Raw genomic sequence first — 57077 nt, forward strand, 5'->3', positions numbered from 1 at the left:
AGGGCGCCGAGGACCGCGCGCTGCACCAGAAGCTGTTCAGCTGGATCCCCGTCGAGGGCTTCCAGGCCGATGTGGCCTTCCAGCTCGACCAGTTGTCGATGACCTTCGTACTGCTGATCACCAGTGTGGGCACCCTGATCCACATCTACTCGATCGGCTACATGGAGCACGACGAGCGCCGTCGCCGCTTCTTCGGCTACCTCAACCTGTTCGTCGCGGCGATGCTGATCCTGGTCATCGCCGACAACTACCTGCTGCTGTACGTCGGGTGGGAGGGCGTCGGTCTGGCGTCGTACCTGCTCATCGGCTTCTGGCAGCACAAGCCCAGCGCGGCCACCGCCGCCAAGAAGGCCTTCCTGGTCAACCGGGTCGGCGACATGGGCCTGTCGATCGCGATCATGCTGATGTTCACCACCTTCGGCACCTTCGCCTTCGGCCCGGTCCTGGAGGCCACCGGCGAGACGAGCGAGGGCAAGCTGACGGCGATCGGCCTGATGCTGCTGCTGGCCGCCTGCGGCAAGTCCGCCCAGGTGCCGCTGCAGTCCTGGCTCGGTGACGCGATGGAGGGCCCGACCCCGGTCTCCGCCCTCATCCACGCCGCGACCATGGTCACCGCCGGTGTCTATCTGATCGTCCGCTCCGGCGCGATCTTCAACGGCGCCCCCGACGCCCAGCTGGTCGTCGTGGTCGTCGGCGCGGTCACGCTGCTCTTCGGTGCGATCGTCGGTTGCGCCAAGGACGACATCAAGAAGGCCCTCGCCGGTTCCACGATGTCGCAGATCGGCTACATGATCCTGGCCGCCGGGCTCGGCCCGATCGGCTACGTCTTCGCGATCATGCACCTGGTGACGCACGGCTTCTTCAAGGCCGGGCTCTTCCTCGGCGCCGGTTCGGTCATGCACGGCATGAACGACGAGGTCGACATGAGGAAGTTCGGCGGCCTGCGGAAGTACATGCCGGTCACCTTCGTCACCTTCGGCCTCGGCTATCTGGCGATCATCGGCTTCCCCGGCCTCTCCGGCTTCTTCTCCAAGGACAAGATCATCGAGGCGGCCTTCGCCAAGGGCGGCACCGAGGGCTGGATCCTCGGCGCGGTCACCCTGCTGGGCGCCGCGATCACCGCGTTCTACATGACGCGCGTGATGCTGATGACCTTCTTCGGCGAGAAGCGCTGGGTCCCGGACGCGGACGGCCACGAGCCGCACCCGCACGAGTCCCCGCGCTCCATGACGATCCCCATGATCGTCCTGGCGGTCGGCTCGGTCTTCGCCGGCGGCTTCTTCTCCATCGGCGACCGCTTCCTGCACTGGCTGGAGCCGGTCACCGGCCACAGCCACGGGGACGCCCCGGTCAGCGCGACCACCGTCACCGCCGCCACCATGGTGGTGCTCGTCCTCGGTGTCGCCCTCGCCTGGGCGATGTACGGACGCAAGCCGGTGCCCGCGGTCGCCCCGCGCGGCTCGCTGCTCACCCGGGCGGCCCGCCGCGATCTCCTCCAGGACGACTTCAACCACGTGGTCCTGGTCCGCGGCGGCGAGCACCTCACCCGCTCCCTGGTCTACGTCGACCACACCCTGGTCGACGGCGTCGTCAACGGCACGGCCGCGTCCATGGGCGGGCTCTCCGGCCGGCTGCGCAAACTGCAGAACGGCTACGCCCGCTCCTACGCGGTCTCGATGTTCGGCGGTACGGCGGTTCTCATCGCCGCGACCCTGCTGATGAGGGCGGTCTGATCCCATGTCCTTTCCCCTCCTGACAGCGACGGCGGCGCTCCCGGCGATCGGCGCGGTGGCCACCGCCGCCGTCCCGGCCGCCCGGCGCACCACGGCCAAATGGGTCGCGCTCGCCTTCTCGCTGGGCACCCTGGTCCTGGCGGGCATCGCGCTCGCCCGGTTCACGCCCAACGGCGCGCGCTACCAGCTCACCGAGTCCCACGCCTGGATCGCGGACTTCGGCGTCCGGTACGAACTGGGCGTGGACGGCATCGGCCTGGCGCTCATGGCGCTCACGGCCCTGCTGATCCCGTTCGTGATCCTGGCCGGCTGGCACGACGCCGACCCCCTGGAGACGAGCTCCTCGCGCTGGCGCCCCACCCAGGGATTCTTCGCCCTGATCCTGATGGTCGAAGCGATGGTGATCCTCTCCTTCGAGGCCACCGACGTCTTCCTCTTCTACATCCTCTTCGAAGCCATGCTCATCCCGATGTACTTCCTCATCGGCGGCTTCGGGGACCGGGCGCACACCGGCACCGACGAGAACGCCTCGGCCCAGCGCTCCTACGCGGCCGTGAAGTTCCTCCTCTACAACCTGGTCGGCGGGCTCATCATGCTCGCCGCCGTCATCGGGCTCCACGTGGTCACGGGGACGTTCTCGCTCTCCGAGATCGCCGACGCCCGCGCCGACGGCTCGCTCACCATGGCGACCGGCACCGAGCGGTGGCTCTTCCTCGGGTTCTTCTTCGCCTTCGCGGTGAAGGCCCCGCTCTGGCCGCTGCACACCTGGCTGCCCAACGCCATGGGCGAGGCGACCACCCCGGTCGCCGTGCTGATCACCGCCGTGGTCGACAAGGTCGGCACCTTCGCGATGCTCCGCTTCTGCCTCCAGCTCTTCCCGGAGGCCAGCAAGTGGGCCACCCCGGTGATCCTGGTCCTGGCCCTGATCAGCATCGTCTACGGCGCGCTGCTCGCGGTCGGCCAGCGCGACATCAAGCGCCTGATCGCCTACGCGTCGATCTCGCACTTCGGCTTCATCATCCTGGGCATCTTCGCGATGACCAGCCAGGGCCAGTCGGGCGCCACGCTCTACATGGTCAACCACGGCATCTCGACCGCCGCGCTGATGCTGGTGGCCGGCTTCCTGATCACCCGGCGCGGCTCGCGGCTCATCGCGGACTACGGCGGGGTGCAGAAGGTCGCCCCGGTGCTGGCCGGCACCTTCCTGATCGGCGGACTCGCCACGCTGTCGCTGCCGGGCCTCGCCCCGTTCGTCAGTGAGTTCCTGGTCCTGGTCGGCGCGTTCTCCGCCTATCCGGCGGTCGGCATCATCGCCACCACCGGGATCGTGCTCGCCGCGATCTACGTCCTCGTCCTCTACCAGCGGACGATGACGGGCCCGGTCAAGGCCGAGGTCCAGGGCATGGCGGACCTCAAGGTCCGTGAGCTGACGGTGGTCGTCCCGCTGATCGCCCTGCTGATCTTCCTGGGCGTCTATCCGAAGCCGCTCACCGAGATCGTCAACCCGGCGGTGCAGCACACCATGTCGGACGTACAGAAGAAGGACCCCCAGCCCGAGGTGGAGGCCGCCAAGTGAGCGCAACAGCTGTCCACAGCCTGTGGACCGTGGCGGGCGGGGTGACGACGGCCGCGCCCGAGGAGAAGTTCACGGCGCCGGTCATCGAGTACACCCAGCTGTCCCCGGTCCTGATCGTGATCGGCGTCGCCGTCCTGGGCGTCCTCGTCGAGGCCTTCGTGCCGCGCCGGGCCCGCTACTACACCCAGGTCCTGCTGACCGTCGCCGCGCTGGTCGCCGCCTTCGCCGCGGTGATCGGCCTGGCCGCCGCCGGATACGGCACGACGGACGCGCACATCGCCGCGATGGGCGCCGTCGCCGTCGACGGACCCGCCCTGTTCCTCCAGGGCACCATCCTGCTGACGTCCCTGGTGGCCGTCTTCACCTTCGCCGAGCGTCGGCTCGATCCCGCCTCGCACGGCAACCGGGTGGACTCCTTCGCGGCCCAGGCCGCCTCGGTGCCCGGCAGCGACAGCGAGAAGGCCGCCGTCCGGGCCGGCTTCACCACCACCGAGGTCTTCCCGCTGGTCCTCTTCTCGGTGGCCGGCATGCTGGTCTTCCCCGCGGCCAACGATCTGCTGACGCTCTTCGTGGCCCTGGAGGTCTTCTCCCTCCCGCTGTACCTCCTGTGCGCCGTCGCCCGCCGCAAGCGGCTGATGTCGCAGGAGGCCGCCGTGAAGTACTTCCTGCTCGGCGCGTTCTCCTCGGCCTTCCTGCTCTTCGGGATCGCCCTCCTCTACGGCTACGCGGGCTCCGTCTCGTACGCGAAGATCGCGACCGTCGTCGACGGCTCCATCCAGAAGATCGACCCGGCGCTCGCCGACACCATGGGCAACGACGCGCTGCTGCTCATCGGCGGCGCGATGATCCTGACCGGTCTGCTCTTCAAGGTCGGCGCCGTCCCGTTCCACATGTGGACCCCGGACGTCTACCAGGGCGCCCCGACCCCGGTCACCGGCTTCATGGCCGCGGCCACGAAGGTCGCCGCGTTCGGCGCGCTGCTGCGCCTGCTGTACGTGGTGCTGCCGGGCCTCACCTGGGACCTGCGCCCCGTCATGTGGGGCGTCGCCATCGTCACGATGGTGGGCGGCGCGGTCGTCGCCATCACCCAGACCGACATCAAGCGGCTCCTGGCGTACTCCTCGATCGCGCACGCCGGGTTCATCCTGGCCGGTGTCATCGCGGCCACGCCGGAGGGCATCTCCTCGGTGCTCTTCTACCTCGGCACGTACTCCTTCGTGACCGTCGGCGCGTTCGCCGTCGTCACCCTGGTGCGCGACGCCGGCGGCGAGGCGACGCACCTGTCGAAGTGGGCCGGGCTCGGCCGGCGCTCCCCGCTGGTCGCCGCGGTCTTCGCGGTCTTCCTGCTGGCCTTCGCCGGGATCCCGCTCACCTCGGGCTTCTCCGGCAAGTTCGCGGTGTTCAAGGCCGCGGCGGACGGCGGGGCGACCGGTCTGGTCGTCGTCGGTGTGATCTCCTCGGCGATCGCCGCGTTCTTCTACATCCGGGTCATCGTGCTGATGTTCTTCAGCGAGCCGAAGGCGGACGGCCCCACGGTCGCCGTCCCGTCCCCGCTGACGATGACCACGATCGGGCTCGGCGTCGCCGTCACCCTGGTGCTGGGCCTGGCCCCGCAGTACTTCCTGGACCTCGCGGGCCAGGCGGGGGTGTTCGCGCGGTAGCCGGACACCGCCGCATCACGGCGCCGGACGGGCTCGGCCTCCCTCGGGAAGTCAAGCCCGTCCGGCGTTGTCGTAGGCGGCGCCTATCGTGGCAGGGGAGAGCACAGGGACGGGAACGGACAGCCGTCGGGGGAACAGCGCGATGAACATGACGGGCGGGACAGGCGTGACGGACAGGACCACGGACCCCACCGGGGCCGGGACCGAGAGCGAGGCGCGGCGCACGCTGCACCGCGTCTTCGGGTACGAGGCGTTCCGGGGCGAGCAGGAAGCGATCGTCGACCATGTGGTGGCCGGCGGGGACGCCGTCGTGCTCATGCCGACCGGCGGCGGAAAGTCCCTCTGCTACCAGATCCCGTCCCTGGTCAGACGAGGCACGGGCATCGTGATCTCGCCGCTGATCGCCCTGATGCAGGACCAGGTCGACGCGCTGCGGGCGCTCGGCGTGCGGGCCGGATTCATCAACTCGACGCAGGACTTCGACGAGCGCCGCTCGATGGAGTCCCAGTTCCTGGCGGGCGAGCTGGACCTGCTCTATCTGGCCCCCGAGCGGCTGCGGCTGGACTCCACGCTCGCGCTCCTCGCCCGGGGCGAGGTCTCCGTCTTCGCGATCGACGAGGCGCACTGCGTCGCCCAGTGGGGCCACGACTTCCGCCCCGACTACCTGGCCCTGTCGGTGCTCGGCGAGCGCTGGCCCGACGTCCCGCGCATCGCCCTGACGGCCACGGCCACCGAGGCCACGCACGGCGAGATCACCCAGCGCCTCGGCATGCCCGACGCCAAGCACTTCGTGGCCAGCTTCGACCGCCCCAACATCCAGTACCGGATCGTCGGCAAGTCCGACCCCAAGAAGCAGCTCCTCACCTTCCTCAAGGAGGAGCACGCCGGGGACGCCGGCATCGTCTACTGCCTCTCCCGCGCCTCCACCGAGAAGACCGCCGAGTACCTCTGCCGCAACGGCATCGAGGCCGTTCCGTACCACGCGGGGCTGGACGCCGGCACGCGCGCCGCCCACCAGTCCCGCTTCCTGCGCGAGGAGGGCCTCGTCGTCGTCGCGACCATCGCCTTCGGCATGGGCATCGACAAGCCGGACGTCCGTTTCGTCGCCCACCTCGACCTGCCGAAGTCCGTGGAGGGCTACTACCAGGAGACCGGCCGCGCGGGCCGCGACGGGGCCCCGTCCACGGCCTGGATGGCGTACGGCCTCCAGGACGTCGTCCAGCAGCGCAAGCTCATCCAGGGCGGCGAGGGCGACGAGGCCTTCCGCCGCCGCGCCGCCTCCCACCTCGACGCGATGCTCGCCCTCTGCGAGACGGCCCACTGCCGCCGCGCCCAGCTCCTGCGGTACTTCGGCCAGGAGCCCACCGAGGCATCCTGCGGCAACTGCGACACCTGCCTGACCCCGCCCGAGACCTGGGACGGCACGGTGGCCGCCCAGAAGCTGCTCTCCACCGTCGTCCGGCTGAAGCGGGAGCGCGGCCAGAAGTTCGGCGCGGGCCAGATCATCGACATCCTGCTCGGCCGCCGCACCGCGAAGGTCATCCAGTTCGACCACGACCAGCTCTCGGTCTTCGGCATCGGCGAGGAGCTGGCCGAGGCCGAGTGGCGCGGCGTCGTGCGCCAGCTGCTCGCCCAGGGCCTCATCGCCGTCGAGGGCGAGTACGGCACGCTGGTCCTCACCGAGGGCAGCGCCGCCGTCCTCTCCCGGCAGCGCGAGGTCGCCCTCCGCAAGGAGCCCAAGAAGCCCGCCGCCTCCCGTTCCTCCTCCGCCCGGGGCGACCGCAAGGCCAAGGCCGCCCCCGCCGACCTCCCCGAGACCGCCGTCCCCGTCTTCGACGCCCTCCGCGCCTGGCGCGGCGCCCAGGCCAAGGAGCTGGGCCTCCCCGCGTACGTGATCTTCCACGACGCGACCCTCCGCGAGATCGCGACCCTGCGCCCGTCGTCCCTCGCCGAGCTGGGCGGCATCAGCGGCCTCGGCGAGAAGAAGCTGGCGACGTACGGGGAGGGCGTCCTGGAGGTCCTGGCAGGCCTCCCGCCCGCCCCGGACACGGAGAGCCCCACACCGACCCCCGCCCCCTCCGAAGCCCCGGCCCCGGCCGCCCGGCCCGCCGCCCAGGCGCCGGCCTTCGACGACGACGGGTTCGGCTGGGACGAGGAGCCGCCGGAGTACGAGTGAGATGCGGCGGGCGGGGCGGTCCTACTGCGGGTCCGCCCCGCGGCGGCGCGGCGTGATGGCCGTGAGGTCGAGGTCGACCGGGAAGGGGACGGACACCTTCATCCGGTCGTGGAAGATCCCGGTCGAGGTGTAGGCGCCGGTCGCGGGCTCCAGTTCGAAGACGTACACGACGGCACGCCCGTCGTGGTTCTCCACCCGCCAGTAATACGGGATCTTCGCCCGTGCGTACTTCACCGGCTTGGTCTCCCGGTCACGCGACCGGGACTCCGGTGACACGACCTCGATGGCCAGCTGAACGGATTCGGCGGGGAAGCGGGTCTGATCCAGGTCCTCGACGATCGTGCCGTCGACGACGATGATGTCGGGCTCGGGTCGGTTGTAGCGGTCGATGTCGATGGTGAATTCACGTACGACTTCCCGATCGGGCGGTGCCAGTGACTGCAACTGCCACTCCAAGAAGCTGACCGCCCGTGAGTGGAAAAGGCTCTGCGGACTCACGAAGACAAGGCTCCCGTCGATCAGCTCCGTATGCGGAGGCAGATTCGGGAGTGTGTCCAGGTCATCGGCGGTCCAGCCGCCCTCGGGCGGGACCGCCCACCGCGGCTCGGGGGCCTCGGGTTCGACGCTCATCAGTGCTCCCATGGACGGAGTCTCGCGGGAACGTCCAGCGTATCCGCCGGGTACGGCAAGAGGTGCCCCTGAACGTGTGAACGACTCACGCGCTCTTGACCCCCACCCCCCGCCCCGCATAGGCCCGCACATCCGCGTCCGGGTCCGTGACCGCCTCCGCGAGTGCCTCTCGCACCCCCGGGGCATCGCCGTGGCGCAGCAGCGCCAGCACCGCCGCCTTGCGGACGTCGGCGTTCGGGTCGTCCAGCGCACCGGCCAGTGGGCCCACCGCGTGGGCCGGGTCCGCCGAGGACAGGGCCTTCGCGGCGCCCGCGCGGACCTGCCAGGCCGGGTCGGTCAGGGCGGTCACCGCGCGCTCGGCGTACGGCGCCGGGCAGCCGGTCTCCGCGAGGGCGCCGAGGGCCGCCGCGCGGACCAGGGCATCCGGGTCGTCGAGGAGCGGGGCCAGGGGGCCCGGGGCGGGGTCGCGGACCGCGGCCAGGCCCTTGGCCGCCGCGACGCGCACCTCGCGGGCGGGGTCGGTGGTCGCACGGGACAGCCCGTCGACCGCGTCCACGGAGACGAGGGCCCGGACGGCCGAGAGACGGACATCGAGGGTCGGGTCGTCCAGCGGGTCCGTGTAGAGGGACGCCTCACCGAGGCGCAGCGCCCTCAGGGTGTCCAGGGCGGCGGCCCGGACCACCGCGTCGGCCGAGGCGAGGGCGGAGACCAGCGGGGTGCGCAGGTCCGGTGACGGCGGCAGGACCTCGACCAGTTCACGCAGGGACGCGGCGGCGGCGGCGCGGACGGCGGGGGCCGGGTCGCCGAGGGCGCCGGCCAGGGCGGGGCCCGCGCCCGGCGGAGTGGACTCGGTGAGCGCGGCGACCGCGGCCCGGCGGACGGACGGGGCGGGGTCGTCCAGATAGGGGGCCAGGGCCGCCAGGTCCGGTTCTCCCTCGCTCAGGGCCAGCAGCTCCAGGATGCGCGGCGAGGTGGAGGGGACGGATCCCGGCGCGACCGGCGGGGGCGCCGCCTCCCCCCGCGCCGACGCCGACACCGGAGCCGTGTCCCGCGCCCCCGCCGTCCCCACCCCGACCGGCACCACCTCCCCGATCCGCCGCACCGGCCCGCCGGCCGGGGCGAAGCCCTCCACCGGGACCAGGTACGGGGCCACCGGACGGGCGGTGAACTCCATGGCACCGGAAGGGGACTTGTACAGGTCCAGATGGTGGAACCAGTCCGCGTCATCGCGCTCCGGATGGTCCGTGCGCGCGTGGTACAGCCCCCAGCGGGACTCCGTGCGGGCCAGCGAGGCACGGGCGGCCATCTCCGCGCAGTCCCGGATGAACGACACCTCCGCGCACCGCATCAGCTCGTGCGGGGTCGTCGCGCCCATCTCCGCGAGGTCCGCGCGCATCCGCTCGAAGGACTCCAGGGCGATGGCGAGCCGGGCCCCGGACTTCGGCGGGGCCACGTAGTCGTTCACGAACCGGCGCAGCTTGTACTCGACCTGGGTCTGCGGCGGCCCGTCCGGATGGCGCAGCGGCCGGTAGACCAACTCGTGGGCCGCCCGCAGCTGATCGGCCGGCAGCTCGCCCTCGTACGCCGTGTACCGCGCCGCGTCCTCGCCCGCCAGATCACCGAAGACGAACGCGCCGATCATGTAGTTGTGCGGGACGCAGGCCAGGTCACCGGCCGCGTACAGGCGGTCCACGGTGGTGCGGGCGCGGTCGTCGACGCGGACGCCGGAGGCGGAGTGGCCGCCGCACAGGCCGATCTCGGAGATGTGCATCTCGATGTCGTGGGTGCGGTAGTCGTGGCCGCGCCCCGCGTGGAACGTGCCGCGCGTGGGGCGTTCCGTCGAGTGCAGGATCGTCTCCAGCGCGCCGACGGACTCCTCCGGCAGATGGCTCAGCTTCAGATAGACGGGGCCCCGGTCGGAGGCGACCTCGGCGGCGAACTCCGCCATCATCTGCCCCGACCAGTAGTCGGAGTCGACGAACCGCTCGCCGTGCCGGTTCACCTGGTAGCCGCCGAAGGGGTTGGCGACGTAGGCGCAGGCCGGGCCGTTGTAGTCCTTGATCAGCGGGTTGATCTGGAAGCACTCGATGCCGGTCAGCTCGGCGCCCGCGTGGTACGCCATGGCGTAGCCGTCCCCGGCGTTGGTCGGGTTCTCGTACGTCCCGTAGAGGTAGCCGGAGGCGGGCAGTCCGAGCCGGCCGCAGGGTCCGGTGGCGAGGATCACGGCGCCCGCGCGGACCGTGACGAACCGCCCGGTGCGGGTGTGGAAGCCTGCCGCGCCGATCGCCCGGCCGTCGTCGCCGGTCAGGACGCGGACGGGCATCACCCGGTTCTCGATGCGGATGCGCTCGCGCATCTCGCGCCGGCGCAGCTGCCGGTAGAGGACCTTCTTCACGTCCTTGCCCTCGGGCATCGGCAGCACGTACGAGCCGGAGCGGTGGACCTGGCGGACCGCGTAGTCGCCGTGCTCGTCCTTCTCGAACTTCACCCCGTACGACTCCAGGCGCCGCACCATGGCGTAGCCACGCGTCGCGGTCCGGCGGACGGTCGACTGGTCGACGATGCCGTCGTTGGCGCGGGTGATCTCGGCGACGTAGTCGTCGGGTTCGGCGCGGCCGGGGATCACCGCGTTGTTCACCCCGTCCATGCCCATGGCGAGCGCGCCGGAGTGGCGGACGTGCGCCTTCTCCAGGAGGAGGACGGAGGCGCCGTGCTCGGCGGCGGTGAGGGCCGCCATCGTGCCGGCCGTACCGCCGCCGATCACCAGCACGTCGCAGGAGAGTTCCTCGGCGTCCGCGAGGGCGGGGATCTGCACGGGAATGCCTTTCGGAAGAAGGGGTTGGGGCCGGGAGACGGGGGTTCGGGCCCGGAGAGGGGAGTCAGGGAGCGGGGGTGAGGGATTCCAGGACCTCGCGGCGCAGCGCGACCGTCGCCGGGTCGGTGTGCGCCGCCCGTTCGCGGGGGCGCGGCACCCGCAGCACCCGGCCCGTGAAGAGCAGCGCGACCCGGTCGCCGAGGAACAGCGCCTCGTCCACGTCATGGGTCACGAAGACGACGGTGGCGCCGGTGCCGCGCAGCACGTCGACGAGGAGCTGCTGCATCCCGGCCCTGGTCTGGGCGTCCAGCGCGCCGAAGGGTTCGTCCATCAGGACCGCCCGGGGTCCGGCCACCAGCGCGCGGGCCAGCTGGACGCGCTGGCGCTGGCCGCCGGAGATCCGGTGCGGGAGCCGGCCGGAGTGCTCGGCGAGGCCGACCCGCTCCAGCCACGTCCCGGCCCGCTCGCGTCGTTCGGCCCGGGGCACGCCCCGTACGGCGAGCGGCAGTTCGACATTGGCGCGGACCGTGCGCCAGGGCAGCAGCGCGTCCTCCTGGAAGACGAGCGCGCGGGAGGCGTGCGGGCCGGTGACCGGCTCCCCGTCCGCCTCGACCTCGCCGGCCAGCGCGGGCAGCAGCCCGGCCAGGGTGCGCAGCAGGGTGGACTTGCCGCAGCCGGACGGGCCGACGACGGTGAGGATCTCGCCGGGGACGACATCGAGGCCGACGCCGTCCAGGACCGGCGCTCCCGCCCGGCCGAGCACCGCGCCGCGCAGTGTGAGCCGCAGCCCGTGCGGGGTCGTGGTCGTGGTCATGAGCGCACCCGTTCCTGTGCCGTGCGGACGGAGGGGACGGCGGCCGTCGCCGCCGGGGCGGGGCGGTGGCGTACGGGGGCGGCCGGGCGGCCCTCCGCACGCGGGAGCCACCGGGTGAGCCTGCGGCCGAGGAGTTCCACGGCCGTGGAGGTCAGCCAGCCGAGCAGTCCGATGGTGACCATGCCGACGAAGACGCCCGGGTAGTCGACGACCGTGTAGTCCTGCCAGGTCCGGTAGCCGACCCCGTACTCGCCGGAGATCATCTCCGCGGAGATGACACAGATCCACGACACCCCGATGCCGACGGACAGTCCGCCGAGGATGCCGGGGAGCGCCCCGGGCAGCACGACCGACCACAGGATCCGCCACCGTCCGCCGCCCATGGTCAGGACGGCCTCCTCCCAGACCGGGGTCAGCGCCCGTACCGCGTGCCGGGTGGAGACCATGACCGGGAAGAACGCCGCCGCGCAGGTGATGAAGACGATGCCCTGCTCGTTGCTCGGGAAGAGCAGGATGGCGACCGGGACCAGCGCGATCGCGGGGACCGGCCGCAGCACTTCGAGGACCGGCCCGAGCAGATCGGCGGCGAGCTGCGACCGGGCCACGGCCGTGCCGACGGTGACGCCGAGGACGGCCGCCAGCGCGAAACCGGTGACGATCCGGGTCAGGCTGTCGGTCAGGTCCTGCCAGTACGCGTCCCCGGAGACCCGGTCCGCATAGGCGCGGGCCACCTCCGTCACGGTGGGGAACTGCTCGAAGCGCAGCCAGACGTTGATGTCGTACGAGGTCAGCGCCTGCCACAGGCCGAGCGCGGCGGCCAGGGACAGGACCCGCCGCAGCGGCGACCACCGGCCGGTCACGACCCGGTCCCGGCGAGCTCCAGCGCGGTGGCGTACGGCACGGTGCGGGCGCCGGGGTGCGCGGCCACGTCGGTGCGGGCCGCCGCCTCGGTGACGTACGGCCGCAACGCCGAACCCTCCGCGACCCACACCGCCCGGTCCGCGAACCACAGCGTGCCCGTGGAGGCGTCCGGGACGTATGCCGCCCGGACCGCGTCGCGGTGTGCGGCCACGTACCGCAGCAGTGCGGCCGGGGTGGCGAAGGCCGTCGTGGTGTCCTTGCCCTTCGGCCAGACCTCGCCGCCGCGCCGGGCGGGCGGCCCGGCCGCGACGGCCTTCGCGTAGCCGGAGCCGTACACCCGCTTCACGTAGCGGTCGTCGACGAACGCGTCCACGTCGACGTCCTCGACGAGCTTCGCCGAGGCCAGCACCGGGACGTCCTTCTTCAGGGCGGCGATCAGCGCGGGCTTCAGCGTGGTGTCGAAGGTGGCGATGCCCTGGGCGCCGTTGTAGAGGTGGACGACCTCGGCCGGCAGACCGGTGGCCTTGGCGACGGACTCGGAGGCGGCGACCGGGTGGGCGCGCAGATAGGCCGTCGCCCGGCCCTGGGCGCGCAGGAAGTCCTCCACCACGGCCGACCGCTTCTTCGCGAAGTCCTCGCGGACCGTGACGCCGTGGAAGGTCGGCAGGTTCAGCTCAGCCCCGTCGTACAGGGCCTTCGCCCGGCCCTGGAAGGCGAGCAGCCCCGGCCAGGCCACGAACTGCGACAGCGCGTCCGCACTGCCCGCCTGGAGGGCCGAAGCACCCACGGCGGGCTGCTGGTTGAGCTTGCGGATGTCCTTGTCCGGGTCCAGCCCGGCCTGCTGGAGGGCGCGCACGAGGGTGCCGTCGGCGGCCGAGCCGACGCTCGTGGAGACCTTCTTCCCGCGCAGGTCGGTGAGCGTGCGCAGCTCCGAACCGGGCGCGGTGACCACGGTGTTGAGGCCGCCCGACAGGTTGTAGCCGGTGACCGAGACGAGCCGGGTGGGGCGGTGCAACTGGACGCCCCGGGCCGCGTTGATCAGCAGCGGGAAGTCGCCCATCGAGCCGATGTCGATCTTTCCGGCGGTCATCTGCGCGGTGATCGGGGCGCCGGTCGCGTAGTCCTGCCACTCCACCTCGTACGTGACCCCGTCCCGCTTCCCGCGCTCGCGCAGCTCGTCCTCGAAGTAGCCGAGGGAGCGCAGCAGGGTGCCGGCCGTGACGGTGTTGATGGTCCGGGACTGGTAGCCGACGGTCACCGTGACGGTGCCGCTGTCGTCGGCGCTCGCCCCGCCGCCGCAGCCGGTGAGCGTGACGAGGAGCGCGGCGCCGGCCAGGGCGCCGAATGCCTTGCGTCGCATGGGGTCGGGGCCTTTCAGCGCAGGAGATAGGGCATGTTGACGGTCACCGCTCCGGTGGGGCAGCGGGCGGCGCACGGGCCGCAGTACCAGCACTCGTCCACGTGCATGTAGGCCGTGCCGCTGTCCGGGTGGATGGCGAGGGAGTCGAGCGGGCACATGTCGACGCAGAGGGTGCAGCCGTCGATGCACAGGGAGGCGTCGATGGTCACGGGCACGTCGGCCCGCTGGGGCGCCAGAGGCATGGCGGTCTCCAGGGAAGGGGTCGGCGGGGCGGGGTCGGAGCAGGGGCGGAGTGCGTCAACAGCCGCGGTGCAGCACGCCGTTCATGCTGATCCGGTCGCCGCGGAAGCGGATGAACTCCAGGTCGACGGGGCGCCCGTCGGCGAGATGGGTGAGGCGCTCCAGCATCAGCACGGCGGAACCGCGCGGGGTCTCCAGCACGGAGGCGGAGTGCGCGTCGGCGCTGACGGCCTCCAGGGTGATGTCGGCACGGCCCAGCGGCTGCCCGGCCAGGGACTCCAGCAGCCGGAACACATCGGTGTTCTCCAGGTCGGCGCCGAGCAGCCCGGCGCCGAGGTCCATCGGGACGTAGGTGAGGTCGAGCGAGAGCGGCAGCCCGTTCAGCAGGCGGCGCCGCTCGATGTAGAGCACGTCGGTGTGCTCGTCGATCCCGAGCCGCCGGGCGACGGGCGCGGGTGCGGGGACGGGCCCGGCGGTCCGGACCTCGTTGGTGACCCTGCCGTGTTCCCGCAGGGTCTCGGCCAGTCCCTGGAGCCGGTCCAGGGCGTGCGGGTAGCGCTCACCGACGACGACCGTGCCGACGCCCGGCTGCCGTTCGACGAGTCCCTCCCCGCGCAGCAGGTCCAGGGCCTGGCGCACGGTGTTGCGCGAGACCCGGTAGTCGGCGCCGATCCGGTCCTCGTACGGCAGGACCCCGCCCGGGAACGCGCCCGTGCGCACCTGGTGGCGCAGCAGGTCGGCGAGGAGCCGGGCACCGTCCGCGCGCAGCCGGCGCCGGCGGACGGCGGCGACCGGTGCGGAGTGTGCGCGGATGGGTTCGGCTGGCATGCGGGGGACCCTACCGACGCCGTGCCGGAGTTGGTGTTGCCGCAGTGTTGCGCCATCCCCGAGAGCCGGTGGGGCGGCCGTGACCTGCGGTGACGTGACCGGCGGGGGGAAGATCCGCCACCCGCCGGTCCGGCATGCGGACCCGTCAGCCCCCGGCCACGACCGTCCCCGTCACCTCCCCCAGCCCCACGCGCACGCCGTGCGGGCCCGGGGCCCAGGCGGTGATCGTCACCGTGTCGCCGTCCTCCAGGAACGTGCGCGGGCCGTCGGGCAGCTCCAGCGGGTCGCGGCCGTTCCAGGTGAGTTCGAGGAGGGAGCCGCGCTGGGCGGGTTCGGGGCCGCTGACGGTGCCGGAGGCGTAGAGGTCGCCGGTGCGCAGGGAGGCGCCGTTGACCGTCATCTGGGCGAGCTGCTGGGCGGCGGTCCAGTACATGGTGGAGAAGGGGGGTTCGGCGACCACCCGGCCGTTGATCGCGACGGAGATCCGCAGGTCGTAGCCGCCGGGCTCGTCCTCGGCCGCGTCGTCGAGGTAGGGGAGCAGCGCGACGTCCCGGGTGGGCGGGGCGGTGCGGGCGGCGTCCAGGGCCTCCAGCGGGGTCACCCACGCCGAGACGGAGGTGGCGAAGGACTTGCCGAGGAAGGGGCCCAGCGGGACGTACTCCCAGGCCTGGATGTCGCGCGCCGACCAGTCGTTGAGCAGCGACAGGCCGAAGACACGGTCCCGGAAGTCGGCGAGGGGCACGGCTCGGCCCTGCCGCGAGCCGGTGCCGACGACGAAGCCGACCTCGGCCTCGATGTCCAGCTTCACCGACGGGCCGAAGACCGGGGCCGGGTCGGCGGGGGTGCGGCGCTGGCCCGAGGGGCGCACCACGTCCGTGCCGGACACCACGACGGTGCCCGCCCGCCCGTGGTAACCGATCGGCAGATGCTTCCAGTTGGGGGTGAGGGGCTCCCCGTCCGGGCGGAAGATCCGGCCGACGTTGGAGGCGTGGTGCTCGCTGGCGTAGAAGTCCACGTAGTCCGCGACCCGGTAGGGCAGGTGCAGCGTCACGGAGTCGAGGGGGTGCATCAGTGGCTCGACGGTCTCGCGGTGGGCGGGCACCGTCACCCAGGCCGTCAGCGCCCGGCGCACATCGCTCCAGGCGGTGCGCCCGGCCGCCAGCAGCGGCATCAGGTCGGGCTGCGCGAGCAGCCGCGCGTACGGCGAGCCCAGCGCGTGCGCGGCGGCTCCGGCGTCCAGCACATGGCGGCCGAGGCGGACGCCGACGCGGTGGTCGCCGGGCCGCTCGGGGGTGGAGAAGACGCCGTACGGAAGGTTGTGCGGGCCGAAGGGGTCGCCCTCGGCCACATCGAGCGGACTGCTCTGCTCCGGCATGGGTCGCTGCCTCGCTTTCCGGGTCGGTGTGGGGGACACGTTACGTGTCCCCCCGCTCACCCGGCCGTGCGCGGGATGCGCTTCTCCCAGGTCCGGTGGAAGACGACCTCGCCGCCCTCCTTGCAGACCACCTCGTTGGAGGTGATGAAGTCGTGGGCGTCGCAGGAGATCTCCGAACGGGTCTCCACGAGCACGTCCCAGGCCATCTCCGGCCGGTGCAGCCGGACCGTCCAGTCGGACCGGGTGCGGGCCGAGAGCGGATCGCCCTCCTGGATCGTGTACGTCTCCAGCGCGTCCTCGGTGAACTCCAGGCCGTCGGGGTAGACCCGGGTGCCGCCGTAGCGCGGGTCGACCTCCATCCGCCACTCGCCCTTGGCGACGTCCCGGACCACCAGCCGTTCGGGCCGCTGTTCGTCGAGGGTGACGGGGTAGACGACGCCGAGGGGTTCGGACTGCTCGGGCTCCTCGAAGCGGATCGCGGGGTCCTCGGTGTGCGCGCGGACCGGGAGTTCGACGAAGCTGCCGTCGGCGTCCAGGGTGAAGCCCGCCGAGCCGGCCTGCGGCCAGATCCAGGGCCAGTACGAGGAGGAGACGGCCAGGCGGATGCGGTGGCCGGGCGGGAAGGTGTGGCCGATGCCGTTCAGCTCGAAGGCGACGTCCTCGGTCGCCCCCTCGGGCCAGTCCACGGTGCGGTCGCGGCCCTCGCGGGCGGCGAGGTTGAGGACGCCCCGGGTGACGAGCGTGGAGGCGCCGTCCGGTGCCACGTCGCAGAGCCGGGCCACCGCCTGGCCGCGCGGGACGTCCATCCGGATCCGCAGCTTGACCCGGGGGCGGCCCAGGATCTCGATCGGGGCGTCCTCGACGGGGAACTCGAAGCACAGCGACTTGGCGTCCTCGTCGCGCTGGTCGGGCGGCAGGTCGGCGTCGTTGCCGAACGGGAAGAACCGCCCGGCGTCCACCCCGGTCTGCTGCGGCGAGTCGACGGTCTGCGGTCCGCCCTGGAGGGCGTACGCGACGGGCCGGACGTTCTCCGACGGCCAGCTGGTCTCCCCGACCCAGCGCCCCGGCAGCGTCTCGTAGACGGTGGCCGGCCGGTGCGACTCGCTGATCCAGGAGCGCAGCAGCGGCTCCTTCATCACCCCGGTGTCCTTCTCCTTCAGATGCTGGTCCCACCAGCGCAGCGTCTCCTGGAGGAAGCCGATGCCCGGCCCCGGCGGCAGCCCCCGGTCGGGGTACTGGTGGGACCACGGCCCGATCAGCCCCCGCACCTTCGCCGGGTCCAGGTGCTCCACCAGCCGCAGGACCGTGTCGCGGTACGGGTCGTGCCAGCCGCCGACCGCGAGGACGGCGGCCTTGATCGCCCCGTAGTCCTCGCAGACGCTGCCGTGCTTCCAGTAGTCGTCCCGGGTCTGGTGGGCGAGCCAGGTGTGGATGAAGGGGTCCACGGCCTCCAGCCGGTCGAGCCACATCTGCCGCCAGTCGTCGCCCACGTCCGCCGGGTCCGGGGGCCGGCAGACGAAGGCGAGCATGGTCGCCGCCCAGGCGTGCATGTCCACGGCGAGGACGGAGCCGCCCATGTAGTGGACGTCGTTGTCGTAGCGGTCGTCCGTGGAGCACACGGTGACGATCGCCTTCAGCGGCTCGGGCGCGAGCGCGGCGATCTGGAGCGAGTTGAAGCCGCCCCAGGAGATCCCGAACATGCCGACCCGGCCCGAGCACCACTCCTGCTGGGCCAGCCAGTGGATGACGGCGACACCGTCCGCCAGCTCCGTCGCGTCGTACTCGTCGCCCGGCATGCCCTCGCTGTTGCCGTGGCCGCGCACGTCGACCCGGACCGAGGCGTAGCCGTGGCCCGCGTACCAGGGGTGGCGCTGCCAGTCGCGCGGCGCGGTCCAGTCGCTCAGCCGGTAGGGCAGGTACTCCAGGAGCGCCGGGACGGGTTCGTCCGTGACCGGCCGCCAGATCCGGGCGTACAGCTGGGTGCCGTCCGACAGCGGGATGTAGAGGTCCTCGCGGGTCGTCTCGTACGGGAACGAGGTCTGGATGTGCATGGGGGCTACCTCAGGTACATGGACGGGGACGGGGCATCCCTGGGCGGGCGGGGGTGTCAGTGGACGGGGTGCATGGTGCGCCGGAGCCAGGGGGCGGCGGCGACGACGGCCAGACCGGCCACCACCGCGATGGCGCCGTTGACCCCGAAGTACGCGGGGTTGGAGACCTCGCCGTAGAGCTTCACGATCTGGGCCTGGATGCCGTTGGCCAGGGCCAGCGAGAGGAACCAGAGGGCCATCGTCTGGCTGGCGAACGCCTTGGGGGCCAGCTTGGTGGTCGCGGACATCCCGGAGGTCTCCAGCAGGATGTCGCCGAGGCCGAGCAGCAGATAGGAGCCGACGATCCACCAGGCGGCCATCTTGTACGTGTCGTCCGCGTGGCCCGAGGTCGGCAGGACCATCAGCAGGAAGGAGAGACCGCCGAGGATCACCCCGATCGCGATCTTGTTGGAGGCGTGCGGCTGGCGGGGGCCCATCTTCGCCCAGACGGCCGCGACCACCGGGGCGAGCGCCACCTCGAAGGCGCCCAGCGCGGAGGCGTACCAGCTCGCCGGGAAGTGGAAGCCGAAGATCTCGGTCCGGGCGTTGGTCGAGGCCAGCAGCATCATCGTCGAGTACGCCTGGAAGAGGATGAAGTTGAAGACGACCGAGGCCAGGAACAGCACGACGTACGGGCGGAGCCGGCCGCGCTCCTCCGCGGTGACCCGGGGGCTGCGGAACATCACCGCGAAGTAGACGACCGGGGCGATCACCGAGATCAGCGTCAGCAGGTCGACGAAGCGGTCCATGGTCAGCCAGCCCGCCAGGGCGAGCGCGGTGGCCAGCGCGGCGACGACCAGGGCGCCGATCACGATCAGCCGGACGGCCCGGCGCATCGGTGCGGGGGCCAGCGGGAATTCGGCCTGGTGCTTGCGCCCGGCCAGGTGACGGCGGCCCATGACGTACTGGATCAGGCCGAGCGTCATCCCGAAGGCGGCGGCCGAGAAGCCCCAGTGCCAGCTGGCGTGGTCGCCGAGCCAGCCGGTGACCAGCGGGCCGAGGAAGGCGCCGATGTTGATGCCCATGTAGTAGAGGGCGAAGCCGGCGTCGCGGCGCTCGTCGTCGGTGCGGTAGAGCTTGCCGACCATCGTGGCCACATTGGGCTTGAGCAGCCCCGTTCCGGCACTGATCAGCCCGAGGCCCACCCAGGTCATGGCATCGGTGGGCACCGCCATGGCGTAGTGCCCGCAGGCGATGAGGACGCCCCCGTACAGGACGGCCCGGTACGAGCCGAGGATGCGGTCGGCCAGCCAGCCGCCGGCCACGGAGACCAGGTAGACGAGGGTGCCGTAGGCGGCGGAGACGGAGGCGGCGGTCCCGGCCTCCATGCCCATGCCGCCGTTGGAGACGGTGTCGGCGAAGTAGAGGACCAGGATCGCCTGCATGCCGAGGAACGAGAACCGCTCCCAGACCTCCAGGCCGGACAGGGTCATCAGGCCCCGTGGCTGGCCGAAGAAGGCGTGGTCGTCGCCCGGCGGCGGCTGGGTCGGTTCGGTGTCTGCGGCGGTGCTGGACAAAGGGGTGACTCCTGACCGTATGAGCTGATCTCGAACATACCGGCGGTGGCGGGAAGGCGCCCACGGTGATCCAAAGGGGACCGGATACGCTGACTTCAGTGGTTGACAACGACACATCGACATTCCGTGTGATCGTCAGCAGACAGGAGATCCCCTCGTGACCGTCGTCGGGCCGTTCGGGCTGAGCGTGCGGGACCAGGCACTTGAGGCCGGTGTCCAGGCCGGTTTGGCCGCTGTCGAGTCCGGGCTGCTCGATGCCACCAAGAGCGAGGTGCCCTTCATCACGGAGGCCGCCCAGCACCTGGTGCGGGCGGGCGGCAAGCGGTTCCGGCCGCTGCTGGCCATGCTGGCCGCCCAGTTCGGTGACGCCGACGCCCCGGGCGTGGTCCCGGCCGCCGTCGTCGTGGAGCTGACGCATCTGGCGACGCTGTACCACGACGACGTGATGGACGAGGCCGATGTCCGGCGGGGCGTGGCCAGCGCCAACGCCCGCTGGGGCAACTCCGTGGCCGTGCTGACCGGCGACTTCCTCTTCGCCCGCGCCTCGCACATCCTGGCCGACCTCGGCCCGGAGGCCGTGCGGATCCAGGCCGAGGCGTTCGAGCGCCTGGTGACCGGCCAGATCCTGGAGACCGCGGGCCCGCGCGACGGACGCGACCCGGTCGACCACTATCTGGAGGTCATGCGCGGCAAGACCGGCTCGCTGATCGCGGTCGCCTGCCGCTTCGGCGCGATGATGGCCGGCGCGGACGAGTCCACGACCGACATCCTCACCCAGTACGGTGAGCGGCTCGGCGTGGCCTTCCAGCTCGCCGACGACGTCCTGGACATCGCCTCCGACTCCCACGAGTCCGGCAAGACCCCCGGCACCGACCTCCTCGAAGGCATCCCGACGCTCCCCGTCCTCCACCTCAGGGCGCAGGCCGCCGCCGACGGCAAGCCGGACGACCTGGAGCTGGTCGAACTGCTGGACGGCGATCTCGGCGACCCCGCCGTGCTCTCCGAGGCGCTGCGCCGGCTGCGCGCCCACCCGGCGCTCGCCCAGGCCCGCCAGGACACCGTGCGGTACGCGCAGGAGGCGCGGGCCACGCTGAAGCCCCTGCCGGACTGCTACGCCAAGCTCGCGCTGGAGGAGATGTGCGACGCGGTGGTGCACCGGGCCGGCTGAGCCCCGCGCCGTACGCCCCGCGGTCCGACCCCTACTGGACGGCGGAGCATCGGGCCGTCGGCGTCATCCCGTAGAGGTACGGGGAGTTGCTCCCGCGGGCTGACGATTCGGGCCGTCCGATTTGGTCTGATGGAGACACAACCACTCCTGACCAAAACGGGTGAGAATGGCGGCACGGAGTGGACGAGTGCATCCCGACGGAAGCCGCCGACCACGGAGGTAGGGCACACATGGCACCGAACGACAGCGCAGCGGCCGGCACCACGGCCACGACCACGAGCGGTACGGGCCGGTCCGCCGCGGGCCGCCGGAAGGCGGTGCGCTACATCGTCCCGGTCGCGGTGGCGGGCGTGGCGGCCGCCACGATCGGACTGGTCCCGGCGCTCGCCAGCTCGGGCGACCCCGATCTGCCGGAGATCACCGCGCAGGAACTCATCGAGAAGATCGCCGCGTCGGACACCCAGCGGCTCTCCGGCACGGTGAAGATCACCACGGACCTCGGCATCCCGTCCCTCGGCGGGCTGGCCGGCTCGTTCGTCCCGGACGGGGCGGGCGAGGGCGGCGCGAGCGCCGACCCGCAGACGAAGCTCACGGAGCTGGCCTCCGGCACGCACACCCTCCGGGTGGCCGCCGACGGCCCCGACAAGCAGCGGCTGTCGATCCTGGACAAGACGTCCGAGTACAGCCTCATCCACAACGGGGACGAGGTCTGGGCGTACGACAGCGCGTCCAACGAGGTCTACCACGCCCGTCAGAAGGCGGGGGAGACCCGCGGGGACAAGGGCACGGAGAAGCGCGAGCACGCCCTTCCCGAGGGCGTTCCCACCACCCCCGAGGCCCTGGCCGAGCAGGCACTCAAGGCCGCCGACGGCACCACGTCCGTCACGGTCGACGGCACGGCGCACGTCGCGGGCCGCGACGCGTACCGCCTGGTCCTCAAGCCCAAGGGGAGCGGTTCGACGATCGGCTCGGTCACCATCGCGGTCGACGCGGAGAACGGGACGCCGCTGAAGTTCACGCTGCTGCCGAGCAGCGGTGGCGCGGCCGTCGTGGACGCCGGGTTCACCTCGGTGGACTTCGGCGCCCCGAAGGCCTCCTCGTTCACGTTCACCCCGCCGAAGGGCGCCAAGGTCACCGAGGCGGACGAGGCGGGCAAGGACGCCGCGAAGCACCGCGCGGAGGCGGAGAAGGCGGCCGGTGAGCTGCGCGGCCTCGGCGGTGACCTCGGCCTCGGCGGGGACGCGGAGGGCGTCAAGGTCATCGGCGAGGGCTGGAACGCCGTCGCGGAGCTGAAGACCCCGGGCGGCACGGGCCTGCCGTCCTCGTCGAAGGGCGCTCCCTCGGCCAAGGACATGCCGGCCGAGGCGCAGCAGTTCCTCGACGCGCTCGGCGACAAGGTCCACGGAAAGTTCGGCTCGGGCACGGTCTTCAAGACCCGCCTGGTCAACGCGCTGATGACCGACGACGGCCGGGTCTTCGTCGGCGCGGTCGACAAGGACGCCCTGGTGAAGGCCGCCGACAGCGCGAGCTGAGCCGTGGACGGCGCGAGCCGGACCGTGGTCCGCCCGGGTTGACCCGACGCGTTCACCCGCACCGTCGCCCCGCCCCGCCGTAGCCTCCGTACGGCGGGGCGGTGGCGCGCGCGGCCGCCTTCCGAACCCATGGGAGTACACGTGACGAACGAGTCCGGGACCCTTCCCGCGACCCCGCCCGGGGCACCGGCGGCGGACGAGGGTCCGCCCGTGATCGAGACCAGAGGCCTGACCAAGCGCTACCGGGGCGGCCAGCTCGCCGTGGACGGCCTGGACCTCACGGTCCCCGGCGGCAGCGTCTTCGGCTTCCTCGGGCCCAACGGCTCCGGCAAGACGACCACGATCCGGATGCTGATGGGCCTCATCGACCCGACCGCCGGCACCGCGAGCGTCCTCGGCTCCTCCATGCCGCACGCCGCACGGACGGTGCTGCCGCAGGTCGGCGCGCTGATCGAGGGACCGGCGCTGTACGGGTTCCTGAGCGGCCGGGACAATCTGCTGCGCTACGACCGGGCCGACCCCACCGCCGATCCGCGCACCCGGACCGCGCGCGTCGGCGCGGCGCTGGAACGGGTCGGGCTGGCCGCCGCGTCGGGCAAGAAGGCGCGGGCGTACTCCCTGGGCATGAAGCAGCGCCTGGGCCTGGCCGCCGCGCTGCTGCGGCCCCGCCGCCTGCTCGTCCTGGACGAGCCGACCAACGGGCTGGACCCGCAGGGCATGCGGGAGATCCGCGCCCTCGTCCGGGAGCTGGCCGCCGAGGGCACCACGGTCTTCCTCTCCTCCCACCTCCTCGACGAGATCGAGCAGGTCTGCACCCACGCGGCGGTGATGGCCCGGGGCCGGCTGATCACCCAGGGCGCGGTGGCGGAGCTGGCCGCCGGTGCCCGGGGCCGGCTCGCGGTCACCACCCCGGACCCGGCCGACGCCGCCCGCGTCCTCAAGGAACACGGCATCACCGGCGTCACCCAGGACGGCGACCGGGTCCGCGCGGACGCCCCGCCGGGCTCCGTGGAGCTGTCCGATCTGAACGCGGCGCTGGTCCACGGCGGCGTCCGGGTCCGTTCCTTCGGCGTCGAGCGGGCCTCCCTGGAGGACGCCTTCGTCGCACTCACCGGAGAGGGATTCGATGTCGCAGGCTGAACGCACGGCCGTCGCCGCACCGGCGCACGCCCCCGCGGAACCGGTCCGCCGCAACCCGCTGTGGACTTTCGGTCTGCTGCGCTCCGAGCTGACGACGACGCTGCGCCGCTGGCGCACGCTGGCCCTGCTCGGGGTGCTGGCGGCCGTGCCCGTCCTGATCGGGATCGCGGTCCGCATCGAGACCTCCGACGGCGGCCGGGGCGGCCCGGAGGGCGGGGCTGGCCCCGCCTTCCTCTCCCAGGTGACCAACAACGGCCTCTTCCTGGTCTTCGCCGCGCTCGCCGCGACCCTCCCGGTCTTCCTGCCCATGGCGGTGGGGGTGATCGCGGGCGACGCGATCGCGGGCGAGGCCAACGGGGGGACGCTGCGCTACCTCCTGGTCGCCCCGGCCGGCCGGACCCGGCTGCTCCTCGTCAAGTACGCCTCGACCCTGGCGTTCTGCCTGGTCGCGACCCTGGTGGTGGCGGCCTCCGCGCTGGCGGTGGGCGCGCTGCTGTTCCCGGTCGGGGAGCTGACGACGATCTCCGGTACGCGGATCGGCTTCGGCGAGGGCCTGGTGCGGGCCGGGCTGGTCGCGGTGGCCGTGGCGGCCTCGCTCATCGGCTTCGCGGCCCTCGGCCTCTTCGTCTCGACGCTGACCAACAGCGGGATCGCGGCGATGGCGGCGACGGTCGGCGTCCTGATCACCGTGCAGATCCTGGACACCATCCCGCAGCTCAGCGGCATCCACCCCTACCTCTTCCCGCACTACTGGCTGTCCTTCGCGGACCTGATGCGCGACCCCTTCTACCTCGACGAGATCATCAAGAACCTGGGGCTTCAAGGTCTGTACGCGGCGGTGTTCGGCTCGGCGGCGTGGGCCCGGTTCACGGCGAAGGACATCACGGCCTGAGGGGTACGGAAGCGGGGGGAGGCGTCGGTCGGCCGTACCGTCGGCCGGCGAGCCGTCCCCCGATCGGCTCGTCGCGGCACGAACGGCACGAACGGTGCGAAGGCATGGAACGAACCGACACGGTACGTTCCCTTTCCCGCTTGAACATTGTTCGACTTCTGGCGACGGACTGTCAACAAGGATTGGCGCAAACGCGCCTATGCTCACCGAATGATCACATCGCCCCGAATGATCACATCGCCGGGTTCGCCCCACCGGAGCGAGAGCGCGCGCCGGGCGACGCTCCGCGCCGCGCTGGACCTCTGCACGGAGAAGGGGTACGGACGCGTCACGGTCGAGGCGATCGCGGCGCGGGCCGGCGTCAGCAAGAAGACGATCTACCGCTGGTGGCCTGCGAAGAGCGCGGTCCTCCTGGAGGCCTTCACCCAGGCCCTGGTCGCCGGAGCCCCCTTCCCCGACACCGGCGACATCGCCGCCGACCTGCGCGCCCACGTCACCGGCGCGGTCCGCGTCCTCTCCGTCCCGCCCTACGGCCCCGCCTACGCCGGCATCCTCTCGGAGCTCCACCACGACGACGAGCTGGCCGAAACCGTACGCACCCAGCTCATCGAACCCCGCTTCGACGAGGTCGTCGACCACCTCCGCGCCGCCCAGTCCCACGGCCGCATCCCCCCGGACGCCGACCTCCGCCTAGCCGTCGAACTCCTCTACGGCCCCGTCTACTACCGCCACGTCCTGCGCAAGCCGATGCAGGACGAGGCGGAGGTGGCGAACCTGGTGGACCATGTGCTGCGGGCGCTGGGGGCGGGGGAGGGGTGACCTTCCAGGGGGCGGTGGGCGGTCAGCCGTACAGCCGCTCCAGGACCACCGCTATCCCGTCGTCCTCGTTCGAGAGGGTCACCTCGTCGGCCGCCTCCCGCAGCAGCGGGTGGGCGTTGCCCATGGCGACGCCGTAGCCGCAGGCGCGGAACATCGGCAGGTCGTTGGGCATGTCGCCGAAGGCGATGGCCGTACGGGGGTCGACCCCCAGCTCCTCGGCGGCCAGGGCGATGCCGGCGCCCTTGTCGACCCCGTACGGCTGGAGCTCGACGGTGTCCGGCCCGGAGTGGGTCACGGTGGCGAGATCGCCGACGACCGTACGGGCCTCGGCGGCCAGCGCCTCGTCACTCAGTTCCGGGTGCCGGATGAGCACCTTGATGACCGGCTCGGCCCACAACTCGGCCCGGTGCCGGGTCCGTTGCGCGGGCAGTGTGGCGTGCGGCATCCGGTACCCCGGCTCGGCCAGGGTGCGCCCGCGCGCCCCGTCCTGGTCCACCGCCGCGAACACCGGTCCCACCTGCGCCTCGATCTTCCCGAGCGCGGCATCGGCCGCCTCCCGGTCCAGCGTGACCGCCCGGACCGTGCGCCGGGCCCCCGCGTCGTACACCTGCGTCCCCTGCCCGCACACCGCCAGCCCCTCGTACCCCAGCCCCTCCAGCAGCCCCCGCACCCCCGGCACCGGCCGCCCGGTGACGACGAGGTGCCGGGCCCCGGCCCCACGGGCCAGGGCGAGCGCGGCCCGCGACCGGGCGCTGACGCTGTCGTCGCCGCGCAGCAGGGTGCCGTCCAGGTCGGTCGCGACGAGGGCATATGCGGGTGGGATGGGCATGGAATCCAGCGTAGGCGTTCGCCCGTGGAGCCCCGGCGGAGTTGTGGCGGGGCGGGGAGATCGGGTAGGGGTGCGGCCGGTCAGCGCGGAGGGCGGCAGGATGGGCTCCCATGAGGGGTGGGAGAGACGAACTCGTAGAACTGCTCCGGCGTGCGGGGCTGCACGTCGTGGAGGAAGCGCGGGTCGAGGAGGTGCTGCCGCCCCGAGCCGCTTGGCGACCGGTCGTCTCGGTCGCCGCCGAGCCGACCGTGGCCGTACGAGGGGACCTCCCGGGCCTGGTCGCCGAGCTCAACGCGCGATGGCACCGGCTCGCGGCCGGCAACGGGATCATCGACGAGGACGGCGTCTTCCTCGTCGACGTCGCCGGCAACTGGACCGGATGTGCGTCCCGGCGCTGGACACGGGTGCGGCTCACCGAGCGGTGGGACCTCGCGGGTGTCCTGGGCGAGCGGCCCGGACAGCCGGAGTTCCTCACCCTGGCGCCGGACGGCAGTGCGCTGATCGGGGTGACGACCGAGGAGGACGAGGTCTGGCTCACCCTGCTGGACGACCTCGGGGAACGTCAGGAGGCGGCGGCACGGGAGGCGGCCCGCGAAACCCCTCGGGAGCGGGAAGCCGCATGGGCGACCCTGTTCCAGGGGCCGGGGCCCTCGGCGAGGCTGCGCGAGATGTGGGCGCACGGGCTCGCACTCAACCCGGCCACTCCCGACGACCTCCGCGCCCGCCTCCTGGGGCTGTCGCACTTCCTGCTGTGGCGTCCACTGCCGACGGCGGTCGTCGAGGCGGCCATGGCCCATCCGGATCGGCGGGTGAGGCTGCTGCTGGCCGAGGCCCAGCCGGACATCACCGCTGAGCAGTGGGCCCGCCTGATCCTGGGCGAACGCGAGACCCGGGACCGGTGGATCCTCACCATGCTCGCGGCGGACCGGCGTGCCGAGCTCACCGACGCCGCCTACGAGCGGCTCGCCGCAGATCCGTCCGCGAAGGTCCGCGAAGAGGCCGCCCGTCTCACCGGCCTGCCCACGCGGCTCCGCGCCGCGCTGGCCGCCGACGCCGACGCGTCCGTACGGGCCTCGGCCTGCCCGGGTGCCTGGCCCCATCTGGACGCTCCGGCCCGGCGCGCGCTTCTGGAAGACCCGTCCGGCAAGGTCCGCGCCGAGGCGCTGCTCCGGTACCACCAGGAGCACCCGGTGCCCCGGCCGGTCCTCGAAACCGCCGAACTCGCGGACCGTATGGTGGGCACCTGTCGTCTGGAGCGCGGCCTCGCCGAACACCTGGCCCGCCACGGCAGTCCGGCCCGGCGCAGCTCCCTCGCGGGCAACCCGCACCTGGACCCTGACCTGGTCGGCCTGCTGGCCCGGGATCCCGACGTCGACGTCCGTTCCGTTGTGGCCATTCGCTCCGACCTCACCGAGGAACAGCGGGCGGCCATCCCCATCGATTTCGACCCGCGCGGTCGGTACTCTGCGCTCGCCTGGGTCACGGCGCTCCACGGGGACCCCGGAGCCATGCGCCGCCTGGCCGCCTCCACTCACCCCCTCGTGCGCAGGAGCGTCGCCCGCGCCCGGCACCTCCCGCCGGACGTCGTCGAACGCCTCGCCCACGACGAGGACCGCGTCGTCCAGCTCTTCCTCGCGGAATCCTGCGACGACGCGCCCGCGGACATGCTGCTGAGGGTGTGGCAGTGGTGGACCGGAAGCCTCAGCACCCCCGATCGCCCCCACGGTCACCCGAACTTCCCCCGCCGTGACCTGCTTCGCTACGCCGACGACCCGAACCCGCGCATGCGTCAACTGGCCCTGGACGAACCGGAGTCGACGGGCGATCTGGTCGAGCGCTTCAGTCGGGACCGTGACGAGGAAGTCCGGCACCGGGCCGCGTCCGACCCCCGGCTGACGCCCGCGTCGGCCGTGCGGCTGCTCGACGACCCGCACGAACACGTGCGCCACGCGGCCTGCCGGCACCCCGGTCTGCCCGCGAGGACGCTGGTCCGTCTGCTGAGAGACCCCGAAACCGCACAAGCCGCGGCCCAGCAGGCGGCGTTGCCCACCCCCGTCATGGAACGGATGATCCAGCGGATCCAGTCCTCGGCCGGTGCGACACCGGAACCATGAGCCGGGTCACGTCTGTTCGGGAGCCGGCGGGGAGAGCGGCCGTTCGAAGAAGGTCTCCAGGACCACCGTGGCCTGCGTTCCGCTGACACCGTCGATGGCGTAGATCCGGCGCAGCACGTCCTGCAGTTGTTCGGTGGACGCGGTCCTGACCTTCACCAGCACCGAGGCGCTGCCGGCGATGATGTGCGCCTCCAGGATCTCGGGGAGTGCGGCGAAGTCCGGTGCCGAGTCACCCATCCAGGACGTCGAGTCGACCATGACGTAGGCCAGGACGGCGCCGCCCAGCGCGGCCGGGTCCGTGTCGACGGTGGTGCGCCGGATGATGCCGCGCTCCCGGAGCTTGCGCACGCGTTCGTGGGCGGCGCCGGCCGAGAGGCCCACGGCCTGTCCCAGGGCCGCGTAGGACTGGGTGGCGTCCTGCTGGAGCTGCGTCAGCAGGGCGTGATCGATGTGATCCATGGCTCCCCGTTCGGGCGATGCTTGTGCTGACCATATCCCATCCTGCAATCTTGAGTCTGAACCAAATGTGGTTCTGCGAGTGACGGCTATGGGAGAGGAAGGCCTCATGACCAGCGAGCGCCCCGGGCTGTACGAGATGCTCGACGACCGGTTCCGTACCGGGCGGTGTATGAACGGCGACGCGGCGTTGGAGGTCCTGTACACCGGCTGCCGCTGGGCCGAGGGGCCGGTCTATGTGCCTGCCTGGCGGCACGTGGTCTGGAGCGACATCCCCAACGACCGGATGCTGCGCTGGGACGAGGAGACCGGGGAGGTCGGCGTCTTCCGCCGCTCCGCCGGGCACACGAACGGCAACACCCTCGACCGCCAGGGCCGGCTGATCACCTGCGAGCAGGGCAACCGCCGGGTGACCCGGACCGAACACGACGGCACCCTCACCGTGTTGGCGGACCGGTGGAACGGCAAGCGCCTGAACAGTCCGAACGACGCGGCCGTCAAGTCCGACGGTTCGATCTGGTTCTCCGACCCGGACTTCGGCATCACCAGCGACTACGAGGGTCATCGCGCGCAGAGCGAGATCGGCTCCAACAACGTCTACCGCATCGACCCGGCCACCGGCGAAGTGCAGCTGGTCGCGGACTGTTTCGGTGCGCCGAACGGCCTGGTCTTCTCACACGACGAGCGGCACCTGTTCGTCTCCGACACACGGGCGGGCTTCATCCGGGTTTTCGACGTGCGCGAGGACGGCACGCTGTCCGACGGCGAGGTCTTCGCCGAAGCGGGGGCCCGCGAGAACGCCCGCTTCGACAATCTCCGCTTCGACGACGAGGGCCGGCTCTGGGCCGCCGCGATGGGCGACGGCGTGCACTGCTACGACCCCGACGGCACGCTGATCGGGCGCCTCGACGTCCCCGAGGCGGTGTCCAACATCTCCTGGGGCGGCGCAAAACGAAACCGCCTCTTCATCACTGCGGAGACCAGCCTCTACTCGGTGGTCATGGGCGTCACCGGCACCCACCCGACCGGACCGGGCCACCGGCCCTGGCTCTGAGAGGCCGGCCCCGGAACCCCGCCTGCGGCAGTGTCAGGCCGCGTCACCCCCACCGCGCTTGAGCCCGGCGACGAACGCACCGAACGCAGCGGGAGTGAGGGTGAGGGCGGGTCCGGCCGGGTTCTTGGAGTCGCGGACGGGGACGGTGCCGGTGGGGGCGAGGTTGGTGGCGACCTGGACGCAGTTGCCGCCGTTGTTGCTGTACGAGGAGGTGTACCAGCGCGGGGATTCGGTCGTCACGGAGTGCCCTTTCGCATCTTTTTGATCATGGCCACGGATGCTGCCTGCGACAGCGCTTCGGCCTGTAGTTGATGGTAGGCCGTCAACATGGGTAGTACCGACGGGCTTTCACGGTCCAGGTGGCCTTGGGTCTGGGACTCCGCGTAGCAGATCACGGACCGGTCCGGAAGCGTCAGCAGATTGACGGGTAGGTCGAACGTCCGCCGCTCGGCCATCTCGTACGGAGCGATCTGGAGCAGCGTGTTCGGCATCTCGGCGAACTCGATCAGCCGGTCCAGCTGGGCGTTCATTACCTCCGGTCCGCCGACCGGGCGACGGATACAGCTCTCGTCCATGGTCACGAACATCATGGGCGGCTTGGGGCGTACGAGTGCCGCCTGTCGTTCCGCCAGGAACGAGACGCGTTCGTCGGCCTGCTCGGGTGGGATCGCGCCGCGATGGACCGCGCTGTACGCCAACACCCTTGCGTACTCCGGAGTCTGGAGCAGCCCCGGGATGATCCCGATCTCGTACAGCCGCAGCTCCACCGCACGACCCTCGTACCCCACGTACTGCGGGAAGCCCTCCAGCAGCGATCCGTGCCGGATCTCCCGGTACTGGCGCTCGAACGTGTCAGCGGTTTCTCCGGTGCCGAAAGCCTGGTCGGCACTGCGCGAGAACCGAAGGGTTGGCATCTTGCGACCAGTTTCCACGGCCGAGATGTGCGTACTGGAGTAGCCCGTCCGTTCGGCGAGGTCCTCCTGCTTCCAGCCCCGGGCTTCTCGCATGCTGCGGACCCGTGCGCCGTAGGCGGCCTGGGGGCTGCTGTCGGGTTGTAACTCCTTGATGTTCAAGGGGTGTCACCGACCTTTCGCTCGTGAGTGACACGTTGAATGGTTCTCGACCCTAGGGCACGCTGAGCCGCCTTGGTAGTGGAATGACTACGGAGAGGTACGGCAGTGTCAATGCAGGTACAACCGTCCGAATTCGCCCCCGCCCCCGGGGCCCTCGTCGTCGATGTGACCCGGGCCCATCTGCCCCGGATCGGGGAGTTCCGAGGGGTCGCCGGCCCTTACTGGATGCTCCGGCCGGCCCGGGGCGGTGCCGAGTGGGAGGTGCTGCCCGAGCACACGCGGGAGGCGACGTCCCGGGAGCGGCTGTGGGCGCGGAACGCGCGGGAGAACGCGCGGAGCCGGGGTGAGGTCGTATGACGAGCGAGGGGCGCGACGGGCGCGAGGGCGCCGGGGCGGACGCCGACGCCGTCCCGTCGTCGGGTGGGTGCGGGACGTGCGACGCGTTCACCGCCGCCGAGGAGGCCGCGCAGCGTGCGGGCGACGGGAGCCGGGAGACCGACTTCCGGGTGCTCCGGCGACGGCACACGGCGACCGCGCACGGCGCGGAGCCGGCGTAGGGCGGCACCGTCCCCCCCCGTGCGTGGTCGCACCCTGACGCCCTTGCGTAGAAACGGCCTTGCTGGGTACGCGAGTTGGGACACGCGGGTGCGGCGGGGGAGGCGGCTGGCAGATGGTACGGGGGCAGGGCCTGCGGAGTGCGTGGAGCAGAGTGAAAGGGTGGGTGCGGGGGCGGCCCCGGACGGCGGGGGCGCTGCTGGGTCTCGCCGGTGGGCTCCTGATGGCGGGAAGCGCGGCCATGGCTCCGCTTCTGCACGACGCTCCGGACTACACCAAGGTCTTTCTCGCCGTCCCGTTCGGCGTCGGCCTGCTCGGCCTGCTCAGCCTGGGGGCGCCGTACGAGAAGCACATGCTGGTGCTGGGAATCAGCGGAATGGCTCTGCTCGTCCTGAGCAACGCCGGCGTCGGCAGCGCGGTGCTCGACTGGCGCGGTGAGCACGTACAGGCCACGGTCATCGAGGTGAAGCGGCAGGAGAATCCACGGTCCACGACCTCGTACAGCTGCAAGGTCCTGGACGCCGAGGGGCGTACCGACTGGGTCCAGGACGGTGGCCGGTGCGGCCGTGACAGCCGTCCCGGCGACCGTTACGAGATCCTGCGCGATCCGGACGACCTGGTGCCGGCGTCGACGGAGGACCCGCCGATCGGGTTCGCGGTCCTCGTACCGGTCACCGGCACGCTCCTCCTCCTGATGTCCGTGTCGGGCGCGCTGGCCATGAAGCGGCGGATCGGGGACAAGGAGTGGAAGCGCGACCGGAAGCCGAGCCGCAAGCAGGACCGGAAACAGCCCCGGGACACGGCAGGGGCTGCGACCTGGTCCCGGAAGGCTTAGGGCCTGTCTGACCATTCCCGTCTGCCGGGCGACGCCATGCACGCACCTGATGCCGCCCGGCCCGCCGTTCGGGAGGACGACGGGAATGGTCGGACAGTCCCTAGGAGTCGGCCCCGGTGCCACCGCCCGTTTCCCGGTGGCCCGGCCCCGCCGCGTAGGCCAGCGGAGGTGCGATCGCCTGCGCGTCCGCCCCCTCGCCGACCCACAGGGAGATGAACAGCGCGGCAGTCGCTTCCAGGAGGCCCGCCCCGTCGAGACCGCCGCCGGCCACGGGGTCGCAGCCCACGTCCCGCACCAGTTCGCGGACGCGCGCGAGGGCCGACGCGTCGTCCCCGCAGACCGGCACGGCCAAGGGCCGTCCGTCGAAGACGGGCGGCCGCATGCGCCACACGTCCTCGTGGCAGAGGTTGAACGCCTTGACCACGTGGGCTCGCGGTGCCGCGTCGGCCAGTTGCCGTGCGGCCGAGGGGCCTCCTTCCGTCAGCAGCCGGAAGCCCGGCCCGACCGGATTGGAGCAGTCGATCAGCACCTTGCCCTCAAGCGCCGTGCGCAGGTCCCGTGCCACCTCCGTGCCCGCTCCGAAGGGCAGCGCGGCCAGCACCACCTGACCGGACTCGGCCGCGCCACGCAGATCCGAGGATCTCGCGCCGCCTCCGACGCGCCGCGCGAGGCGCTCCGCCTTGTGCGCGTGCCGCCCTCCGACGGTCACCCGGTGGCCGGCCCGCACCCAGTGGGTGGCGAGTGCGTCGGCCATGTTGCCCGTTCCCAGTACGCCGATTCTCATCATGCGTCCCCATTCCGTACCTGCTGCTTCGACGGTTCTCCCGACGCTAGAGAGGCGTTCGGGCACCATGTGGTACGTGACGACCGACACCTTCCTCGCCGACTGCCGGGCCCGGCTCGCCTTCGACCTCCTCTCCAACACCTGGAACGCCGTGGTGCTCTGGTCGCTGCGCGAGGGCCCCAGGCGCCCGGTCGAGCTGCGGGAGCGGATCGGCGGCATCAGTTCCAAGGTCCTCACCGAGACCCTGCGGCGGCTGCAGTTCAACGGACTGGTCGACCGGCAGCCGTGCCCCGGCGCGGCCTCGGGGGTCGAGTACCGTCTCACGGCTCTCGGCCGGACCCTGCTGGCGCCCATCGACGCCGTCGGCGCATGGGCCTTCGCGCACGGTGACGAGGTGATGGCGGCCCAGGAAGCCGCTTGCGCCTCCGCCCCGCAGACTTCTCTCCCCAGTCAGCGCCCGGACCGGCCGGCGAGGTGAGCACGGACGCGTCCGGCAGGTCGGGCGCGTCCTGAAGAGGAAGTCCGGGGCAGGCGCCCCACCGCGCGCCACAGCGGTCCGTTCAGGCCCTTCCAGCTCCGCGACGACCGCCGCCACACACGTCGTTCCCGTCACCGTTTGACCCTCCCCCTGCGTCAGGCTTGAGGCTGAGGTCGGACGAAAGGGCAGGCGGATGAGCTACTCCGTGGGACAGGTCTCGGCGTTCGCCGGGGTGACGGTGCGGACGCTGCACCACTACGACAAGGCGGGGCTGCTCTCGCCCAGCGGGCGCAGCCATGCCGGTTACCGGCTCTACGGCGAGGCGGACCTCGCCCGGCTCCAGCAGATCCTGTTCTACCGGGAGCTGGGCTTCTCGCTCGACGAGATCGCCGTGATCCTCAAGGACCCGCAGGCGAACGCGCTGGAGCAACTGCGTGACCGGCAGCGGCGGTTGGGCGAGGAGATCGCGCGGCTCAAGCGGCTGACGGAGGTGGCGGAACGGGCCATCGAGGTCCAGCAGACCGGGGTGGCCCTGACTCCGCAGGAGCGATTCGAGGTCTTCGGGGAGATCGCCTTCGACCTCAGCTATGCCACGGAGGCCGCCCTGAAGTGGGCGGACTCCGAGGGGCAGCGCACCTCGATGGCGCGGGCGGCGGCGCACACCAAGGAGGACTGGCGGCGACTGATGGGGGAGGCCACCGCCTGGCGGGGGGAACTGCTCGCGGCCTTCGACGAGGGGGAGCCGAGCGACGGCGAGCGGGCCATGGACCTGGCCGAGGAGCACCGGCTGCACATCTCGCGCTGGTTCACCTCCTGCCCGCCGGACATGCACCGGCGCATCGCGGACGACTTCGTCGCCGACCCCCGTGCCTTCGCCCTGGTCGTCCCGCCCTCGCGGCAACGCCCCGGCCTGGCCGCCTACCTGGGCAGGGCGGTCCACGCCAACGCGGCCCGCCACGACGACGGCGGCGGCCGTACCGAACCTCCGGAGGAATGATGAGAATCCTGATCGCGGCGGCCGGATCGCGCGGTGACGTGGCGCCCTACACGGGCCTGGGCGTCGCCCTGCGCGGGGCCGGGTACGAGGTGGCCCTCGCCACGACGGAGGCCTTCGCGCCGCTCGTACGCCAGGCGGGCCTGGAGTTCCGCCCCCTGCCCGCCGACACGCGGGCCGGGGGCGGGGTCCGGGGAAGCCGTGAACTCATGCGTACGGCGGCGGCGTTCATCACCGAACTGGGCGGCGGGTTCGCCGAGGCGGCGGCCGAGGGCGCCGACCTCCTCCTGCTGTCGACGACCACCGCCCCGCTCGGCTGGCATCTCGCCGAGGCGATGGGGATACCGAGCCTCGGGGTGTACCTCCAGCCCACCGCGCCGACCGGCGACTTCCCGCCGGTGGTGACGGCCGCCCGCTCGATGGGCCGCCTCGGTAACCGCGCGGCCGGGCGCTTCGCCCTCCGTATGACCGACCGCCTCTACAAGGACGCGGTCACCGGACTGCGCCACCGCCTCCGGTTGCCCCCGCTCTCCGCCTCCGCGACGCGGCGGCGGCAGGAGGCGGCGAACTGGCCCGTGCTGTACGGATGCAGTACGGCGCTGGTGCCCCGGCCCGCCGACTGGCGGCCCGGTCTGGAGGTCGTGGGTCCCTGGTGGCCGCACCACGACCCGGACGCGAAGCTGCCCGCCGAGGTCGAGGACTTCCTCGCCGCCGGCCCCCGGCCCGTCCTCGTCGGCTTCGGCAGCATGGCGTCGGGCGAGGGCGAACGGCTCGGCGCGCTCGCCGTCGAGGCCCTGCGCCGCGCCGGACTGCGCGGCATCCTCCAGTCCGGCAGCGCCGGGCTCACCGCCCACGGCGACGGCACCGTCCTCACCGTCGGAGACCTCCCGCACGCCCTGCTCCTCCCGCGCCTCGCCGCCGTCGTCCACCACGCGGGCGCCGGAACCACTGCCGCCGCGCTGCGGGCCGGGGTGCCCTCCGTGCCCGTACCCGTCACCGCAGACCAGCCCTTCTGGGCGTCCCGGCTCGCCGCGCTCGGCGCCGCCACCGACGCCATCCCCTTCCGCTCCCTCGACGCCGACCGCCTCGCCGCCGCGCTCGGTACGGCCGTCACCCGGCAGTCCTTCAGCCGCTCCGCCGCCGACGCGGCCCGGCACCTGGCGGCGGAGGACGGGGCGGGGAGGGTGATCGAGGCGGTGCGGCGGATCAGCGGGGGGTGAGGGGCGGGTGAGCGGGGTGAATCCCGTTGGGCGGCCACTACGCTCCGTCGCATGCTTCGACTCGCACGCACCCGCCCCGACGGCCTGGACGCCCTGCTCCGGATGGAGGAGACACCCGACGTGGCGCGCTGGCTGGGGGACACCGGACGCCCCTGGCACGAACAGGTCCTGGCCGATCCCCGCCAGACCCACTGGACTGCCTTCCACCGCGACCGGCCGGTCGGCTTCGCGGTCGTCGTGACCCACCCCGGGCCCGAGACGGAGATCCGCCGGCTCGTCGTCGACCCTCGCCACCAGGGGTTCGGTCACGGCCGGGAGCTGCTGCGCGAGGTCCTGAGACGCGCCGGCGCCGCGTCGCCCGCGGGCCGGATCTTCCTCGACGTACGCCCCGAGAACACCCGGGCCCGTGCCCTGTACGCGGCAGAGGGTTTCACCGATTCCGCGCGGATCGACAGCGCGTACGGACCTCTGGTGGTGATGGCCCGCGCGGGGGACCCGCCCGCCGGAGGCGACACCGAGTGAAAGCATGGTGAAAACCCGTTCCGGGTAGGCCGGTTGAGGGGCTGCTCACCGCGGCGGGGGAGCATGATCCGGCCGGCCGCGCGCACCCCACCAGGAGGAATCCGGCATCACGGTCTCGGCCGCCGGTCAGCGGGTGTGGCTCGGCACCGAGGACGGGCCTGGCTGGGACCTGCCGATCTGACACACACCAGCCCCGGCCAAGGGGCGCCGGTGCCGTACGCATGGGCGACCGTGGCCGGACAGAGAAACGCCCCGTTCGCCCCAAGTGATGTGCGGGGCTCTGTCGTTGGTGCGGGCGCGGCGCGTCTGCACCGTCACCGAGCGGCCGGCGGAGGTGGCGGGGCTGCCGCCCCAGCACGCCTGAATCCGCCCCGCCCCCACCGCCCGCACTACTGCACGCAGAACTCGTTCCCCTCCGGATCGGCCAGCGTCGTCCACCGGCCGCCCGGCTGCTCCACGTCGTCGAGCACCTTGGCGCCGAGGGCCTTCAGCCGGTCGACCTCCTCCGCGCGGCGGTCCGGGCCCGCGTGGAGGTCCAGGTGCAGGCGGTTCTTCACGGTCTTGGGCTCGGGGACGCGCTGGAAGAGGATGCGGCGGCCGTGACCGGTGCCGCTGTGCTCGTCGTACGGGTCGTCCGGGTGCCGTACGGCCGCCAGATCACGCCAGGCGCGGCGGCCGTGCGCGGTGGTCGTGATCGCCTCGGGCACGGCTCCCGCGCTCAGCAGCTGTTCGATCAGGGGGCTGTTGTCCTCGATCGCGTAGCCCAGGGCCGCGGCCCAGAAGCCGGCCTGGGCGTGCGGGTCGGCGGAGTCGACGACGACTTTCCAGTCAAGAGTCATGATCGTCATTCTGGCCCGGAACGGGGCATTCCGGCGGTGATCACCCCATGTCGCGGAGATACGCCGCGACCGCCCCGCTGTCCCCGCCGGGCGCGATCAGCGCCACATGGTTGTCCGGGCGGACCAGGACCAGCGCCTCCGTGCCCGGCCCGATGCCGTACGCCGCGCGGGCGTGCCCCCCGTCGTCGGTCAGGTCCTGCGGCGCGTCCGCGCCGACGCCGTACGCCCGCAGATCCTCCGGATGGGCCGCGGCGGCCTCGCGCAGGGCCGGTGCCGTGCCCGGACCGAAGCCGAGGAGGGTGAAGTGCGGTCCGGTGAAGGTCTCGAAGAGGCGGCGGGGCTCGCCGGTCGCCGTGTCGGTGCAGGGGGCGTCCGGGGCGCGGTCGCCGGGGTGGAGGAGCGCGGTCGCGCCGGGGCCGGCCAGGCGGCTCCACCGGTAGCCGTGGCCCAGCCCGCTGGTCCGCAGGCCGATCGCGCTGTCCAGGCCGCCGCCCGGTTTCCGGATGGCCTCCAGCGTGGCCTTCAGCCGCTCCGCGCTGATGTCGAGCACATCGGCGGCGACGGGCAGCCGCTCCTCCTCGTAGGTGTCGAGCAGGGCGGGACCGGCCTGTCCGGAGAGGACCCGCGCGAGCTTCCAGCCCAGGTTGTACGCGTCCTGGATGCCGGTGTTCATGCCGAGCCCGCCCGCGATGGAGTGGACGTGCGCGGCGTCCCCGGCCAGGAACGCCCGGCCCACCCGGTAGTGCCGGGCCAGTCGTTCGTTGACCCGGTACGTCGACAGGAGTTCGGCCCGGGTCAGCCGCTCGCCGGGCAGCCGCGTGTGCCGGGCGAAGAGGCGGCGGAAGCCCTCGGCCGACGGGGGGACGGGCGCGCCCGAGGCGTCGGTCTCCGGACCGGCCTGGAACCACCAGCCCGCGCGGGTGCCGGGGATCGGGCAGAGCATGACCGCCCCGTCCTCGTCGAACCACTGGTGCCAGAAGCCCCGGTCCAGGTCCTCCACCTCGACATCACCGGAGACCATCCGCTGCGTCTCGTCGGTCTTCCCCTCGAACGGGACGCCCAGCAGCTTGCGCACCGTGCTGTGTCCGCCGTCGCAGCCCACCACGTACCGCGCCGTGAGCGTCCCGCCGTCCGCCAGCGAGGCCGTGACGGAGTCCTCGCCCTGCTCCAGCCCGACGACCTCGGCGCCGAGCCGGACCCGTACGCCGAACTCCGCGAGGCGGTCGCGGAGGATCTCCTCCAACTGCCACTGGGCGAGCATCCGGGGCCGGCTGTACGGCGAGTCCGGGGTCGCGCGCACCTCCGCGAAGGGGTCCGCGTCGGCGATCGGGAGCCCGTCCCGGTACTTGCGCATCGGCAGCGGTTCCGCGCCCGCCGCCAGCACCGCACCGACGACCCCGAGATCCTCCAGCACCTCCAGGGAGCGCGGATTGGGGCCCTTGGCCCGGGAACTGCGCGGGTGCGCGGTGCTCTTGTCGATGATCAGCGGGGCGATCCCGCGACGGGCGAGATCGATGGCCAGGGTCAGTCCGGTCGGTCCTGAACCGACGATCAGGACGGGCGTCGTCGTGCGCGGAGGCATGCGTGCTCCTCGGTCGAGGGTGCGTGAGACGCCATCACATCGCAACCAAGTTAAAAAAGCAACCGAGTAACTTTTTTAGCGGGGCTGTTCCGCGGCGGCCGTACGCAGTGTCACGGCGGTGTCCGCCACCTCCGCCTGCCTCGCCGCCTCCGCCCTCGCCGCCTCGGCCCGCGCCCGCGTGCGCCGCGAGGTCCGCAGCGCGTCCCAGGTCAGCAGGGCCAGCGCCACCCACACCAGACCGAACCCGGCCCAGCGCTCCGGCGGCATCTCCTCGTGGAAGTACAGGATCCCCAGACCGAACTGGAAGACCGGCGCCAGATACTGGAGCAGACCCAGCGTGGAGAGCGGCACGCGGATCGCCGCCGCCCCGAACAGGATCAGCGGGATCGCCGTCACCAGCCCCGTCGCGGCGAGCAGCGCCGCATGGCCGACGCCCTCGGCGGCGAAGGAGGACTCGCCCGCGGCGCCCAGCCACAGCAGATAGCCGAGCGCCGGCACGAACAGCACCGCGGTCTCGGCGGTGAGCGACTCCAGGCCGCCCATGTCGACCTTCTTCTTGATCAGCCCGTACGTGGCGAACGAGAACGCCAGCGCCAGCGAGATCCACGGCGGCCGGCCATAACCGATCGCCAGCACGAGCACGGCCGCCGCCCCCGTGCCCACCGCCACCCACTGCACCGGGCGCAGCCGCTCGCCGAGCAGCAGCACCCCCATCGCGATGGTGACCAGCGGGTTGATGAAGTAGCCGAGCGAGGCCTCGACGACATGGCCGTTGTTCACCGACCAGATGTACAGGCCCCAGTTGACCGTGATCGTCGCCGCGGCGACCGTGAGCAGGCCCAGCTTCCGGGGCTGCCGCAGCAGCGCGCCGATCCACGCCCAGCGGCGCAGGACCAGCAGTCCGACCCCGACCACCGCCAGTGACCACACCATCCGATGGGCCAGGATCTCCACCGCTCCGGCCGGCTTCAGCAGCGGCCAGAACAGCGGGACGACGCCCCAGATGCCGTACGCGGCAAAGCCGGACAGGAGTCCGGCCCGCTGCTCGTTCTTCCCCTTCACGGGCCCCTCCTGGCGATGACCGCCGGCTCCGCCGCCGACCTGACGACGGTAGCGCCGCCGGGGCCCGGTGTCATAGCCGTATCGCCAGACGGTCATGACGCCGGACGGGGAGCCTCCGCCGCGGGCCCCTACAGCGCGGCGACCGCCGCGGCGACCGTCTCGGCCATCGGCGTCGTCGGGCGGCCGATCAGCCGGGCCAGGTCGCCGTTCGTCCCGGCCAGCCGGCCACGCCGGATCGCCTCGTCCACGTCGACCAGGATCGCCGCGAAGCCCTCGGGGACCCCGGCGCCGGTCAGGATCTCCTGGTGCACCGCGCCCGGCACGTCCTTGTGGACGATCTCCTTGCCCGAGGCGCGCGCGACCTCGGCCGCGTAGTCCGCGAGCGACCAGGCCGTGTCGCCGCTCAGCTCGTACGCCTTGCCGAGGTGGCCCTCACCGGTGAGCACCGCCACCGCGGCGGCCGCGTAGTCCCCGCGGGTCGCCGACGCGATCCGGCCCTCGCCCGCGTTGCCCACCACCGCGCCGTGCGCCAGCACGGGCGCCAGGTTGGCCGTGTAGTTCTCCGTGTACCAGCCGTTGCGCAGGAAGGTGTACGGCAGACCGGACGCCAGGATCAGCTCCTCGGTCGCCTTGTGCTCGTCGGCGAGCACGAAGTCCGCGTCCGGGCCGCCCTGGATACCGGTGTACGCCAGTTGCGCCACGCCCGCCGCCTTCGCCGCCTCGATCACCGCCGTGTGCTGCGGGACGCGGCTGCCGACCTCGCTGCCGGAGATGAGCAGCACCCGGTCGCCGGCGCGGAAGGCCCCGGCCAGCGTCGCCGGGTCGTTGTAGTCGGCGATCCGCAGCTCCACCCCGCGCGCCGCCAGGCCGGCCGCCTTCTCCTTGTCGCGGACCACGGCGGCGATCCCGTCCGCCGGGACGGTGGTCAGCAGCTGCTCGACGACCAGGCGGCCGAGCGCTCCGGTGGCTCCGGCGACGACGATGCTCATGGGGGGCTCCTTGCGTATGTCCTTTTCGGGCGTTCCGTCACTCACCCTACGGGTCGCACTAACCATTCGAAAGTACCCACTTTGAAGTAAGGTACTGACATGAGCGTAAGCAGCCCGGAGCGCCGGCCCGATGTCCGTGAGCCGCTGTGTCCGGCCCGGATCGTCCTCGAACACGTCACCAGCCGCTGGGGCGTGCTCATCCTGATCGCCCTGCTGGAGCGGTCGTACCGGTTCAGCGAACTGCGCCGCGAGGTCGGCGGCGTCAGCGAGAAGATGCTGACCCAGACGCTCCGCACCCTGGAGCGCGACGGCATCGTGCACCGGGACGCCAAGCCGGTGATCCCGCCCCGCGTCGACTACGCGCTCACCCCGCTGGGCCGCGAGGCCGCCGAGCAGGTGTCGGCCCTGGCGCTCTGGTCCGAGCGGAGCCTCGGCGCGGTCGGCGCGGCACGCGCCGCGTACGACGGCCGTACGGACTGAGGGGACCTGCTGAGGGGACTCACCAAGGGGCCGGGGTACGCGAAAGCGCCGGCCGCCCCCGTGGTGCACGGGTGCGGCCGGCGCTTCGTACGCCGTGCGGACAGGGCTCAGCCCACGACCGTCCAGGTGTCGTTGCCCGCGAGCAGGGCGGCGAGGTCGCCCTTGCCCTTCTGCTCGACGGCCGCGTCCAGCTGGTCGGCCATCAGCGTGTCGTACACCGGCCGTTCCACGTCGCGCAGCACCCCGATCGGGGTGTGGTGCAGCGTGTCCGGGTCGGCGAGCCGGGACAGGGCGAACGCCGTGGTCGGGCTCGGGGCGTGCGCGTCGTGGACGAGGATCCGGGACTTGTTCTCCTCGGTGACCGCGACCACCTGCAGATCACCCGTCAGCGAGTCCCGGACGACGCCCTTCGACCCGTCCGTGCCGAAGACGATCGGCTGCCCGTGCTCCAGCCGGATCACCGCCTCCTGCGCCCGCTCCTTGTCCTTCAGGGCCTCGAAGGCGCCGTCGTTGAAGATGTTGCAGTTCTGGTAGATCTCCACCAGTGCCGTGCCGGGGTGGTCGGCCGCCGCCCGGAGCACGCTCGTGAGGTGCTTGCGGTCCGAGTCGACCGTGCGGGCCACGAACGAGGCCTCCGCGCCGATGGCCAGGGACACCGGGTTGAAGGGGGCGTCGAGCGAGCCCATGGGCGTCGACTTGGTGATCTTGCCGACCTCGGAGGTCGGGGAGTACTGCCCCTTGGTCAGCCCGTAGATCCGGTTGTTGAACAGCAGGATCTTCAGGTTCACATTGCGGCGCAGCGCGTGGATCAGGTGGTTGCCGCCGATCGACAGCGCGTCGCCGTCGCCGGTGACCACCCAGACGCTCAGGTCCCGCCGCGAGGAGGCGAGCCCCGTGGCGATGGCAGGGGCACGGCCGTGGATGGAGTGCATCCCGTAGGTGTTCATGTAGTACGGGAAGCGGGAGGAGCAGCCGATGCCGGAGACGAAGACGATGTTCTCCTTCGCCAGTCCCAGATCGGGCATGAAGCCCTGGACGGCGGCGAGCACCGCGTAGTCGCCGCAGCCGGGGCACCAGCGGACTTCCTGGTCGGACTTGAAGTCCTTCATCGACTGCTTCGCCTCGGCCTTGGGCACCAGCTGGAGCAGTTCGTTGGTCTCAGCCATCAATGGCCTCCTGGAGGGCCGTCGCAAGCTGCTCGGCCTTGAACGGCATGCCGTTGACCTGGTTGTAACTGTGCGCGTCCACCAGATACTTGGCCCGGATGAGCATGGCCAGCTGCCCGAGGTTCATCTCGGGGACGACCACCTTGTCGTAACGCTTCAGCACCTCGCCCAGATTCCTCGGGAACGGGTTGAGATGGCGCAGATGGGCCTGCGCGATGGGGCGTCCGGCGGCGCGCAACCGGCGCACGGCCGCCGTGATCGGGCCGTACGTCGAGCCCCAGCCGAGCACGAGGGTCGTCGCGCCCGAGGGGTCGTCGACCTCCACGTCCGGGACCTCGATGCCGTCCACCTTGGCCTGGCGGGTGCGGACCATGAAGTCGTGGTTGGCCGGGTCGTACGAGATGTTGCCGGTGCCGTCCTGCTTCTCGATGCCGCCGATGCGGTGTTCGAGACCGGGGGTGCCGGGGACGGCCCAGGGGCGGGCCAGGGTCTGCGGGTCGCGCTTGTACGGCCAGAAGACCTCGGTGCCGTCGGCCAGCTCGTGGTTGGGACCGCCCGCGAACTGGACGCGCAGGTCCGGCAGCTGGTCGGTCTCCGGGATGCGCCACGGCTCCGAGCCGTTGGCCAGATAGCCGTCGGAGAGCAGGAAGACCGGGGTGCGGTAGGTCAGCGCGATACGGGCGGCGTCGAGCGCCGCGTCGAAGCAGTCGGCGGGGGTCCTCGGCGCCACGACCGGCACCGGGGCCTCGCCGTTGCGCCCGTACATCGCCTGGAGCAGGTCGGCCTGCTCGGTCTTGGTGGGCAGTCCGGTGGACGGGCCGCCGCGCTGGATGTCGACGATGAGCAGCGGCAGTTCCAGGGAGACCGCGAGACCGATGGTCTCCGATTTCAGGGCCACCCCGGGCCCGGAGGTCGTCGTCACCGCGAGCGCCCCGCCGAAGGCGGCGCCCAGCGCGGCGCCGATGCCCGCGATCTCGTCCTCGGCCTGGAAGGTCCGTACGCCGAAGTTCTTGTGCCGGCTCAGCTCGTGCAGGATGTCCGAGGCCGGGGTGATCGGGTACGAGCCGAGGTAGAGCGGCAGGTCCGCCTGGCGGCCCGCGGCGATCAGCCCGTAGGACAGGGCGAGGTTCCCGGAGATGTTGCGGTACGTCCCGGTGGGGAACGCCTGCGAGGCCGGGGCGACCTCGTAGCTGACCGCGAAGTCCTCGGTGGTCTCGCCGAAGTTCCAGCCGGCCCGGAAGGCCGCCACGTTCGCCTCGGCGATCTGCGGCTTCTTGGCGAACTTGGCCCGCAGGAAGGACTCGGTGCCCTCCGTCGGCCGGTGGTACATCCACGACAGCAGCCCGAGCGCGAACATGTTCTTGGAGCGCTCGGCCTCCTTGCGGGAGAGCCCGAACTCCTTCAGCGCCTCGATGGTGAGCGTGGTCAGCGGCACCGGGTGGACGTTGTACGCCTCCAGCGAGCCGTCCTCCAGGGGGCTGGTCTCGTAGCCCACCTTCGCCATCGGCCGCTTGGTGAACTCATCGGTGTTGACGATGATTTCGGCGCCGCGCGGCACATCGGCGATATTGGCCTTCAGCGCCGCCGGGTTCATCGCGACCAGCACGTTCGGCGCGTCGCCCGGGGTCAGGATGTCGTGGTCGGCGAAGTGCAGCTGGAACGAGGAGACACCCGGCAGGGTGCCTGCGGGGGCGCGGATCTCGGCGGGGAAGTTCGGCAGCGTGGAGAGGTCGTTCCCGAAGGACGCGGTCTCCGAGGTGAACCGGTCACCGGTGAGCTGCATGCCGTCCCCGGAGTCCCCGGCGAAGCGGATGATCACCCGGTCCAGGCGGCGGACTTCCTTCCCGCCCGTCCCCGCGGCTGCGGACTGGGGGGCACGCTGTCCCCCTACGAGCGCCTCACTGGCCTCGTCGGCCTGTTCGGCTGGGCTACTGACCTGGCTGGTCACTTACTGGACCTCCCTCGGCGCGGCGGCTCGGGACCGTCCGGCCGACCGGAAGTCCCGAGCACCACCCTACGTCTGTAAGGGTCGCCTTCCTCTGGCCGATCACATGGTGGACGGCATTTTGAGACGATTCTCGGCGCTGTTCCGCCATGATTCACCAGCCACCCTGTTTCCCGCCGGAGCCTCGAAAGAGACACCGGGAAGCAGGGCCTGTCGGCCTACTATCTGACAGAGTGTCAGATAGTGGCGGCGGACGCCCGGGGTTCGCCCGGACCGGCCGGCCGGGAACGCCGGGCGAGCCCGGCCGGCCGGGCGCGTCAGGAGTTCAGATACGTCAGCACGGCCAGCACCCGGCGGTGGTCGCCCTCGCTCGGCGACAGCCCCAGCTTCAGGAAGATGTTGCTGACGTGCTTCTCCACCGCACCGTCGCTGACCACCAGCTGCCTGGCCACGGCGGAGTTGGTCCGCCCCTCCGCCATCAGCCCCAGCACCTCGCGCTCGCGCGGCGTCAGCCCGGCCAGCACGTCCTGCTTCCGGCTGCGGCCCAGCAACTGCGCCACCACCTCCGGGTCCAGGGCCGTACCGCCCTGCGCCACCCGCACCACCGCGTCCACGAACTCGCGGACCTCGGCCACCCGGTCCTTCAGCAGATAGCCGACCCCCCGGCTCGACCCGGCCAGCAGCTCGGTGGCGTACTGCTCCTCCACGTACTGCGAAAGAACCAGCACCCCGATCCCCGGATACTCCTTACGGAGCAGTACGGCGGCGCGGACGCCCTCGTCCGTGTGCGTGGGCGGCATCCGGACGTCGGCGACCACCACGTCGGGCAGCGCGTCCTGCCCGGCCAGCTCACCGATCTTCCTGATCAGCGCCTCGGCGTCACCGACCCCCGCGACCACCTCGTGCCCCAGATCGGTCAGCAGCCGGGTGAGTCCTTCCCGGAGCAGTACCGAATCCTCGGCGATGACCACGCGCACCCTGTCCTCCACCACGACGCTGAATCCCCCACTGCTCGCTGTTCCGCCCGTAGACCGTCTCCGCCCCAGCATCCCAGACACGGGACGGCCCGGCCGTGGCACGGCCGGGCCGGGGGACGGGCGCGGTCAGGGTCTGCATGGAGTTCCCCGTCTGCGCCCCGACGCCCGGCACGCACGCTCGCCGCACGGCGTCCCAGGACAGGTGACTCCGCCACATGACCTGGGACGCCGCGCACCGATCGCACGCACCGACCGCCGCCGCGCCCGCCCTCCGGGCGGACGACGCGGAACTCCATGCAGGCCCTAGCCGCGCCACGGCAGTTCGGCGGTGATCCGGGTGGGCCCGCCGGCGGGGGAGTCGACGACCAGGACCCCGTCCACCGCGTCCAGCCGCTCGGCCAGCCCCGCGAGCCCGCTGCCCGAGGCCGTGTCGGCCCCGCCGCGCCCGTTGTCACCGACCTGGAGGAGCAGCCGGTCCTCGTTGCGCCAGACCTCGACGGTGGCCTGCGTGGCGTGGGAGTGCTTGGAGACGTTCTGGAGCAGTTCGGAGACCGTGAAGTACGCGATGCCCTCGATGGCCTGCGCCGGACGGGACGACAGGTCCACATCGACCGTGACCGGGACCGTGCAGCGGGAGGCCACCGCGGAGAGGGCGGCGTCGAGTCCGCGGTCGGTGAGGACGGCGGGGTGGATGCCCCGGGCGAGGTCGCGCAGTTCCTGGAGGGCGACCTTCACCTCGCCGTGCGCCTCGTCGACCATGCGTGCGGCGGCCTCCGGGTCGTCGGCGAGCTTCTCCTTGGCGAGGCCGAGGTCCATGGCGAGGGCGACCAGGCGGGCCTGGGCGCCGTCGTGCAGATCGCGCTCGATCCGGCGCAGATCGGCGGCGGCCGTGTCGACCACGACCCCCCGGTCCGACTCCAGCTCCGAGACGCGCGAGGCCAGCCGGGACGGGCCGAGCAGCCCGCTCACCATCAGCCGGTCCACCGAGACCAGCCCCCGGATCACCCACGGCGTGATCAGCACCAGCAGCAGACCGGCGGCGCTGGTCACGGCCAGCTCGAAGGGCGAGTCCAGATAGATCTGGTGCGTGCTGTCCCCGTACAGCTGGATGCCGTCCGTCCCCGCGTACGCCGGGAAGACCCAGTGCCACAGCGGATAGGTGAGGGCGCCCCAGCCCTGCGTCCACAGGGCCACCGAGACGCCGAAGCCGAAGACCGCCCAGGGCAGGTGGAGCAGCGTGTAGAGCAGGTGGCGCCAGGACACCCCGCTCTTCAGGACCGCGCCGACCCACGACATCAGACCGCCGGTCCGGCCGCGCACCGGCGCGGGATCGGCCACGTCCAGCCGCAGCAGCCCGCGCGCCCGCGCCCGCTCCACCGCGCCGAACCCCCGGCACATGGCCAGCCCCGCCGCCAGCAGCGGGATCCCGATGAAGGTGATGATCAGCCCGGCGCTCAGGGAGACCATGGAGACGGCGAACGCGAACATCACGATGCTGATCGGCAGGCTCAGCAGCAGATAGCCGAACTCCCGCCAGGTCCGGCCCTCGAAGGGCGCCCGCAGGAAGGGCGGCAGGACGTGCCGCCGCGCGTGCGGGTCCCGGCCATACCCGGTGTCCGGCCGCTGAGGGGCCCGTGTGTCCGGTCCGTATGCCGTGGCCATGGGTTCCGTCCGTTTCTGCCGAGTCCGCCGGGGCGGCCTTTTCCGTCCTTGTTCCAAGGGTGCCGGGGGAGGGATGCGCCCACCATGAGGGCCGTATCCCTCTCCACCCGGGGGTTTTCCCTACCTCCCGCCGCTCGGCGGAGGAGGGGGATCGCTCAGACGCGCCCGGAACGGCTGCCGGCCGCGTCCCGCTCGGTCTCCCGGCCGCGCCAGGGCAGCTCGGCGGTGACCGTGGTCGGCCCGCCGGCCGGCGATTCGAGGACGAAGAGCCCGTCCACCGCGTCCAGCCGTTCCGCGAGGCCCGCCATCCCCGTACCGCCCTCCAGCGACGCACCGCCGCGCCCGTCGTCGGTGACCTGGAGCAGCAACCGGTCCTTGGTGCGCCAGACCTCGACGGTGGCGCGGGTGGCGCGGGAGTGCTTGGAGACGTTCTGGAGGAGCTCGGAGACCGTGAAGTACGCGATGCCCTCGATGGCGGCCGCGGGCCGGCCGGGCAGATCGACGCTCACCGTGACGGGGACCGTGCAGCGGGAGGCGATGGCCGAGAGGGCGGCGTCGAGTCCGCGGTCGGTGAGGACGGCGGGGTGGATGCCCCGGGCGAGGTCGCGCAGTTCCTGGAGGGCGACCTTCACCTCGCCGTGCGCCTCGTCGACCATGCGTGCGGCGGCCTCCGGGTCGTCGGCCAGCTTCTCCTTGGCGAGGCCGAGGTCCATGGCGAGGGCGACCAGGCGGGCCTGGGCGCCGTCGTGCAGATCGCGCTCGATCCGGCGCAGATCGGCGGCGGCCGTGTCGACCACGACCCCCCGGTCCGACTCCAGCTCCGCGATCCGGCGCTCCAGATCGTCCGAGGGCGAGAGCAGCCCCCGCACCATCGCCCGGTCGGCGTTGGCGAGGAACCGCGCGACGAACGGAAGCACCGGCCACAGGACGAACAGCCCCACCAGCGTCACCGCGAACGTCACCACACCCCACGGCAGCCGTATGAACGAGTACAGCGCCGCGCGCCAGCCCACCGGGTCCATCAGGCTCGACCACAACCAGGCGAAGAACCCCTGGTCGTGCCGGGCCCGGGAGAGCGCGCTCGGTTCCTCGACCCGCACCCCGAGCAGCGCCCGCGCCCGCGCGCGCTCCGCCCGCCCCAGCAGCCTGGCCCCCTGGAGACCGAGCGCCAGCAGCGGCAGACCGACCACCGTGACCGCGAGCCCGGCACCGATGCTGATCATCAGCATCGTGTAGACGAAACCCGCGATCGCCAGCGGCAGATTGGACAGGAGATGAGCGATCTCCTTCCACGTCCACCGGTCGAACGCGAAGCGGGCGGGCGGCGGCCCGTCGTGGACGGGCAGCTGGGGGCTCATGGTCATGCGTCCAGCCTGCCGGGCCGGACCCCGCGGCGCCATGGGGTTCGTGGGTGGGGGCGAAGTGGGGATAACCCCACCAGTTGCCCGACGCAACTGCTTACCGTCCCTTTACAGGGCCTAGACTCCCGTGCGTACAGATCGTCGAACAGGTTTGAGGGAACGAGGGGGCGGACGTGACGGACGTGACGGGCCTGCCGGGATCGGCCGTTCTCGCGTCGGACACGGCGCACCTTCCGGCACCGGCCGCTCTCGCCGACGTGACGGGCCTGCCGGGGCAGGCCGTTCTCGCGTCGGACTACTTCCGCGGCTACTCCGTGGTCGGACTGCTCGCGGTGATCGGCGTGCTCTTCGTCGCCGTCGCCTTCGCGGCGGGCCGGCTGCTGCGGCCCGTGGTGCCGACGCGCGAGAAGTTCCTGACGTACGAATGCGGCGTGGACCCCGTGGGGGACGGCTGGGCGCACACCCAGGTCCGGTACTACGTCTACGCCTTCCTCTACGTGGTCTTCGCGGTCGACTCGATCTTCCTGTTCCCCTGGGCGACCGTCTTCGCCGCGGCCGGATACGGCGCGACGACGCTCGTCGAAATGTTCATCTTCCTCGGTTTCCTGGCCGTGGGACTGCTCTACGCATGGAAGAAGGGCGTCCTCGAATGGACGTGACGAGCCCGTCGTCCGCCGGGGCGGGGGACGAACCCGCCGCCGTACCCACGTTCCTGCCGGAACCCAAGCGCCTGGGCGTCCTGTCCCGGCTCGCCCCCGAACCGATGAAGGTCGTCCTCAACTGGGGCCGCCGCTACAGCCTCTGGGTCTTCAACTTCGGACTCGCCTGCTGCGCCATCGAGTTCATCGCCGCCTCCATGGCGCGCCACGACTTCATCCGCCTCGGCGTGATCCCCTTCGCGCCGGGCCCCCGCCAGGCCGACCTCATGATCGTCTCCGGCACGGTGACGGACAAGATGGCCCCGGCCGTGAAGCGGCTCTACGAGCAGATGCCCGAGCCCAAGTACGTCGTCTCCTTCGGCGCCTGCTCCAACTGCGGCGGCCCGTACTGGGACTCGTACTCCGTGACCAAGGGCGTCGACCAGATCATCCCCGTCGACGTCTACGTCCCCGGCTGCCCGCCCCGCCCCGAGGCGCTGCTCCAGGGCATCCTCAAGCTCCAGGAGAAGATCGCCCGCGAGTCCCTGGGCGAACGCTACGGCGACGCCGACGCGGGCCCGTCCACCGCGTCCCTCCGCAGCGGCCTGGTCACACCCCCGCCCGCCCCGGCCGAGGAGGAGACCCCGTGACGACGCCCGCCGCCCCGGCCGAGGTGTACGGAAGGCTGCCCGACGCGGCCGGGGAGATCTTCGGCGAGGGGGCGACGGCCGAGCGGGCCTACGAGCTGCTGACCGTCGACGTCCCGCCCGCCTCCTGGACCGCCGCCCTGGAGACCGCCCGCGACACCCTCGGCTGCACCTACTTCGACTGGCTGAGCGCCGTGGACGAACCGGGCACCGGCTTCCGCGTCTGCGCCCATGTCGCGGCGCTGCCGGGCGAGGGCACCGGCGTACGCCGGCTGCTGCTGCGCACGACCGTGCCGCACGAGGCCGCCGTGCTGCCGACCGCGACCGGCGTGTACGCGGGCGCCGCCTGGCACGAACGCGAGACCCACGAGATGTTCGGCATCGGCTTCGAGGGCCACCCGCACCTCGTCCCGCTGCTGCTCCCCGAGGGCTTCGAGGGCCACCCCCTGCGCAAGGACTTCGTCCTGGCCGCCCGCGTGGCCAAGGCCTGGCCGGGCGCCAAGGAGCCCGGCGAGTCCGAGCACGGCGGACCCAAGCGCCGCACGATGCTGCCCCCCGGCGTGCCCGACCCGAACGAATGGGGCCCGCTGAAGGGCCAGCTCCCGCCCGCCCCGGCCCGCCCCGCCCGCGCCGCGCGCCCCGCCCCGGGCGAGCGCCCGCCCCGCCGCACCCGCACCACGGCCGACGCCACCCCGGCCGCTCCCGACACCGCCCCCACCGAGACCCCGACCCCCCGCCCGCGCCGCAACCGCAGCGCCTCGCAGGGATCGGCCAGCCAGCAGCCGGCACCCGGGGACACCACACCCGGCGCGGCGACCGGGGCCGAAGCGCCGACAGGCACACCCCCGGAGGCCGGGAAGCCGACGGACGCGGTCCCGGGGGACAGTGCGTCGGCGGACGCGGTCGCGGAGGCCACGAAGCCGACGGACGCGATTCCGAGGGACAGTGCGCCGACGGACGCGGTCCCGGGGTCCGGGAAGCCGGCGGACGCCGCTCGGCGCACTGCCCGGCCCGTTTCGCCCGGCTCGGACGCGCCGTGGCACGATGCCCGCCCCGCGTTCGACGAGCCGTCCGGACCTTCTCAGCCTCTCCGGCGTTTGAGGAGCGGGGGTCCGGGGGCGGAGCCTCCGGTTCGGGAAGGGGCGGGTAGGGGAGAAGCCCAGCGCGGCGACACCCCGGACACGCCCGCCGCACCGGCCCCCGAAGCCCCGCCGGTACCCGAGGCCGCACCGCCCCCCGAGGCCGCGCCGCCCTCCGAATCCACCCCGGCCCCCGAATCCGCACCGGACACGGACACCCCGGACGCGGACACCCCCCCGACCCCCCGAACCCCCGACTCCGGAGGCGACCCCGAGTGAACGACGTACTGGACGTCGCCCTCCGCCTCGTCATCGTGTTCGCGGTGTTCATGGTCCTGCCGCTCGTCGTCGGGCAGACCGAACACAAGGTCATGGCGCACATGCAGGGCCGCCTCGGCCCCATGTACGCCGGCGGCTTCCACGGCTGGGCCCAGCTCGTCGCGGACGGCGTGAAGTTCGCGCAGAAGGAGGACATCGTCCCGGCCGACGCCGACCGGCGGGTCTTCCAGCTCGCGCCCGCCGTCGCGCTGCTCCCGTACCTCCTCGTCCTCGTCGCCGTCCCGATCGGCCCCGGCGAGGGCGCGGTCGGCCAGGTCCTCGACGCGGGCATCTTCTTCGTGCTCGCCGTGATGGGGATCGGCGTGCTCGGCTCCCTCATGGCCGGCTGGGCCTCCGCCAACAAGTTCTCCCTGCTCGGCGGCCTCCGTACCGCCGCACAGCTGCTCGCGTACGAACTGCCGATGCTCCTCGCCGCCGCCTCCGTCGCGATGGCGGCCGGAACGGTCTCGCTGCCCGGCATCCTCGACGCCTTCGAGTGGTGGTGGCTGCCCTGGCAGATCACCGGAGCACTGGTCTTCTTCGTGGCCGGCCTCGCCGAACTCCAGCGCCCGCCGTTCGACATGCCCGTCGCCGACTCCGAGATCATCTTCGGCGCGTACACCGAGTACACCGGGCTGCGCTTCGCGCTCTTCCTGCTCGCCGAGTACGCGGGCATCGTCGTGCTCTGCGGACTGACCACCGTTCTCTTCCTCGGCGGCTGGCACGGACCGCTCGGCGCCGACGGACTCGGCTGGGTCTGGACCCTGCTGAAGACCGGCATCCTCGCCTTCGTCGTCATCTGGCTGCGCGTGACCTACCCGCGCCTGCGCGAGGACCAGCTGCAGAAGCTCGCCTGGACCGTCCTCATCCCCCTCGCCCTCGCGCAGATCGCGCTCACCGGCATCGTGAAGGTGGCGATCAACTAGTGGCCGTACCGCCCCCGCCCTCCCGGCCCCGCATCCCCGGCGCGGGTCTGGCCAAGGGCCTCGCCGTCACCCTGCGGACGATGACGAAGAAGACCGTCACCGCCCAGTACCCCGACGTGCAGCCCGAACTCCCGCCCCGCTCCCGGGGCGTCATCGCGCTGTTCGAGGAGAACTGCACGGTCTGCATGCTCTGCGCCCGCGAGTGCCCCGACTGGTGCATCTACATCGACTCCCACAAGGAGACCGTGCCCGCCGCGGTCCCCGGCGGACGCGAACGCAGCCGCAACGTCCTCGACCGCTTCGCCATCGACTTCTCGCTCTGCATGTACTGCGGCATCTGCATCGAGGTCTGCCCGTTCGACGCGCTGTTCTGGTCGCCGGAGTTCGAGTACGCCGAGACCGACATCCTCGAACTCACCCACGAGCGCGACAAGCTGCGCGACTGGATGTGGACGGTCCCCGAGCCCCCGGCCCTCGACGCGGGTGCCGAGGAACCCAAGGAGATCGCCGCCGCCCGCAAGACGGCGGACAAACTCCGCGCCCAGCGCGAACAGGAAGCCGCCGAGGCCGCCGCCCGCACCGCCGAGGCCGACACCCGCACCGCCGAGGCCGCTGCCGACGCCTCCGATCACGAACCCGGTCAGGAGGGACAGGAGTGATCACCGCGGCCGGCCACCCCGGCTTCCTCTCCCCGAGCGGGGTCGAGATCGTCTTCGTCCTCGTCGGCATCGCCACCCTCGGCGCCGCCCTCGTGACCGTCACGACCCGGCAGCTCGTCCACGCCGCCCTCTGGCTGATCGTGGCGCTCGGCGGCCTCGCCGTCGAGTACCTGCTGCTCACCGCCGAGTTCATCGCCTGGGTGCAGGTACTGATCTACGTCGGTTCCGTCGTCGTCCTCCTCCTCTTCGGACTGATGCTCACCCGCGCCCCCATCGGCCGCTCCCCGGACGCCGACTCGGAGAACCGCTGGGCCGCGCTCGCGGTCGCCGTCGCCTCGGCCGGCACCCTCGTCTGGGTCGTCGTGGACGCCTTCCGCACCACCTGGATCGACCTGGACGGGCCCGCCCAGGGCTCCACCGAAGTCACCGGCTCCTTCCTCTTCCGCCACTGGGTCCTGCCCTTCGAGGCGCTCTCCGTCCTCCTGCTCGCCGCCCTCGTCGGAGCGGTCGTCCTCTCCCGCAAGAGCCGCGAGGCCGGGAAGGCCAACGCAGGGAAGGCCGACGCTCGGAAGGTCGACACCGGGAAGGCCGACGCCCGGAATTCCAACACCGGGAAGGCCGACGCCCGGAGCCGAGAGGAGAACAGCTGATGCACCTCGCCTACCCCGCCGTCCTGGCCGCCCTCCTCTTCTGCACCGGGCTCTACGGCGTCCTCGCCCGGCGCAACGCGATCCTGGTCCTGATGTCCGTCGAGCTGATGCTCAACGCCGTCAACCTCAACCTCGTCGCCTTCGACGTCTGGCTCCGCGACACGCTCCACGCCGGACAGGCCCTCACCCTGTTCACCATCGCCGTCGCGGCGGCGGAGATCGGCATCGGACTGGCCGTCGTCCTCGCCGTGTACCGCAACCGGGGCAGCTCCGACGTCGACCGGCTCCGCGACACCGCCGAGACCGACGCCGCCGAAGCGCTCCCCGACGACGCGGACGACTCCGACGCCGCCCCCACGGACGACGCGGCCACCGCCGCGGGCACGGCACAGAAGGCAGAGGCCACCGCGTGACCACCACGACCCTCGCCGTCCTTGTGCCGCTCCTCCCGTTCCTGGGGGCCGCGGCCGGTCTCCTGCTCGGCCGCACCGCCCCCGGCTACGTCCGGCCCCTCGCCGTCCTGCCCCCGCTCGTCTCCCTCGTCCTCGCCGCCGTCGTCGCGGCACGCCAGGGCGGCGGCCGCGCCATCGACGCCGCGACCCAGCTCACCCCCACCGGCTCCGTGCCCATCGACCTCGCGCTGCACCTCGACGGCTTCGCCGTCCTCGTCGCCGTCCTGGTCGCCCTGGTCGCGAGCTGCGTGCAGATCTACTCCACCGCGTATCTGCGCGACGACCCGCGCTACCCCTCGTACGCGGCCCTCGTCTCCCTCTTCACCTCCGCGATGCTGCTGGTCGTCTACTCCGGCGACCTGATGGTGCTCCTGGTCGGCTGGGAGGTCATGGGCATCTGCTCGTACTTCCTCGTCGGCCACTACTGGGAGACGCCCGAGGCGCGCGCCGCCTCCCTCAAGGCCTTCCTGGTCACCAAACTCGGCGACGTCCCCTTCCTCATCGGCCTGTTCGCCCTCGCCGCCGACACCGGAACCTTCCGGATCACCGGCATCCTGGGCTCCGTCGCCCACGGCGGCCTGGACCACCCCACCGTCATCGCGCTGCTCCTGCTCGCAGGCGTCGCCGGCAAGTCCGCGCAGTTCCCCCTGCACACCTGGCTGCCCGACGCCATGGCCGGCCCCACCCCCGTCTCCGCGCTGATCCACGCGGCGACGATGGTCGCCGCCGGCATCTACTTCGTGGCCCGGCTCCTCCCCGTCTTCGCGGAATCCGGCGCCGCCCTCGTCGTCCTCGCGGTCATGGCGGCCGTCACGATGATCGGCTCCGGACTCGCCGCCCTCGCCCAGGACGACATCAAGCGCGTCCTCGCGTACTCCACGATCGGCCAGCTCGGCTACATGTCCGGCGCCCTGGCCGTCGGCGACCGGGGCGCGGCCGTCTTCCACCTCATCTCGCACGGTGCGTTCAAGGCCGTCCTCTTCCTGGCCGCGGGCGTCGTCATCCACGCCGCCGGCACCAACTCCCTGGCCGCCATGTCCCGCATGGGCGGCCTGACCAAGCGCGTCCCCGACGCCTACTGGACGATGACCGTCGCCCTCCTCGCGCTCGCCGCCATCCCGCCGTTCGCCGGCTTCTTCTCCAAGGAAGCCGTCCTCGTCGCCGCCGAGCACACCGCCCTCGGCGACCGCCACGTGGCTCCGGCCGCCGCCGGCTGGACCGTCCTCGTTGCCGGCCTGCTGGCCGCCGTCCTCACCGCCGCGTACGCCACCCGCCTCTGGCTCCTCGCCTTCCGCGGCCGGGGCGCCGAGGCCCCCGACCACGGCGCCCAGCCCGTCCCCATGACCGCGGTCCTCTGGGTGCTGGCCGTCCCCACCATGGCCTTCGGACTGACCGTCGGCGTGATCACCGACTGGTTCGACGGCCACAGCCTCACCCCGACCCTGACCACCGCCGTGCTCTCCACCGGCGTCGGCCTCGTCGGCGGCCTCGTCACCTACGGCGCCTGGCGCCACACCACGGCCCTCGCCGCCCGCACCCCCATGGGCGCGGTCGTCGCCCACCCCGACGCCGAACCCGCCCTCGTCGAGATCGAGGCCCTGGAGAGCCACACCGCGGCCTACGGCCCCACGGGCGACGCCCCCGACCCGGCCGACCCCGGCCGGCTGCTCCTGGGCCCCGTCCACCGCCACGCCGCCACCGGCTTCCACCTGGACGCCCTCTACACCGCCCTGTTCGTCCGCCCCGTCCAGGCCGCCGCGCGCCTCGTCCGCTTCCTGGACCGCGAGGTCGTCGAGACCTACGTACGCGGCTCCGCCACCGGCGCACGCTGGCTCGGCACCGCCGTCCGCCGCGCCCAGACCGGCAACGTGCAGACCTACCTCAGCGCGCTGCTCGCCGGCTCGCTGGTCCTGGCGGTCGCCGCCGTCGTCCTCGCCAACGTCAACGCCGGGTCGTGAGCCGTGATCGATATCAGTGCGTCCGTGATGCAGTTCCTTCTGGCGTCGGTCGTCGTCGGCCCGCTCATCGGTGCCGTCGCCGCCCTGCTCCCCGCACCCCCCGGACTGAAGGGCCGCAACCCCGACCAGGCCGTGCTCCGCCACGGTGTGACCGTGACCGGCGCGATCCTGCTCGCCACCCTCGTGCTCGCCGCGGGCTTCGACCACGACCACCCGTCGACGATGCAGGCCACCACCGACATCAGCTGGATCCCGGCGCTCGACGTCCGCATCCACCTCGGCATCGACGGCATCTCGCTCCCCCTTCTCGTACTGACCGCGCTGCTGACCTTCCTCTGCGCGCTGTACAGCTACTTCAAGCTGCCCGACGGCCCCTCCCCGAAGGCCTTCGTCGCCCTGATCCTCGTCCTGGAGTCCGGCACCCTCGCCACCTTCGCCGTCCTCGACCTGATCCTCTTCTTCCTGGCCTTCGAGATGGTCCTCATCCCGATGTACTTCCTCATCGCCCGCTGGGGCGGTGCCAGGAGGCAGGCGGCCGCCTGGACGTTCATCCTCTACACCCTGCTCGGCTCCGTCGTCATGCTGCTGGGCCTGCTCCTCGTCGGGCTGAAGAGCGGCACCTTCGACATGGTGGCACTCGCCACTGACAACGGCCGGGGTCTCACCTCGTCCGTGCAGGTCACCGCCGTTCTCGCGATCGGGATCGGGCTCGCGGTGAAGACCCCGATGTGGCCGCTGCACAGCTGGCTGCCGGACGCCCACACCGCCGCCCCGACCGTCGGCTCCGTCCTCCTCGCCGGCGTCCTGCTGAAGATGGGCACGTACGGATTCGTCCGCATCCTGCTCCCGGTCGCCCCCGACGGCATGCGGACCTTCGCGCCGTATCTCGCCGCCTTCGCGGTCGCCGGGATCATCTACGGATCGCTCGCCTGCCTGGCCCTCGCCCGGCCCGGCGCCAAGGGCGACCTCAAACGGCTGATCGCGTACTCCTCCGTCGGCCACATGGGCTTCGTCCTCCTCGGCATCGCGAGCATGACCCCCACCGGCGTCAACGGCGCGCTCTTCGCCAACATCGCCCACGGACTCATCACCGGCCTGCTGTTCTTCCTGGTCGGAGCGGTCAAGGACCGGTACGGCACCGCCGACCTCGACACCCTCGCCGGGGCCACCGGCGCCGCCCTCTACGGCCGCGCCCCCCGCCTCGGCGCCCTCCTCGCCTTCGCCGCGATCGCCTCCCTCGGCCTGCCCGGCCTCGCCGGGTTCTGGGGCGAGATGCTCGCCCTGTTCGGCGCCTTCGACCCGGCCGCCGGACTCAGCCGCCCGGCGTTCCTGACCTTCATGTCGATCGCCGCGTTCGGCACCCTGCTGACCGCCGCGTACCTCCTCGTCGTGGTCCGCCGCGTCTGCATGGGCGCACGCGACGAGGACCCGCGCCCCCTCGCCGACGTGCAGCGCTACGAGTTCGCCGCCTGGACCCCCCTCGCGGCGCTCACCGTCCTCGCCGGCCTCTGGCCCGCCGTCCTCCTCGGCCTCACCGACCCGGCCG

52 protein-coding genes (2 of these 52 only partly in view) are annotated in these 57077 nt (G+C 72.3%); 28 read left to right on the forward strand and 24 right to left on the reverse strand.

Going from position 1 to position 57077, the window contains the following annotated elements; translation table 11 throughout:
• The 4 genes from nuoL to recQ form a co-directional block, all read left to right on the forward strand.
• Positions 1-1733, forward strand: the 3' portion of a protein-coding gene (gene nuoL, locus ACFVDM_RS23065) for an NADH-quinone oxidoreductase subunit L (RefSeq protein WP_383643051.1). It extends 163 nt beyond the left edge of the window; the window shows 1733 of its 1896 coding nt (coding positions 164-1896); the start codon falls outside the window, past its left edge; its stop codon occupies positions 1731-1733.
• 4 nt (positions 1734-1737) lie between these two features.
• On the forward strand, positions 1738-3309 hold the full coding sequence (locus ACFVDM_RS23070) for an NADH-quinone oxidoreductase subunit M (protein ID WP_383643054.1): 1572 nt from the start codon (positions 1738-1740) through the stop codon (positions 3307-3309).
• Complete coding sequence (nuoN, locus tag ACFVDM_RS23075; RefSeq protein ID WP_383643057.1) at positions 3306-4970, forward strand: NADH-quinone oxidoreductase subunit NuoN; 1665 nt, start codon at positions 3306-3308, stop codon at positions 4968-4970. Before ACFVDM_RS23070 ends, nuoN begins: the two co-directional genes overlap by 4 nt.
• A gap of 148 nt (positions 4971-5118) precedes the next feature.
• Positions 5119-7146, forward strand: a complete 2028-nt coding sequence (gene recQ / locus ACFVDM_RS23080) for a DNA helicase RecQ (protein ID WP_383643060.1) — start codon at positions 5119-5121, stop codon at positions 7144-7146.
• Between the two features lie 21 nt (positions 7147-7167).
• Here the strand turns inward: recQ and ACFVDM_RS23085 are convergent, their stop codons facing one another.
• From ACFVDM_RS23085 to ACFVDM_RS23130, 10 genes are all read right to left on the reverse strand, one after another.
• Entirely contained in the window at positions 7168-7776 is a 609-nt protein-coding gene (locus tag ACFVDM_RS23085) for a Uma2 family endonuclease (protein ID WP_383643063.1), read from the reverse strand.
• Positions 7777-7861: 85 nt separating this feature from the next.
• Positions 7862-10591, reverse strand: coding sequence for a fumarate reductase/succinate dehydrogenase flavoprotein subunit (locus tag ACFVDM_RS23090; RefSeq protein WP_383643066.1), 2730 nt, complete (start codon positions 10589-10591; stop codon positions 7862-7864).
• Between the two features lie 64 nt (positions 10592-10655).
• On the reverse strand, positions 10656-11405 hold the full coding sequence (locus tag ACFVDM_RS23095) for an ABC transporter ATP-binding protein (RefSeq protein WP_383643069.1): 750 nt from the start codon (positions 11403-11405) through the stop codon (positions 10656-10658).
• Positions 11402-12265 carry an ABC transporter permease gene (locus ACFVDM_RS23100; protein WP_383643072.1) on the reverse strand — a complete coding sequence of 288 codons (864 nt, stop codon included), beginning with the start codon at positions 12263-12265 and terminating at the stop codon, positions 11402-11404. The genes ACFVDM_RS23095 and ACFVDM_RS23100 overlap by 4 nt, the downstream gene beginning before the upstream one ends.
• Complete coding sequence (locus ACFVDM_RS23105) at positions 12262-13626, reverse strand: ABC transporter substrate-binding protein (RefSeq protein ID WP_383643075.1); 1365 nt, start codon at positions 13624-13626, stop codon at positions 12262-12264. The genes ACFVDM_RS23100 and ACFVDM_RS23105 overlap by 4 nt, the downstream gene beginning before the upstream one ends.
• 14 nt (positions 13627-13640) lie before the next feature.
• Positions 13641-13868, reverse strand: a complete 228-nt coding sequence (locus ACFVDM_RS23110; RefSeq protein ID WP_383643078.1) for a ferredoxin family protein — start codon at positions 13866-13868, stop codon at positions 13641-13643.
• A gap of 55 nt (positions 13869-13923) precedes the next feature.
• On the reverse strand, positions 13924-14694 hold the full coding sequence (locus ACFVDM_RS23115) for a GntR family transcriptional regulator (protein WP_383643080.1): 771 nt from the start codon (positions 14692-14694) through the stop codon (positions 13924-13926).
• Between the two features lie 145 nt (positions 14695-14839).
• A complete protein-coding gene (fahA, locus tag ACFVDM_RS23120; protein WP_383643083.1) occupies positions 14840-16069 on the reverse strand; it encodes a fumarylacetoacetase in 1230 nt (409 codons plus the stop codon).
• Positions 16070-16125: 56 nt separating this feature from the next.
• Complete coding sequence (locus ACFVDM_RS23125; protein ID WP_383643085.1) at positions 16126-18120, reverse strand: CocE/NonD family hydrolase; 1995 nt, start codon at positions 18118-18120, stop codon at positions 16126-16128.
• Between the two features lie 56 nt (positions 18121-18176).
• Positions 18177-19676, reverse strand: a complete 1500-nt coding sequence (locus ACFVDM_RS23130; RefSeq protein WP_383643088.1) for a peptide MFS transporter — start codon at positions 19674-19676, stop codon at positions 18177-18179.
• A 157-nt stretch (positions 19677-19833) separates the two neighbouring features.
• Here ACFVDM_RS23130 and ACFVDM_RS23135 point away from each other — a divergent pair, with 157 nt between their 5' ends.
• From ACFVDM_RS23135 to ACFVDM_RS23155, 5 genes are all read left to right on the forward strand, one after another.
• On the forward strand, positions 19834-20844 hold the full coding sequence (locus tag ACFVDM_RS23135) for a polyprenyl synthetase family protein (RefSeq protein ID WP_383643091.1): 1011 nt from the start codon (positions 19834-19836) through the stop codon (positions 20842-20844).
• Positions 20845-21074: 230 nt separating this feature from the next.
• A complete protein-coding gene (locus tag ACFVDM_RS23140) occupies positions 21075-22376 on the forward strand; it encodes an outer membrane lipoprotein carrier protein LolA (RefSeq protein ID WP_383643094.1) in 1302 nt (433 codons plus the stop codon).
• Positions 22377-22505: 129 nt separating this feature from the next.
• Positions 22506-23516: an ATP-binding cassette domain-containing protein gene (locus ACFVDM_RS23145; protein ID WP_383643097.1), complete on the forward strand. Its 1011-nt coding sequence runs from the start codon at positions 22506-22508 to the stop codon at positions 23514-23516.
• On the forward strand, positions 23503-24408 hold the full coding sequence (locus tag ACFVDM_RS23150) for an ABC transporter permease (RefSeq protein WP_383643100.1): 906 nt from the start codon (positions 23503-23505) through the stop codon (positions 24406-24408). The genes ACFVDM_RS23145 and ACFVDM_RS23150 overlap by 14 nt, the downstream gene beginning before the upstream one ends.
• Positions 24409-24636: 228 nt before the next feature.
• On the forward strand, positions 24637-25227 hold the full coding sequence (locus ACFVDM_RS23155; RefSeq protein ID WP_383643103.1) for a TetR/AcrR family transcriptional regulator: 591 nt from the start codon (positions 24637-24639) through the stop codon (positions 25225-25227).
• A 22-nt stretch (positions 25228-25249) separates the two neighbouring features.
• On the opposite strand, the gene ACFVDM_RS23160 is transcribed toward ACFVDM_RS23155, so the two are convergent.
• Entirely contained in the window at positions 25250-26056 is an 807-nt protein-coding gene (locus ACFVDM_RS23160) for an HAD family hydrolase (RefSeq protein WP_383643106.1), read from the reverse strand.
• 110 nt (positions 26057-26166) lie between these two features.
• Between ACFVDM_RS23160 and ACFVDM_RS23165 the strand changes: the two genes are divergently transcribed.
• Positions 26167-28170 carry a PE-PGRS family protein gene (locus ACFVDM_RS23165; protein WP_383643109.1) on the forward strand — a complete coding sequence of 668 codons (2004 nt, stop codon included), beginning with the start codon at positions 26167-26169 and terminating at the stop codon, positions 28168-28170.
• A gap of 6 nt (positions 28171-28176) precedes the next feature.
• Here the strand turns inward: ACFVDM_RS23165 and ACFVDM_RS23170 are convergent, their stop codons facing one another.
• Positions 28177-28629, reverse strand: coding sequence for an Lrp/AsnC family transcriptional regulator (locus tag ACFVDM_RS23170; RefSeq protein ID WP_383643112.1), 453 nt, complete (start codon positions 28627-28629; stop codon positions 28177-28179).
• Positions 28630-28735: 106 nt separating this feature from the next.
• Here ACFVDM_RS23170 and ACFVDM_RS23175 point away from each other — a divergent pair, with 106 nt between their 5' ends.
• Entirely contained in the window at positions 28736-29680 is a 945-nt protein-coding gene (locus ACFVDM_RS23175) for an SMP-30/gluconolactonase/LRE family protein (protein ID WP_383643114.1), read from the forward strand.
• Between the two features lie 33 nt (positions 29681-29713).
• Here ACFVDM_RS23175 and ACFVDM_RS23180 read toward each other — a convergent pair whose 3' ends face one another.
• Both ACFVDM_RS23180 and ACFVDM_RS23185 read right to left on the reverse strand, forming a co-directional pair.
• Complete coding sequence (locus ACFVDM_RS23180) at positions 29714-29920, reverse strand: DUF397 domain-containing protein (RefSeq protein ID WP_383643117.1); 207 nt, start codon at positions 29918-29920, stop codon at positions 29714-29716.
• The gene (locus tag ACFVDM_RS23185) at positions 29917-30753 is read right to left on the reverse strand and encodes a Scr1 family TA system antitoxin-like transcriptional regulator (protein ID WP_383643120.1); all 837 of its coding nucleotides are present in this window, start codon (positions 30751-30753) and stop codon (positions 29917-29919) included. The genes ACFVDM_RS23180 and ACFVDM_RS23185 overlap by 4 nt, the downstream gene beginning before the upstream one ends.
• A gap of 111 nt (positions 30754-30864) precedes the next feature.
• Here ACFVDM_RS23185 and ACFVDM_RS23190 point away from each other — a divergent pair, with 111 nt between their 5' ends.
• The 3 genes from ACFVDM_RS23190 to ACFVDM_RS23200 all read left to right on the forward strand — a co-directional run bounded on the left by ACFVDM_RS23190 (position 30865) and on the right by ACFVDM_RS23200 (position 32143).
• Positions 30865-31110, forward strand: coding sequence for a hypothetical protein (locus ACFVDM_RS23190; protein ID WP_383643123.1), 246 nt, complete (start codon positions 30865-30867; stop codon positions 31108-31110).
• On the forward strand, positions 31107-31310 hold the full coding sequence (locus ACFVDM_RS23195) for a hypothetical protein (RefSeq protein ID WP_383643126.1): 204 nt from the start codon (positions 31107-31109) through the stop codon (positions 31308-31310). Before ACFVDM_RS23190 ends, ACFVDM_RS23195 begins: the two co-directional genes overlap by 4 nt.
• A gap of 239 nt (positions 31311-31549) precedes the next feature.
• Positions 31550-32143, forward strand: a complete 594-nt coding sequence (locus ACFVDM_RS23200; RefSeq protein ID WP_383643128.1) for a hypothetical protein — start codon at positions 31550-31552, stop codon at positions 32141-32143.
• A gap of 100 nt (positions 32144-32243) precedes the next feature.
• On the opposite strand, the gene ACFVDM_RS23205 is transcribed toward ACFVDM_RS23200, so the two are convergent.
• Positions 32244-32927, reverse strand: a complete 684-nt coding sequence (locus ACFVDM_RS23205) for an NADPH-dependent F420 reductase (protein ID WP_383643258.1) — start codon at positions 32925-32927, stop codon at positions 32244-32246.
• A 76-nt stretch (positions 32928-33003) separates the two neighbouring features.
• Between ACFVDM_RS23205 and ACFVDM_RS23210 the strand changes: the two genes are divergently transcribed.
• The 4 genes from ACFVDM_RS23210 (at position 33004) to ACFVDM_RS23225 (ending at position 36141) form a co-directional block, all read left to right on the forward strand.
• Positions 33004-33405: a winged helix-turn-helix transcriptional regulator gene (locus ACFVDM_RS23210; protein WP_383643131.1), complete on the forward strand. Its 402-nt coding sequence runs from the start codon at positions 33004-33006 to the stop codon at positions 33403-33405.
• A gap of 193 nt (positions 33406-33598) precedes the next feature.
• Positions 33599-34402 carry a MerR family transcriptional regulator gene (locus ACFVDM_RS23215; protein WP_383643134.1) on the forward strand — a complete coding sequence of 268 codons (804 nt, stop codon included), beginning with the start codon at positions 33599-33601 and terminating at the stop codon, positions 34400-34402.
• A complete protein-coding gene (locus tag ACFVDM_RS23220) occupies positions 34402-35619 on the forward strand; it encodes a glycosyltransferase (RefSeq protein ID WP_383643137.1) in 1218 nt (405 codons plus the stop codon). Before ACFVDM_RS23215 ends, ACFVDM_RS23220 begins: the two co-directional genes overlap by 1 nt.
• Positions 35620-35670: 51 nt before the next feature.
• A complete protein-coding gene (locus ACFVDM_RS23225; protein ID WP_383643140.1) occupies positions 35671-36141 on the forward strand; it encodes a GNAT family N-acetyltransferase in 471 nt (156 codons plus the stop codon).
• A gap of 389 nt (positions 36142-36530) precedes the next feature.
• Here the strand turns inward: ACFVDM_RS23225 and ACFVDM_RS23230 are convergent, their stop codons facing one another.
• The 4 genes from ACFVDM_RS23230 to ACFVDM_RS23245 form a co-directional block, all read right to left on the reverse strand.
• On the reverse strand, positions 36531-36989 hold the full coding sequence (locus tag ACFVDM_RS23230) for a VOC family protein (protein WP_383643142.1): 459 nt from the start codon (positions 36987-36989) through the stop codon (positions 36531-36533).
• Between the two features lie 31 nt (positions 36990-37020).
• Positions 37021-38562 carry an FAD-dependent monooxygenase gene (locus ACFVDM_RS23235; RefSeq protein WP_383643145.1) on the reverse strand — a complete coding sequence of 514 codons (1542 nt, stop codon included), beginning with the start codon at positions 38560-38562 and terminating at the stop codon, positions 37021-37023.
• Between the two features lie 75 nt (positions 38563-38637).
• The gene (gene rarD, locus ACFVDM_RS23240; RefSeq protein ID WP_383643148.1) at positions 38638-39624 is read right to left on the reverse strand and encodes an EamA family transporter RarD; all 987 of its coding nucleotides are present in this window, start codon (positions 39622-39624) and stop codon (positions 38638-38640) included.
• Positions 39625-39752: 128 nt separating this feature from the next.
• Positions 39753-40613, reverse strand: a complete 861-nt coding sequence (locus ACFVDM_RS23245; protein ID WP_383643151.1) for an SDR family oxidoreductase — start codon at positions 40611-40613, stop codon at positions 39753-39755.
• Positions 40614-40712: 99 nt separating this feature from the next.
• Between ACFVDM_RS23245 and ACFVDM_RS23250 the strand changes: the two genes are divergently transcribed.
• Entirely contained in the window at positions 40713-41093 is a 381-nt protein-coding gene (locus tag ACFVDM_RS23250) for a winged helix-turn-helix transcriptional regulator (RefSeq protein ID WP_383643154.1), read from the forward strand.
• A 107-nt stretch (positions 41094-41200) separates the two neighbouring features.
• Here the strand turns inward: ACFVDM_RS23250 and ACFVDM_RS23255 are convergent, their stop codons facing one another.
• From ACFVDM_RS23255 to ACFVDM_RS23275, 5 genes are all read right to left on the reverse strand, one after another.
• Positions 41201-42259: a 2-oxoacid:ferredoxin oxidoreductase subunit beta gene (locus tag ACFVDM_RS23255; RefSeq protein WP_383643157.1), complete on the reverse strand. Its 1059-nt coding sequence runs from the start codon at positions 42257-42259 to the stop codon at positions 41201-41203.
• Positions 42252-44207: a 2-oxoacid:acceptor oxidoreductase subunit alpha gene (locus ACFVDM_RS23260; protein ID WP_383643160.1), complete on the reverse strand. Its 1956-nt coding sequence runs from the start codon at positions 44205-44207 to the stop codon at positions 42252-42254. Before ACFVDM_RS23260 ends, ACFVDM_RS23255 begins: the two co-directional genes overlap by 8 nt.
• 314 nt (positions 44208-44521) lie before the next feature.
• Positions 44522-45181, reverse strand: coding sequence for a LuxR C-terminal-related transcriptional regulator (locus ACFVDM_RS23265; protein WP_383643261.1), 660 nt, complete (start codon positions 45179-45181; stop codon positions 44522-44524).
• 303 nt (positions 45182-45484) lie between these two features.
• Complete coding sequence (locus ACFVDM_RS23270) at positions 45485-46843, reverse strand: sensor histidine kinase (protein ID WP_383643163.1); 1359 nt, start codon at positions 46841-46843, stop codon at positions 45485-45487.
• Positions 46844-46998: 155 nt separating this feature from the next.
• Positions 46999-48207, reverse strand: a complete 1209-nt coding sequence (locus ACFVDM_RS23275; protein ID WP_383643166.1) for a sensor histidine kinase — start codon at positions 48205-48207, stop codon at positions 46999-47001.
• A gap of 254 nt (positions 48208-48461) precedes the next feature.
• Between ACFVDM_RS23275 and ACFVDM_RS23280 the strand changes: the two genes are divergently transcribed.
• The 9 genes from ACFVDM_RS23280 to ACFVDM_RS23320 form a co-directional block, all read left to right on the forward strand.
• Positions 48462-48863 carry an NADH-quinone oxidoreductase subunit A gene (locus tag ACFVDM_RS23280; protein ID WP_383643264.1) on the forward strand — a complete coding sequence of 134 codons (402 nt, stop codon included), beginning with the start codon at positions 48462-48464 and terminating at the stop codon, positions 48861-48863.
• The gene (locus ACFVDM_RS23285; protein WP_383643169.1) at positions 48854-49492 is read left to right on the forward strand and encodes an NADH-quinone oxidoreductase subunit B; all 639 of its coding nucleotides are present in this window, start codon (positions 48854-48856) and stop codon (positions 49490-49492) included. Before ACFVDM_RS23280 ends, ACFVDM_RS23285 begins: the two co-directional genes overlap by 10 nt.
• On the forward strand, positions 49489-50847 hold the full coding sequence (locus tag ACFVDM_RS23290) for an NADH-quinone oxidoreductase subunit C (protein ID WP_383643172.1): 1359 nt from the start codon (positions 49489-49491) through the stop codon (positions 50845-50847). Before ACFVDM_RS23285 ends, ACFVDM_RS23290 begins: the two co-directional genes overlap by 4 nt.
• Positions 50844-51812 (forward strand): NADH-quinone oxidoreductase subunit H, encoded by a 969-nt coding sequence (locus tag ACFVDM_RS23295; protein ID WP_383643175.1) that lies wholly within the window; start codon positions 50844-50846, stop codon positions 51810-51812. The genes ACFVDM_RS23290 and ACFVDM_RS23295 overlap by 4 nt, the downstream gene beginning before the upstream one ends.
• 80 nt (positions 51813-51892) lie before the next feature.
• Positions 51893-52471 carry a 4Fe-4S binding protein gene (locus ACFVDM_RS23300; protein WP_383643267.1) on the forward strand — a complete coding sequence of 193 codons (579 nt, stop codon included), beginning with the start codon at positions 51893-51895 and terminating at the stop codon, positions 52469-52471.
• Positions 52468-53121, forward strand: coding sequence for an NADH-quinone oxidoreductase subunit J (locus ACFVDM_RS23305; RefSeq protein ID WP_383643178.1), 654 nt, complete (start codon positions 52468-52470; stop codon positions 53119-53121). The genes ACFVDM_RS23300 and ACFVDM_RS23305 overlap by 4 nt, the downstream gene beginning before the upstream one ends.
• The gene (nuoK, locus tag ACFVDM_RS23310; protein ID WP_383643181.1) at positions 53121-53534 is read left to right on the forward strand and encodes an NADH-quinone oxidoreductase subunit NuoK; all 414 of its coding nucleotides are present in this window, start codon (positions 53121-53123) and stop codon (positions 53532-53534) included. Before ACFVDM_RS23305 ends, nuoK begins: the two co-directional genes overlap by 1 nt.
• Positions 53531-55531, forward strand: a complete 2001-nt coding sequence (locus ACFVDM_RS23315; protein WP_383643184.1) for an NADH-quinone oxidoreductase subunit L — start codon at positions 53531-53533, stop codon at positions 55529-55531. The genes nuoK and ACFVDM_RS23315 overlap by 4 nt, the downstream gene beginning before the upstream one ends.
• A 27-nt stretch (positions 55532-55558) precedes the next feature.
• A protein-coding gene (locus tag ACFVDM_RS23320) for a NuoM family protein (protein WP_383643269.1) crosses the window boundary here: on the forward strand, positions 55559-57077 show its 5' portion. The gene runs 32 nt beyond the window's last position; the window shows 1519 of its 1551 coding nt (coding positions 1-1519); its start codon is at positions 55559-55561; its stop codon lies beyond the right edge, outside the window.

Source organism: Streptomyces sp. NPDC057682 (assembly GCF_042799575.1).
Taxonomy (GTDB): Bacteria; Actinomycetota; Actinomycetes; order Streptomycetales; family Streptomycetaceae; genus Streptomyces.

Coding starts and splice junctions, on each gene's coding strand:
- ACFVDM_RS23070 (WP_383643054.1), top strand. CDS start 1,738: ATGTCCTTTCCCCTCCTGACAGCGACGGCGGCGCTCCCGGCGATCGGC.
- recQ (WP_383643060.1), top strand. CDS start 5,119: ATGACGGGCGGGACAGGCGTGACGGACAGGACCACGGACCCCACCGGG.
- ACFVDM_RS23085 (WP_383643063.1), bottom strand. CDS start 7,776: ATGAGCGTCGAACCCGAGGCCCCCGAGCCGCGGTGGGCGGTCCCGCCC.
- ACFVDM_RS23095 (WP_383643069.1), bottom strand. CDS start 11,405: ATGACCACGACCACGACCCCGCACGGGCTGCGGCTCACACTGCGCGGC.
- ACFVDM_RS23105 (WP_383643075.1), bottom strand. CDS start 13,626: ATGCGACGCAAGGCATTCGGCGCCCTGGCCGGCGCCGCGCTCCTCGTC.
- ACFVDM_RS23110 (WP_383643078.1), bottom strand. CDS start 13,868: ATGCCTCTGGCGCCCCAGCGGGCCGACGTGCCCGTGACCATCGACGCC.
- ACFVDM_RS23115 (WP_383643080.1), bottom strand. CDS start 14,694: ATGCCAGCCGAACCCATCCGCGCACACTCCGCACCGGTCGCCGCCGTC.
- fahA (WP_383643083.1), bottom strand. CDS start 16,069: ATGCCGGAGCAGAGCAGTCCGCTCGATGTGGCCGAGGGCGACCCCTTC.
- ACFVDM_RS23125 (WP_383643085.1), bottom strand. CDS start 18,120: ATGCACATCCAGACCTCGTTCCCGTACGAGACGACCCGCGAGGACCTC.
- ACFVDM_RS23140 (WP_383643094.1), top strand. CDS start 21,075: ATGGCACCGAACGACAGCGCAGCGGCCGGCACCACGGCCACGACCACG.
- ACFVDM_RS23145 (WP_383643097.1), top strand. CDS start 22,506: ATGGGAGTACACGTGACGAACGAGTCCGGGACCCTTCCCGCGACCCCG.
- ACFVDM_RS23150 (WP_383643100.1), top strand. CDS start 23,503: ATGTCGCAGGCTGAACGCACGGCCGTCGCCGCACCGGCGCACGCCCCC.
- ACFVDM_RS23155 (WP_383643103.1), top strand. CDS start 24,637: ATGATCACATCGCCGGGTTCGCCCCACCGGAGCGAGAGCGCGCGCCGG.
- ACFVDM_RS23160 (WP_383643106.1), bottom strand. CDS start 26,056: ATGCCCATCCCACCCGCATATGCCCTCGTCGCGACCGACCTGGACGGC.
- ACFVDM_RS23165 (WP_383643109.1), top strand. CDS start 26,167: ATGAGGGGTGGGAGAGACGAACTCGTAGAACTGCTCCGGCGTGCGGGG.
- ACFVDM_RS23170 (WP_383643112.1), bottom strand. CDS start 28,629: ATGGATCACATCGATCACGCCCTGCTGACGCAGCTCCAGCAGGACGCC.
- ACFVDM_RS23175 (WP_383643114.1), top strand. CDS start 28,736: ATGACCAGCGAGCGCCCCGGGCTGTACGAGATGCTCGACGACCGGTTC.
- ACFVDM_RS23190 (WP_383643123.1), top strand. CDS start 30,865: ATGCAGGTACAACCGTCCGAATTCGCCCCCGCCCCCGGGGCCCTCGTC.
- ACFVDM_RS23195 (WP_383643126.1), top strand. CDS start 31,107: ATGACGAGCGAGGGGCGCGACGGGCGCGAGGGCGCCGGGGCGGACGCC.
- ACFVDM_RS23200 (WP_383643128.1), top strand. CDS start 31,550: ATGGCTCCGCTTCTGCACGACGCTCCGGACTACACCAAGGTCTTTCTC.
- ACFVDM_RS23205 (WP_383643258.1), bottom strand. CDS start 32,927: ATGAGAATCGGCGTACTGGGAACGGGCAACATGGCCGACGCACTCGCC.
- ACFVDM_RS23215 (WP_383643134.1), top strand. CDS start 33,599: ATGAGCTACTCCGTGGGACAGGTCTCGGCGTTCGCCGGGGTGACGGTG.
- ACFVDM_RS23220 (WP_383643137.1), top strand. CDS start 34,402: ATGAGAATCCTGATCGCGGCGGCCGGATCGCGCGGTGACGTGGCGCCC.
- ACFVDM_RS23225 (WP_383643140.1), top strand. CDS start 35,671: ATGCTTCGACTCGCACGCACCCGCCCCGACGGCCTGGACGCCCTGCTC.
- ACFVDM_RS23230 (WP_383643142.1), bottom strand. CDS start 36,989: ATGACGATCATGACTCTTGACTGGAAAGTCGTCGTCGACTCCGCCGAC.
- ACFVDM_RS23235 (WP_383643145.1), bottom strand. CDS start 38,562: ATGCCTCCGCGCACGACGACGCCCGTCCTGATCGTCGGTTCAGGACCG.
- ACFVDM_RS23245 (WP_383643151.1), bottom strand. CDS start 40,613: ATGAGCATCGTCGTCGCCGGAGCCACCGGAGCGCTCGGCCGCCTGGTC.
- ACFVDM_RS23250 (WP_383643154.1), top strand. CDS start 40,713: ATGAGCGTAAGCAGCCCGGAGCGCCGGCCCGATGTCCGTGAGCCGCTG.
- ACFVDM_RS23255 (WP_383643157.1), bottom strand. CDS start 42,259: ATGGCTGAGACCAACGAACTGCTCCAGCTGGTGCCCAAGGCCGAGGCG.
- ACFVDM_RS23270 (WP_383643163.1), bottom strand. CDS start 46,843: ATGGCCACGGCATACGGACCGGACACACGGGCCCCTCAGCGGCCGGAC.
- ACFVDM_RS23275 (WP_383643166.1), bottom strand. CDS start 48,207: ATGACCATGAGCCCCCAGCTGCCCGTCCACGACGGGCCGCCGCCCGCC.
- ACFVDM_RS23285 (WP_383643169.1), top strand. CDS start 48,854: ATGGACGTGACGAGCCCGTCGTCCGCCGGGGCGGGGGACGAACCCGCC.
- ACFVDM_RS23300 (WP_383643267.1), top strand. CDS start 51,893: ATGACGAAGAAGACCGTCACCGCCCAGTACCCCGACGTGCAGCCCGAA.
- nuoK (WP_383643181.1), top strand. CDS start 53,121: ATGCACCTCGCCTACCCCGCCGTCCTGGCCGCCCTCCTCTTCTGCACC.